Below are 57,671 nucleotides of genomic sequence, written 5' to 3'. Positions count from 1 at the left end.
CGTACGTTACAACTTCATCGCCGTAGATTATTTAGTCTACACGAATACAGTAATTGGTAACATTATGGAATCTTATCCGGTAGTGCCGTTGTTTGCAAGCGTTGGATTAGTAACCGCTTTATTAACTTATTTTATCGTAAAACGTGCCCAACCTTTTCTGAATCATTTACCATCTTTTAAAGAAAAAGTAAAAGGTTTAGGAGTTTATGTTGTCTTAGTGATACTATCACTTACAGCCATTCCGTTATTGGCAAAACAAGAAAATAGCCCTAATGTTTACACCAATGAATTACAAGCCAATGGCATGTTTAAGTTTTATACTGCGTTCATGAATAACGAATTAGAATTCGATAAATTCTATAAAACAATGCCGAAAGCCGAAGCTTTTGCGCTATTGCAAAAACAAATACAGGGAATTAATAGGGAAAGTTCACTCAGAACCATCAAAGCTGATTCTACTGAGCTTCACAAAAATGTAGTGTTGATTACGGTAGAAAGTTTAAGCGAGGATTTTATGACCGAATATGGCAACAAGAAACACATCACACCATTCTTAGATTCGTTAGCCGATAAGAGCTTACAGTTTACCAATCTGTATGCGGTTGGCAACAGAACCGTTCGCGGATTAGAAGCCGTAACTTTATGTCTGCCGCCAAGTGCCGCCGAAAGCGTCGTGAAACGAACAGACAATAAAAACAAATTCTCCACCGGTAGTGTCTTCAAACAAAAGGGATATGCCGTGAAGTATATGTATGGTGGCGATGCCTTCTTTGACAATATGGGCGATTTTTTTGGAGGCAATGGTTACGATGTTATTGACAAAAAAACTTTCCAACCTAACGAAATTACTTTTGCCAATATTTGGGGTGTATGTGACGAAGACATGTACCACAAAGCCATCAAAGAAATGAATAACGAAGCCAAGGCAAACAAACCGTTCTTTAACCATATCATGACCGTGAGCAATCACCGACCATTTACATATCCTGAAGGCAAAATTGATATTTCAGGAATGGCCAAATCCAGAGACGGCGGTGTAAAATATACCGATTATGCGTTAAAGCAATTTTTTACAATGGCCCAAAAACAACCTTGGTTTAAAAACACTGTTTTTGTAATCCTAGCCGATCATTGTGCCTCAAGTTCCGGTAAAACCGAATTGCCTTTGGACAAATACAGAATACCGGCTATGATTTATGCACCGGGTTTCATCCAACCTGAACATGTCAATACTTTAATGTCTCAAATTGATATCATGCCTACCCTATTTGGTTTGCTCCATTTTAATTACAACAGTAAATTTTATGGTCAGGACATATTTAAACCAACCTACCAGCCAAGAGCATTTGTGGCGACTTATCAGGATTTAGGGATGATTAAGAATAATGTTTTGACTATCATTTCACCAGTTAAAAAGGTAAAACAATTCCAGTTGATTTCAAAAGCAAAACCCAATGTAAAAGAAGAGTTTCAATCACAGTATGACGAAATACCAATGTTACATTTGAGAGAGGATTTGGTAAAAGAAACCATTGCTTACTACCAAACGTCTGCCTTTTTGTTAAAAAACAAACAACTCCAAAAATAATGATTGTAATCCAACTGTATATTCATTTGTCAAATCATGCCTCATCGGTAACATTGCTATTTCTTAATTTATTCTTATCTTAGAGGCATCAAAAAAAGAGTAAATTAATTAAATCATTTAGTTATGAGAATTTTTATGCCTATTATTTTTATTGCACTTTTTGTACTCTATGTTTTATATATAACGGTTGTAAAAAAGGAATTAAAGCAAAATTTGTATAAAGTAGTTTACCCCGGTTTGTTTTTTATAACCGTTTGGGGTACAATCTATTACTTTATGATAGAATAAAATGGTAACTTCTCTTTAGATAATATGCCATTACAATAAATTTATATCACTAACTAAACCACACATCATGATTAAAAAACGGTCTCTTGGGATTCTCTTTTTATTTTTCGTTAGCGTTTCTTTTGCCCAACAACTCAATACGGTTAAACTCGATAGTTTGTTTGCCGTTCTGGAGGCCAAAAACAAGTATATGGGAAGTATTGCGGTACGTGAAAATGGTAAAATAATTTACACCAAAGCAGTTGGTAAAGTCGATATAGGTTTAAAACAAAAAGTCACAACCGCTACAAAATATCGTATTGGTTCCATCACCAAAATGTTTACTTCTTGCTTGATTTTTAAAGCCGTAGAAGAAAACAAACTTACCTTAGACAAAACCATAGATGTTTATTTTCCTTCGGTTCCCAATGCCAATAAAATAACTGTTGGTAACTTACTCAATCACCGCAGCGGAATTTATAACTTCACCAACAGCGGTGAGTTTATGAGCTATTACACCCAACCCAAAACCGAAGCTGAAATGGTCGCTATCATAGCCAAAAGCAAAAGTGTTTTTGAACCTAACAGTAAGGCAGATTATAGTAATTCAAACTACGTGTTATTGAGTTATATCTTGGAGAAAGTTTATAAAAAGCCTTATAAAGAGATTTTGTCTGAAAAAATTGTAAAGCCTTTAGGATTGAAAAATACATATTTGGGAAGCAAAACCAATCTTGCCAACAACGAATGCTATTCCTTTTCATTCACCGAAACTTGGAACCATGAGAAAGAAACAGATATGTCCATCCCAATGGGCGCCGGTGCTATAGTTTCTAACCCAACAGATTTGACCATTTTCATTGAAAACCTTTTTGCCGGAAAAGTAATCACGACAAAGAGTTTAGATCAAATGAAAACCATTCAAGAAGATTATGGCATGGGCATTTTTGAAATCCCTTTTAATGATAAAAAAGGATACGGTCATACCGGTGGCATTGACGGATTTACTTCTGTACTCACCTATTTCCCGGATAATAAGTTGTCGGTTGCTATTACTTCCAACGGTAGCGTTTATCCAAACAATGATATCTTGCTTGCTGTGATGAAAAATTACTACCAAATTCCGTTTGAGATTCCAACCTTTAAAGCGGTTGAATTGAGTTCGGAAGACCTGGACAAATATTTAGGAAACTACAACAGTCAGGAATTGGTAATGAAAATTAGCGTTACTAAAAAGGGCAACAAACTTTTTGCGCAAGCTACAGGACAAGGTGAATTTCCTTTAGAAGCTACCGAAACAGATGTTTTTGAATTTGTACAAGCCGGAATTAAGTTAAAGTTTAACGTCGCCGATAAACAAATGACTTTAGAACAAGGTGGCGGAAAATTTATTTTTTTTAAACTTTAATCCGATGGAAAAGCGTCTAAACTATAACTGCAAGTACTTTTAATTTATGTTTAGACACCAAGGCAATGCGCGAACTTTTATTCATAATCTGCGATTAGCAACATTATTATCTTTCGTTGCCGGTATCGTGAATATTACAGGTGTTTTATCGTTAAAAACGCTTACCACTAATGTAACCGGACATTTCGCATTTTTTGCCGAAGAGATTCTGCGTAAGGATTATGCCATCGCCATTACTTTTTTGGTTTTTACACTTTGCTTTTTATTGGGTTCATTTACCGCCAATACCATTGTGGAATTAGTTTTACAGAAGCGACCAAAATTGGCTCATGTAGTTCCAATTGCTCTAGAAATTACGATTCTGTCCTGCGTTGCATTTTTTTTTGGCGCATCAAGTATTTATGATCTATATGGAAAAGTAGAAGCTTTTCTATTGCTTTTTGCCATGGGTATTCAAAATTCATTGGTGACCAAAGTATCTCAATCAACGGTGAGAACTACTCATTTAACAGGTTTGTTCACCGATTTAGGTATCGAACTTTCGCAATTGTTCTTCTATAAAAAGCCGGAACAGCAAACTAAGTTGAAAACCAACATTTATCTGAGGTTATCCATCATTACTTTCTTTTTTATCGGTTGTGTCGTGGGCGGATATGCGTATAGTTATCTTCAAATAAAAACCTTGTTAATTGCCTCAATAGTATTGGTTATAGCACTCTTTTATGATTATCTTCGATTGAAGTTTTTTGTTATTACCCGAAAATCATTTGAATTATAATTTATGCTGCATTTTAACAGAACCTATTTGCTACTGACCATTTTACTTTTTGTCATTGAAGTATGCATCGCTTTATTTGTTCACGACAATTTTATCCGACCATATTTTGGGGATGTTTTGGTCGTAATCTTGATTTATTGCTTTGTGAAATCGTTTCTCAAGATATCAGTAACCAAAGCTGCTATCGCCGTTCTATTATTTGCTTTTTTGGTAGAAACATTACAATATTTTACCATAATTGAAGTTTTAGGTCTTCAAAATAATAGGTTGGCACGAACTGTTATTGGAACTTCCTTTGCTTGGGAAGACATTTTGGCTTACATAGCCGGAATTGTAATAGTAATTGTTTCTGAAAGGATTTTTAGAAAAGACAAATCACTACAATAAACCGTTATACTTTCTAATAAACCATTCTGCGGCAAGTGATATCGCTAATAAAACGAGTAACCAAACCCAATCTACCAAAGGCGATTTCTTAACGATGGTTTTCTGAATGGCTTTGTAACTTTCGTCTTCTGACAGTTGCTTGATCAGCGCATCGATTTGATTTGGCAAATAAGCTTTCCCTTGCGTTTGGGTAGCCAATTGGTTCAACTTGTTCCAATCCGGATTGACAAATTGTTTTTCGATATCAAAATCCAAGACTTCAAAACCGCTTGAATACGAAGAATTAGAATTCAATTCTTTTACGGTAAACTTATAATTTCCGGCAACTAATCCATCAAGGTTAACTTGAAAAGCATTCGTGGTTCTAAGTAAATCATAGTTTTTGACTTGCTTTGTTTTAGTATTGGTAACGGCAATGGTTAATCTGGCTTTTTCGTCTAGCTCATAGTTTTTGTTGAAATATTGGGCTGTGATTTCAATGCCTTCGTCAGAATTGTAAAAACGCTCGTGATTCACTACTAAAGACTTTCGGGCATTGTTGGACGCCAAATATTGAATGGTTTTGTCCAAGAAAATATCGAAGTCTACAAAGTCCTTTTTGGTCAAATAATTATCCGCGCGCCATTTCCAAATATTCTCTCCGAATAAATAAGCCGAACGTTTACCTTGTTCTTCATTGAAAGTCAATAACGGCTGATTGGTTGCGATATTACGAATTGTAGAAGATAATAGTGTATTGGTGTTTCCTTTCGCAGTAATTGTTCCAAACGGATTTTCCAAAGGCGGAAATTGTTCGAAACCAATATTGTCTAGTGCAAACAGATTAAATTGGGAATCATAAGATGCCAAATAATCTTCTTTCTGCGAACTCATTTTAAATACAAACTGCGTTTGATTTTGGTTTAAAAAGTTGAAATCGGTATCGTTTCCGGTGATAATCCACGAGTTGATTTTGGCATTGGCATTCTTATCAAAAACCGATTTAAAAGCGACCGTTGGTTGGTACAGAATTAAAATATTATAATTTTCTAAACTGCTGATTTGATTTGGTTTAAGTATTGTTGCTTTTCGTTGTGCATTAGTTTCAATGGCACGTTTTATCGCTCCTAAATCGGGATGTGCAATATCTGCAATCAAAGCGACTTCTGTCTTTTGATCAATGACTTCAACGGCAAAGTTTTTCGTGTTGTTATACGTATTTTTTTCTTGTTCTTTAGAAGAAATAGTTGCTTTCAGAATTTGTAATCCAACATTGTTCGCCGGTAATAAAACATTAAAGGTTGCTGATTTCTTTGAAGGCGAAAAAGCTACCGTTTGCTCATTTAACACCGAATTCCCTTGGGTAATTTTAAATGAAGCATTGATACTTTTGGTTCCCGAATAATTCAGAAACACTTCAACAGGATATTTGTTCTTGTGAAAAGCGTATTTGTTGACGTTGAGCTGAGTCACTTTTAAGTCCAAATAAGTAGTCGTATCACCTACTACCAATGGATAAACTTTGTTCAAAGGATTAAACCCGAAAACATAATCTTCACCCGAAGTTTGGTTTCCGTCAGAGATTAAAACAGTTGGAAACGTTTGGTTTTTATAGATGTTTTTCAAGCTTTTCGCTACGACATCTACATTCGATTGTGTGCCTTTAAAATCAATGGTGTCCGAAGGTAAAAAGTCTTCATCAAACTGATAGGTCTGTACTTCAAACTTATCATTTAAAGCCGAATTGTCTTTTAGTTTTTCAAACAATTCCATCGCAACTTTATCCGATTTCAAATCTGCCATCGAAGCTGAATTGTCAATCACAATCGGCAAAGGCGTTTTTACTGTTTCTACAGTTTTTCGCGTGATAATCGGATTAATCAGCAAAAGTAATAATCCGAACACGCTAAAGAAACGCAAAAAAGCCAAAAGCAAAGTCACTTTCGACCTGCTTTTGACCTTATATAAATATTGGTAGAATGACACAGCTAACGCTATTCCTAAAGAAAGCAATATTAGTAAAACAGTGTTTGTGGTCATATATTTTAAGTGATCAGTGTTCAGTAATAAGTGTTCAGTTGATTGGTTTTCTGCCAACTAATAACTGAGCACTGCCTACTCTTTTTAAGTAAGCATTCCTCCGCAAACATTCAACACTTGTCCCGAAACGTAACCACTCATATCCGAAGCAAAGAACAAACATGCATTTGCTACATCTTCCGGACTTCCGCCACGTCTTAACGGGATAGAATCTCTCCAACCTTGTACAACATCATCGTTTAATTTGGCTGTCATTTCGGTTTCAATAAATCCCGGAGCAATCGCATTACAACGTATATTTCTCGAACCTAATTCTAAAGCTACCGATTTTGTAAACCCAATCATACCGGCTTTTGACGCGGCATAATTGGCTTGACCTGCATTTCCTTTTACACCAACAACCGAACTCATGTTGACGATAGAACCTTTGCGGTTTTTTAACATGATTTTCTGAACAGCTTTGGTCATATTGAATACCGACTTCAAGTTGATTTCAATTACTTTATCAAAATCCTCTTCGCTCATACGCATTAAAAGATTGTCTTTGGTGATTCCGGCGTTGTTGATTAACACGTCAACGTTTCCAAAATCGGCCATGACATCATCCACTAATTTTTGCGCTTCATTGAAATCAGCTGCGTTTGATTTGTATCCTTTGGCTTTGATTCCCAAAGCGATTAATTCGTTTTCCAATGCCAAAGCACTTTCGGCAGAAGAACTATAAGTAAAAGCCACATTGGCTCCGTGTTGTGCAAAAACTTTAGCGATACCGCTTCCGATTCCTCTACTCGCGCCGGTGATAATGGCTACTTTTCCTTCTAATAATTTCATACTATAAAAATTAGTTTGTTTGTTTTAATGAAAGTTCAAATATAGGAATATTTTATAGGTTGGAAAAGATTACACCACTTTTAAACCTTTTAAAATTTATGCAGTCTTAGAAGGTAACTCACCAACCAAAACCAATTTTTATGTTCAAAAAGATTATACTATTACTGATTCTACCTCTTACCTATTCTTGCGGAAGTGACGATAGTTCAAATTATGAAGAGATTGATCCTTATGCCAATATTAGAGCTACTTTTGGGAGTAACATCAGTCCGGAAAACCTCTCTAATTACGCCAATCAAGTCATTCCAAACTATATTACCAAAGACAACACCGCCGGAAATTCAATTACTGATAAAGGCGCTACTTTGGGAAGGGTTTTGTTTTATGACAAGAATCTGTCTTCTAACAATACCATTTCTTGTTCGAGTTGTCACCAACAAGCCAATGCTTTTGGAGATTCAAATATTGCCAGCAACGGTGTAAACGGAACTACCGGCAGACATTCGATGCGTTTAATCAATACACGTTTTGCTAATGAAGTAAAATTCTTTTGGGATGAACGTGCGATTAATTTAGAAACTCAAACCACGATGCCTATAAAAGACCATGGAGAAATGGGTTTTAGCGGCACCAATGGCGACGAACCTTTTAGTGGTTTAATCACAAAACTCAGCAACATCGGTTATTACAAAGAATTGTTTCAGTTTGTGTATGGCTCTGAAGAAATTACTGAAAACAAAATCCAATTGGCTTTAGCCCAATTCATCAGAAGCATCCAGTCTTTTGATAGTAAATACGATATTGGCAGAGCACAAGTGGCTAATGACGGTCAACCTTTTCCAAACTTTACCAATCAAGAGAATCAAGGAAAAAATTTATTTTTATCACCACCGGTTTTTGATGCTACCGGTAACAGAACATCCGGTGGTTTGGGTTGTGCCGGTTGTCATGCGGCACCAGAGTTTGATATTAATCCAAACACCGGAAACAATGGTATCATTGGCACCATTAACGGCACAGGAATTGACATAACCAACACTAGAGCACCTTCATTGCGTGACTTAGTAAAACTTGACGGAACTACTAACGGACCGATGATGCATACCGGAGTTATTACCACTTTACAGGCGGCAATTGGTCATTATGGTGCAATCAACTTAGCGCCGGGCAATACTAATTTAGATGTAAAATTAAGACCCAATGGTTTTGGACAACAATTGCATTTAACAGCACCCGAAGTCAATGCGGTTATTGCTTTTCTTCGAACATTATCGGGAACTAATGTGTATGTTGACCCAAAATGGGCCAATCCGTTTCCGAATTAAAACACCATTTGTTGTAGAGACGCGATTAATCGCGTCTCTACGGTTAACAAACAAAAAAACCGCCTCGTTAGTTAAATGAGGCGGTTTTTTTTTATTTAAAAGGAATTATTCTTTTATAAACTTACCGGTAGCACTACCCCTATCGCTTATAATCTTAATAAAGTAACTACCTCTCTGTAATCCTGAAACATCAATCGTTTCATTTGGATCTGTATTCACTTGAACCAATTGACCAAGTGTATTATAAATATTTACCGAGGTCATAACCACACTTTCCTTAGCAGTAATGTTTAGCACATTTTTAGTCGGTACCGGTGATAAACTATATAAAGTAGTGAAACTAAAATCCGAATTATTTAACGGATTATAAAAAGTTGTCGTATAAGTCTCAGTAACTATCGGAGCATTGTAATCAAAATATATACTCGCTGCATTACTAAAGGTCTCTAAATCTAAAAATGTGGTTTTTGTTTTTATTTTAAAAGCCACATACCCATCATTATTAGCATCGTCAAAAGGCAAGTTGATATTTTCAAAAATAAACTCAACTTGATTTGTGTTGATAATTCTTGTCACAAATGAATGACTACCACTTAGAGGAACCAAAGTAGCCATGTCAAACTTGGTCAAATCAATAATATCTTTTACAACTACATTTTCAGCGGCAAATGTACCGTTGTTTTCAAATCGAATTATATAGTGAACATATTCTCCAACAAATTCTAATGGCAACCATGTTCCTTGAATACACGTTTTATCATTAGGGTCAAAAGAATTAACGACTGTTTGATTTAGATTTGCGGTATTGTCTTCCGGTGTTTCATCTGTATCACCAACCGCTGTTGCAGAAAAAAGCAACCCATTACCGGCATTCACCGGAGGTGTTTCAAGCGGAGAATTTAGATTTAAAATAACTGAAATTTCTCTGGATTCGAATGGCAATAAGTTATTAAAATTCCAAGTCAAAAGGTCTGCTCCTTGACTCGATGTACTAGGATTGGCAGTAACTAATTGCAAAATAGTATCATCATAATACATACTTATTGAACCACTTTGAGTAGTATTTCCTTTGTTTTTGTAAATGATTTTATACTGTGAATCAAAACCCGGTCTGGTCGGACCGATGGGTAATATAATAACCTCTAGATCATTATGAGTGCCATTAGGAGTTACACAAAAGTTTTGAACAAACGGACTGGCAGAATTAGGAAACGTTACGGTAGATGAACTTGGAGAGATATTGAAATAAGTAGGGTTTTCTAATTGTGGTGTTAAAATGTGGTTTCCAGCTTGTATAGGGATTGCATAATTTCCTATTGCATTTGCTATGATATTCCCTGAAAATGAACCGTTAGTAATTGCTATTTTTAAATTAGGAACAACAATGTCGTTAATTTCACAACCGTTATTATCCATATCAAACTTGCTATTGCCTTGAATGGTATAATATAGGCCATTCGGCGTAAAACTACAATAGCTGTTTACATGGCAATTAGTATAACCATAAGAACTGATTTTTTGTTGTACAAAAGACAAATCTTGTTCATCAGCACAAACATATAGAAGATTAGGGTTATAATCAAATCCAAGATTAAGCCAACTACTATTGTTATTTTTAATATTGAGTAATGTTAATTGATTATCACTACAGCCTAAATTGTTCAAACTAGTTAAAGTAGAAACATCTAAATTGGATAACTGGTTTTCAAAACAAAATAAATTTTTAAGGTTGGTTAAATTATTGACATCAAAACTCATTAGCTGATTGTTATCACAAGCTAATTGAATTAAACTTATACAATTTGATATATTTAATAAACTTTGTAATTGATTATACCGACAATTTAAATTATTCAAATTTGTTAGATTAGAAACATTCAAACTTGATAATTGATTATAACTGCAATCTAAATAAATTAAGTTATTAAATGCTTCGATACCCGTCAAACTTGAAATGTTTGAACTTTTAACATCAAGCCATTTTATTGCTTGAGCTTCACTCACCTGAATTTCTCCATCGCCATTAGTATCAACACTACTGCTACTAGCTAAACTCCAAGCGATAATTGGATAGTAAATTGGAGTTTGTGTTGATGCAATAGTATTATTTGGACCAGCCGCTAACAACTTCGCCTTAAAATTGGCATCAGGAATATTTACAATTTGCGAATTTGCGATAGAAACAGCAAACAATAAAACCAAAAGGGTGTAAATTTTTTTCATCTCTATTCTTTTATAAACTTACCGATAGCACTACCCCTATCACTAACAATCTTAATAAAATAACTACCGTTCTGTAACCCAGAAACATCAATCATTTCACTCGGATTAGTATTCACTAGAACCAATTGTCCAAGTGTATTATATATACTTACAGAACTCATTACTAGACTTTCTTTAGCAGTAATGTTTAGCACATCTTTCGTCGGCACAGGCGATAAACTAAACACGCTGTTGAAATCGAAATCCTGATTGCTTAAAGCTTGAATAGTTGTGGTATAAGTATTGGTTACAATCGGGAAATTATAATCAAAATAGATGTTTGCACTATTACTGAAAGTATCACCCAATACCAATGTCGGTTTGGTTTTGATTTTAAACGCTACATACCCATCATTATTGGCATCATCGAAGGGTAAGTTAATGTTTTCGAAAATGAATTCTACCTGATTGGTGTTGATTCGGGTAATAAAAGAATGACTTCCATTTAATGGAATTAATGTTGCGATGTCAAATTTAGCACTATCAATCATATCCTTTACGACAATGTTTTCAGCAGCAAATGTTCCGGTATTCTCAAAACGAATAAGGTAATGCACATATTCTCCAATCATAGTAGTGGATACCGTTGTTCCTTCCAGACAAGTTTTGTCATTAGGATCTAATGAGTTTACTACGATTTGTTTCAAAGTTGAACTATTGTCAATCGGTATGTCGTCATTTGGAATGGGATTGATAACTGCCATAAAATCCAATTGATCGCCAGCATTAACAGCCGGAATCTCCATTGGCGAATTGATATTCATAGTAACCAATATTTCCCTTGTTTCAAAAGGCTGCAGATTGCTGTAATTCCAGAACAATATATTTTCGGACTGATTTGAAACCATTGGACTAGCCGAAACAAAATCAATATAATCATTTTCAAATTCGAAACTTAATGATCCTGTTTGCATTTGATTTCCTTTATTTTTATAGATAATCTTGTAGGTAGCATCAAATCCGGGACGCGCAATAAGTATTGGCAAAATAACAACTTCCAGGTCATTGTGTGATCCATTGGCTGTGATGCAATAGTTTTGTGTCAGTGGGCTTAATGTGTCCGGGAAGTCAACGGATAGTGAACTCGGAGAAACTGTAAAATAATCGGGATTTTCCAAAATCGGCGCTAAAGTATAGTTCCCGTCAGAAACAGGTATCAAATAATTCCCTGATAAATTACTTATTATAGTTCCCGAATTAGTTCCGTCAGTAATGGAAAACCTTAGATTGGGTATAGCAATATCGTTATTGTCGCAACCATTATTATCAACATCTAATTTGTGATTTCCCTGAATTGTATAGTAAATACCTCCTGGTGTAAAATTACAATAAGTGTTTGTGTTACAAACAGCGCTGCTGTAATAACTCTGAACCATTGAAACTTCTGATTCATCGCAACACACATAAGTTATGTTGGGATTTCCTTGAGCAATCATCCCAAAGTTGTCAAAATGACCATTTTTGACATTAATGGCCTGTAGATTATTGAATCGGAGTTCATAAAATCCATTACCTTGATTTGGAGGTCCGCCGGTTGCAAAATCACTTAAATCAATATATTCGATCATATTGTTAGGGCATTGTAAATCACGTAACATTGTCAAGCCCGAAATATCCAATTGTGTTAACTGATTGTTCAGGCAAATCAAATGCTCCAAATTCAATAGGTTGGAAACATTCAGGCTCGTTAAACCAAGTTCACTGCATCCCAAATACGTCAGGGCAATGTTACTGGAAACATCTAAGGACGTAAAGGGATTGGAACCACAATCCAGAATTTTCAACGTAGAAAGATTTGACAAATTTAGACCAGTCAGTTGATTTGAACTGCAATAAAGAAGTTCTAAATGAGGCAAATTGATAAGCGACAAATTGGTTAGCTGGTTTGCACCACAGTCAAAATTTTTTAAATTAGGATAATTGGTTAAGTTGATAGTGGTGAGCAGGTTATGATCACAATACAGTTCTTCAAAATTAGTCAAACCAGTAAAATTCATATTGGTAATCTGATGGTTGCTGCATCGCAGAAATTTTAAATTGGTAAAACTACTTAAGCCCGTTAAGGTAGCAATATAAGGCTGATCATAATAGCGGTAAACATCTATATAAGATACGTTTAGAGCTTCACTTACTTCAATTTGCCCATTACTGTTAGCATCCATCTTAAAATAATTCCCGGCTAAATTTTTCGCTATGAAATTATTGGTATCTGCCTGTAGCAGCTTTGATTTAAAATTAGCATCCGGAATGGTAATCACTTGGGCGTTTGCTGTCAATGGCAATAGCGCTAGTAATAAGAAGTAAAGCTTTTTCATGAAAATAGTTTGATGCTCAAATATATATAAAATACTTATAAGACTATCCTATCTTTAAAAATTGCTGTTTAAAAATAAATTTAAATCTATTCCAACTCTTGTTTATCTACCCTATTACTTTCTATTAACTTTTTCAGTATCTCTTCTTGCTGTTGCAATATTAATAGCTGGTACTTTTGTCTCACTACCTCTTTTGGTCCACATCTTTCCAAACTTTTCATAGCTTTATCTTCTAAAGTTAATAAGGCTGCGGGACGCAGTGCATCTTCTTTATTAGCTTGTTCTTTAAAAAAAATAATTAGTTGGAGTAGATTCAATGTGGCTCGATATTCTTCTTCCATTTTGGGTAACTTTCTAATGATAATCGACTGATAATGTTCACAGTCCTTTAAGGCTTTCGCGAGAAATTTTTCTTTTTCTTCTTCCCAATCAGCAATTTGAGGAAAATCCTTGGCTTCAGGCGTTTTGGAAGTGGCCATGAAAAGACCTATTTGTGAAGATCTTATCAATGCATTTGTAGGCAATTCTCGTAATCCCAGTTCGAAAAGTGACAATTGGCTTCGGGTAATATTTAATAATTCAGCCATTTCGTATTGCGTAAGATTCAATTCATTTCTAAGGTATGCGCTTTTTCTCATATGTAGCATTTTTTTTGTAGCATTTTGATTTGCTACATAACTATTGCTACGCTATTAAACAAAAAAGGTGCCAATGCAAAAAAGCCCCGATTTCTCGAGGCTTTCTATTATTTATATCAATTGAAGGAATAAATTATCCCATTACTTCTTTTACTTTCTTACCAATCTCAGCCGGAGAATCTACAACGTGAATACCACATTCTCTCATGATTCTCTTTTTGGCTTCAGCCGTATCATCAGAACCACCAACGATAGCACCGGCATGACCCATAGTACGACCTTTTGGCGCTGTTTCACCGGCGATAAAACCAACTACCGGCTTGCGGTTTCCGTCCGCTTTAATCCAATGCGCTGCATCGGCTTCCAATTGACCTCCAATTTCACCAATCATGATGATACATTCTGTTTCAGGATCATTCATTAACAATTCAACTGCTTCTTTAGTAGTAGTTCCAATGATTGGATCTCCACCAATTCCGATAGCCGTTGTAATACCTAAACCTTGTTTTACCACTTGGTCAGCCGCTTCATAAGTTAAAGTACCTGATTTAGATACAATCCCAACTTTTCCTTTTTTGAAAACAAAACCAGGCATGATACCCACTTTAGCTTCTTCCGGAGTAATTACTCCAGGACAGTTTGGACCAATTAATCTACAATCTTTTCCTTTGATAAAATCATACGCTTTAATCATATCTGCTACCGGAATACCTTCAGTAATCGCAATGATTACTTTGATACCCGCATCAGCCGCTTCCATAATAGCATCGGCAGCAAATGCCGGCGGAACAAAAATGATAGAAGTATCTGCTCCTGCTTGTTCTACTGCATCTTTTACGGTATTAAAAACCGGACGCTCTAAATGAGTTGAACCACCTTTTCCCGGTGTTACACCACCAACAACATTGGTTCCGTATTCAATCATTTGAGATGCGTGAAATGTTCCTTCACTTCCTGTAAATCCTTGTACTATTATTTTTGAATTCTTATTAACTAAAACGCTCATTTGTGTGTTTGTTTATTTGTGTTTATTTTTTAATTTCATTCCGTTTGGCCTGCCAGCCTCGGGTGTGTTGCAAAAGTATGAAATAGTATTCAGTGTTCAGTATTCAGTATTCAGATTTTTGCAAAATTACTATAGTTGACTCATTTGATAACTTCGATATAATTTATCGTCTTTAATTTCCCAAATGACCATAAAGTGCGCTAAAAGCATTTCTTCTCTCGGGTTTTCAATGGTTTTTACGTAATGAGAATAACGAACAGAAACAGTATGACCCTCGGAAAGAATATGAGATATTCTTGATTTAGAACGAACATAAGCTTTACTCATCTCATTACTCAAGTCAACAATTTGACTTTTGTTGAGCTTTAAAAAGCCTTTTGTACTGTGCCATTCTAAAACAACTTCGGGATGCAATAAAGCATTCACTTTATCCGCTTCTAACAATACATCCGATTTGTAAAATTCTTGAACGATAGCTTTAGCGCCCATATTTTATTTAAGTTTATTTAATATTTCGGGTATTTTTTTGATGTAGGCAAACTGTTTCATTTTCTCGCGCGCTTCATCAATCGGTGTTCCCGAATAGGTTTTTCCTCCTTCAATGGATTTGCTTACACCGGTTTGTCCCAAAACTACTGCTTTGGTGCCGATTGTTATTCCGCTGGTAGTTCCAACTTGTCCCCAAAGAGTCACTTCATCTTCAATGATAACACAGCCGGCAATTCCGGTTTGGGCAGCAATCAGACATTTTTTACCAATAACGGTATCGTGACCAACATGCACTTGGTTGTCAATTTTGGTTCCGGCACCAATAGTGGTATCGCCGGTAACACCTTTATCAATAGTACACAACGCTCCTATTCCAACGTTATCTTCAATGATAACCCTTCCGCCTGAAAGCAATTGGTCAAAACCTTCCGGACGTTTTTTATAATAAAAAGCATCAGCCCCTAAAATTGTACCCGAATGAATAATCACATTGTCGCCGATAACCGTATGGTCATATACAATTACATTGGCATGCAACAAACAATTTTTACCGATGGTTACATTATGACCAATAAAACAATTCGGTTGGATTACCGTTCCTTCTCCTATTTTGGCCGAAGCTGAAATGCTGGCATTCGCCGCTACAAAAGGTCTGAAATGCTTAGTAAGCGTGTTGAAATCTCTAAAAGGATCATCAGAAATCAATAAGGCTTTACCTTCCGGACAATCGACTTCTTTGTTGATTAAAACAATAGTAGCCGCCGATTGTAGCGCTTTGTCATAATATTTCGGATGGTCCACAAAAACGATATCACCCGGTTCCACCACGTGAATTTCGTTCATGCCGTGAACAGCAAAATCATCGGTGCCAATGTATGGACAGTCAATGATGGTTGCAATTTCTTTTAAGGTATGTATTCTTGGGAACTTCATATTTTAGTGTTCAGTCCCGAAACTTCGGGACAGTTGTAAGTGATCAGTTTTCTGCTAACTGACCACTGTTTACTGCTTACTATTCTTTAACTCTTTCCATATAAGAACCAGTAGCCGTATCAATCTTAATTTTGTCTCCTTCATTAATAAATAAAGGTACATTTACAGAAGCACCGGTTTCAACTTTTGCAGGTTTTGTCGCGTTGGTCGCTGTATTTCCTTTTACGCCCGGTTCAGCATAAGTAACTTCTAAAACGATTGATGCCGGCATGTCTACTGACAAAGGTAAATCGGTCTCCGTATTAATTTGAACCATTACGATTGTTCCTTCTTTTAACAAATCCGGAGCATCAAGGACTTTTTTATCCAAAGTAATTTGCTCGTAAGACTCGGTATTCATAAAGTGAAACTGATCTCCTTCTGCATATAGATACTGGAAATTTTGTGTTTCTACACGAACTTCTTCAATCTTGTGTCCGGCAGAAAAAGTATTGTCTAATACTTTACCATTGGTTAAAGATTTTAATTTGGTTCTCACGAAAGCCGGTCCTTTTCCCGGTTTAACGTGAAGGAATTCGATGATTTTATAAATATCGTGGTTGTATTTGATACACAATCCGTTTCTAATATCTGATGTAGATGCCATTTTGTTTGTTTTATAATTCGTAATTGATAATTAGTAATTTTTAGTAAGAACCTGAGTAACCTTTCATGATTCCTCTTGAGGAGTTTCTGATAAAATCTAAAATCTCGTCGCGTTCCGGTGTTGCTTCCATTTCACCTTCAATGATGGCCATCGCTTGTGAAGTGTTATAGTTTTTTTGGTATAATATTCTGTAAATATCTTGAATCTCTCTGATTTTATCCGAAGTAAAACCTCTTCTTCTCAATCCTACTGAGTTGATTCCGACATAAGAAAGTGGTTCTTTTGCTGCTTTGGTATAAGGCGGAACATCTTTACGTACCAATGAACCTCCTGAAATCATGGCATGATCCCCAATGTGAATAAACTGATGAATAGCAGCCAAACCACCAATGATGGCGTAATTTCCAACGATTACGTGTCCGGCCAAAGCCACACCATTTACAATGATGGCGTTATCACCGATATGACAATCGTGAGCAATGTGCGCTGTTGCCATTACCAAACAATTTTTACCAATTACGGTTTGTCCGGAAGCGATAGTACCACGGTTAATCGTTACACATTCTCTGATGGTTGAATTGTCACCAATTATCGCCAGTGAATCTTCTCCACCAAATTTTAAATCTTGTGGAACAGCGGCGATAACAGCTCCTGGAAAAATATTGCAATTCTTTCCGATACGTGCGCCTTCCATGATGGTAACATTGGAGCCAATCCAAGTTCCTTCACCAATGATGACGTTGTTATGAATAGTTGTAAAAGGTTCTATAACGACATTCTTAGCGATTTTGGCACCAGGATGTACATAGGCTAACGGTTGGTTCATATATTATTGTTTTTTGGCTATTTGCGCCATTAGTTCGGCTTCGGCGACTAACTTTCCGTTAGCATAAGCTTTGGCTTGCATATGACATATTCCTCTTCTAATTGGTGTAATCAATTCGCATTTAAATATCAAAGTATCACCCGGAAGCACTTTGTGTTTGAACTTCACATTGTCTATTTTCATAAAGAATGTCAAGTAATTTTCAGGATCCGGAACCGTACTTAAAACTAAGATTCCTCCGGTTTGAGCCATAGCTTCGACTATAATAACTCCCGGCATAACCGGCGCTTCCGGGAAATGGCCTACGAAGAAACCTTCGTTCATCGTCACATTTTTCATTCCAACCACGTGTTGGTCAGACATTTCAATGATTCTGTCAATGAATAAAAATGGCGGACGGTGTGGCAAGATATTCATAATTTTATGAATATCCATTAAGGGTTCCAAATTCAAATCGTAAACCGGAACTTGATTGCGCTGTTCTATTTTGATAATTTTTGAAAGTTTTTTGGCAAATTGAGTGTTTACAAAATGACCAGGCTTATTAGCAATTACTTTTCCTTTAATTCTTGTACCTATTAAGGCCAAATCACCAATCACATCCAATAATTTATGGCGTGCGGCTTCGTTTGGATAATGCAACGTTAAGTTATCGAGTATACCATTTGGCTTGACCGAAATTTTATCTTTTCCAAAAGCTACTTTCAGATTGTCCATAGTCTTTTCAGAAATCTCTTTGTCAACATAAACAATAGCGTTATTTAAATCGCCGCCTTTGATTAATCCGTTATCCAATAAAGTTTCTAATTCGTGAAGAAAACTAAAAGTTCTGGCATCTGAAATTTCGGTTTTGAAATCAGAGATGTTTTTCAATGTAGCGTTTTGTGTACCTAAAACTTTGGTCCCAAAATCAACCATAGCAGTAACTTGGTAATCATCAGCAGGCATCACCAAAATTTCACTTCCGGTAGTTTCATCCATAAATGAAATGACTTCTTTCACTACATAATAATTTCGTTCAGCGTCTTGCTCAACGATTCCGGCTTTTTCAATTGCTTCAACGAAGAACTTAGAAGAACCATCCATAATTGGTGGCTCAGATTCATTTAATTCGATAATAACATTATCAACATCACAACCCACAAAAGCTGCAAGTACGTGCTCTGAAGTTTGAATTTTTACACCTAATTTTTCAAGGTTGGTGCCTCTTTGTGTGTTTACCACATAATTAGCGTCTGCTTCAATAATCGGGCTTCCCTCTAAATCAACCCTAACAAATGTATAGCCATTGTTAATTGGCGCGGGTTTGAAGGTCATCTTTACTTCTTTTCCTGTATGAAGACCAACACCGGTCAAGGAAATTTCGTTTTGGATGGTTCTCTGTTTAACCATTGGTATGCTTATTTAAGTTTAGTTTTATTCCGCTGTACTACCTGCAATTAGGTAACACCTCGGGTGTATTATTTTTTCTTTAATTCTTCTAAGTCGGCTACAATCTTTGGTAAGTTTCTAAAATGAACATACGATTTACTGTAGTCTCCATAATTAAATGCCGGAGAGCCTTGTATGGTTTCACCGTCAGCTATATTTTTTCCAATGCCTGATTGGGCTTGAACTCGAACATTGTTGCCTATAACTAAATGACCGGCAATACCAACTTGGCCGCCAATCATACAGTTATTTCCGATTTTGGTGGAACCTGCCACACCGGTTTGAGCGGCAATCACGGTGTTCTCTCCTATTTCAACATTATGGGCAATTTGAATATGATTGTCGAGTTTTACCCCTTTGCGAATAATAGTTGATCCCAATGTTGCTCTGTCAATCGTCGTGCAAGCACCAACATCAACAAAATCTTCCATGATTACGTTTCCGATTTGAGGGATTTTGCTAAAAGAACCATCTTCTGTTGGCGCGAAACCAAATCCGTCTGAACCGATAATCGCTCCGGAATGAATGGCGCAATTGGCACCAATAATTGACTCGGAATATATTCTAACACCGGCAAAAAGAATCGTATTGTCTCCAATCGTTACATTATCACCAACAAAAGTGTTTGGGTAAATTTTTACATTCTCACCGATAACGACATTTTTACCAATATAACTAAAACTACCTAAGTATAAATTCTCGCCATAAGTAACATTCTCTGAAATCACTGATGGTTGCTCAATACCCGATTTCATGAGCTTTACTTGATTGTAATATTCGAGTAACTTTGAAAAGGATTGATAAGCATCATCCACTTTGATTAAAGTAGTTTTGATTTCGTTCTCAGGCTCAAAAGTATTATTTACAATAGTAATCGTAGCTTCGGTTGAGTAGATATAATTAAGGTATTTCGGGTTGGCTAAGAATGTTAGCGAACCTTCAGTGCCTTCTTCGATTTTTGACAACTTAAAAACTTCGGCGTCCGGGTTTCCCACTACTACACCTTCTAGAATTCCTGCTATTTGAGCTGCTGTAAATTTCATCTTATGCTATTTTATTTTTAATAGTTATAAGATAGAACCCGTCAGAGGCAATTTTAAAGAATGGATTCAAAATATTTGTAGCTCGTTTCATCCCGACAAAAGTATAAAAAAAAAATCAATGTTAAATATCAGCCAGTAGTTTAGGATAACAGATGAAATACTTGGTCACCGGCTTGGATAAAGCTTTTAAATTCAATTGATCAGAGGCTTCAACAACATCTTCAATGGTTCGGTCTTTCTTTAAAATTCGAATCGGTTCCGCATCTTTACTGTAAGCTTGATTTTTAATCTTGCCTTTAAAAATAAAATATTTGGCTTCCTGTATGGTAATATTATGTTCTTTGGAAAATCGGCTTGACATTTCCTGTAATACTTCTACAGGGAATTTTTCGCTGTTGAGTTTGATTTTAGACAGGTCGCGGTTGATAATCATTTTGCTCAAACTACTCAAGATAAAGTCCTCGTGAAACTGCCAAGCTTTCAAAGCGCTAATAATATCAAAATCATCTAATTGCGCAAAGGTATCTAAATCATGAGTTGAAAAATTTTCCAGTGTAACTTTGTGCTCCATAAAGTACTTTAACGGCTTACTGCATTCTATTTCGACACCTTTATGAAGTAACTCTTTGGCTCTTTGCAAGGTTTTGGTCAAAGTCAGTTCGGCGACCAAACTAGTCTTATGCAAATAGGCTTGCCAATACATTAATCGGCGTGCCATTAAGAATTTTTCTATCGAATAAATCCCTTTTTCTTCCATGACCAACACATCATCCACCACATTCATCATCTGGATTAAACGGTCCGAATTAATATTCCCTTCCGCAACGCCTGAATAAAAGCTGTCTCGTTTTAAGTAATCCATTCTATCCATATCTAACTGACTTGAAATCAACTGCAACATGAATTTTCTATGGTATTCGCCTTTGAAAACTTGGATAGCCAAACTTAGTTGTCCATCAAATTCCTCATTCAATTTATTCATAAACAAAAGCGAAATCGCTTCGTGATTCACTTCTTCAACGATACTGTGTTCCATCGCATGCGAAAATGGTCCGTGCCCGATATCGTGTAAAAGAATAGCGATTAACAAAGCATTTTCTTCTTCTTTTGAAATAGAAACTTCTTTAAAACGAAGCACTTCCACGGCTTGTTGCATCATGTGCATTGCGCCCAAGGCATGATGAAAACGAGTATGATGCGCACCGGGATAAACCAAATAAGACAAACCCATTTGGGATATACGACGCAAACGTTGAAAATATGGATGTTGAATTAAATCATACACCAAGGTATTGGGAATGGTAATAAACCCATAAATCGGATCGTTGAATATTTTTAATTTATTGGTTTGGCTCACAGCGTGTTCAATTTTAGTAAAGATATAAATTTAGACCAAAGCCTTAAAATAGTTCGACAACTGTTTGTTGTTCTCTCTGGTTGGTGTAAAAACTTCTAGTATCGCAGGTTTGTCGTTGTTTTTATATAATTGTTTCAAACCATTGGTCAAAGTGACTTCATCGCTTGCTGTTAGATAATCGAATTGGTACATTTTAGCCAAATGTTCTGCAGTCAAACAATGAGAAGTTTCAAAATAAGTGTTGAAAGTTTCATTTTCCTGATGACCGGGCAGAATTCTGAAAATGCCGCCACCGCCGTTGTTGACCAATATAATTTTGAAATTCTTTGGAATATAATTGTTCCAAAGGGCATTGCTATCGTACAAGAAACTCACATCTCCGGTGATTAAAACGGTTGGTTTTCCACTACCAACAGCCGCTCCGATTGCGGTTGAAGTACTTCCGTCAATACCGCTGGTTCCTCGATTACAAAATACTTGAATCGATTGATCGATATCAAATAACTGTGCGTATCGAATAGCAGCGCTGTTACTGACTTGCAGTTGGATGTTTTTGGGCAAAGTCGATAATATACTTTCAAATGCTTTTAAATCCGAGAATTTAACTTTAGAGAGATAGTCGACATGCTTAACTTTTCTATCTTGGTGTACCGCTTCAAAAATCTTTTTATAGTCACTTTTGATTTCTTTTAAATGAGGCATGAACTGGGAAAAGAACTGATTCGGACTCACATGAAAGTGTTTGGTTAAAATCCCAAAAGTGTCATAAGCTCTGAGTTCATCTATATGCCAATGGTGTCTTGGTTTGTATTTTCTTAAGAATGCTTTTATCCTTTTGGAAACTATCATGCCACCAAAAGTGATTAGTATTCTTGGTTGCAATTCGGTGAATTCTTTTTCGGCAAATGGTGTAATCAGCGTGTCGATGTTATTGATAAATGACGGATGATGTAAGTTAGATGTAGTTTCTGTCAACACCACTACCGATGGGAATTGGGCTAATTGGTCAATCCATTTTTGTTCCACTGAATTCGGAGCACACTCGCCTACCAATACCAAAATCTTCTGACTGTGATTCCACAAAGTCGAAAAAGCAATAATATCTTCTACTCTAACGGAACGATTTGCTTTGAATAAATGGGTTACATTCACATCAACAGAAAGCTTATTAGTCGTTTGGTACAAAGGTTCTTCAAACGGAACATTGATGTGCACCGGACCTTTGTGAGCAATGGCTACATTAATCGCTTCATTGATGAACACATCATTTTCTTCCGAAGCTTCTTCGAGTAAATTAGCATTGTATAAAGAGTGATTTAAGAAAACATTTTCCTGACGAATGGTTTGACCGTCGCCAATATCAATTTTATCATGTGGTCTATCGGCTGAAATCACTATAAATGGAATCTGACTGTAAAAGGCTTCTGCCAATGCCGGATAATAATTCAGCAATGCCGAACCTGACGTACAAACAACGGCAACCGGTTTTTGCGTTTGTTGCGCTATTCCTAAAGCAAAAAAAGCAGCACAACGTTCATCTGCAATACTATAGCAACGAAAATTGGAGTTATTAGTAAAACCAATAGTCAATGGTGCATTTCTGGAACCTGGCGAAATAATAATATCGTGAACTCCTTTGGCATTGCAAATCTCAATAATGCTTTGCGCCAATGGTATTTTGGGATAAATCATTGTTGTTTTTTATGGATGACAAAGGTACAAATATAGATTTGGGTTTAAGAATACAATTTTAGAAATATTCAACTTTATATTCTTCAATACTAGTACTATTAATATCTAAAATCGTATGCACTTTTTTTATCATATGTTTGTGTTGATTGTAGAAATACTCAACTTCAAGTTTTCTGTCTTTTTCGATATTGAAAGTGCTGTAAACTTTGTGAAGCAATCCATTTTCATATTCATAGGTTGCAATAGTTTCTTTTCCATCGGGATGCGTGCTATCTCCATCATAAGCATGTGAATACACTTTGAGATTGTTTTCATAAACATATTTATACCATTCTTCAGATTTTAGAGAATTATCAACATTCAGGTATATTTTAACAGAATAATAGGTCATATTATCATTCTCATCATATTCATAAATTCGTTCTTCTGTGGTTTCCCTATTCTTGAAAACTTTTTTTACAGGCAGTTTTCTTTTATAATCAATGATGGCAGTTGATGATGTTTGTTTATCAATTAGTTTACCGTCAACATATTTTTCCTTAATAGTTTCAGAATAGACCACTAAATTCCTTTTGTATTTAAAGTTTAAGATGGTTTTGTCCACTTTATTATTGGCTTCATAAACATATTCTTTTGTAATAAGATTACTTCTGTTGTATTTAAAGTTCGTTGAACTTTTCCCTTCAACATCAGTATATTTTATGGGACGTTCTTTATCGTCATAGTAAGTATTCCCTAATTTTCTGTAAACATTATCTACTGAAATCCTTCCGGATTCTCCTTCGATTATTTTTCCGGTTTTATCAAAATTGACTTTAAAAACCTGACTTTCCGACTTTTTATCTTTTGGAAATTCATCGAGTGTTGTGATTTTTGAATCTTTATAGAATATTCTTAAATTCCCTTTGTGTTTATATTCGTGTACATATATATAATCCCCTGTATAAGATTGGGTTTTTATTACATTTCCAACACTGTCATAATCAGTTTCAAATCGCAGTTTTCCTTGATTATACTTTTTAATATTTTTATAAGGTTTTAGTTTGAAATCTTGCAAAACTTCAGGTCTTTGAAAGGTCTCGATAGATAAGTTGGGTTCAGGATCATTTTGTGCCATACCAAAAAGTGAACAAAAAGCGGCTATAAATAAAAAGAAAAATTTCATGATAATAATCTTGATTGGATTAATACAAACTTACAAATAGAAGAAGTGTTATTTATGTTTAGAATTCTAAAACATGTTAAAAATACATTATTTTTGAAATATGGAAATTAGCATCAGACCTTATCAAAAAAATGACACACAACCTATTGTGGACATTCTAAATTATAACATTTTAAACTCAACCGCTTTATACGATTATCATCCGCGCACTTTGGAACAGCAAATTGCCATTTTTGAAGACAAACTCAAAAAAGGTTTTCCTGTGATTGTTGCCACTATTGATAAAAAAGTGATTGGATTTGGTTACTATAGTGAGTTTCGTTTTCGCGATGCATATCGATTTACCGTAGAACATTCGGTATATGTGGCCAATGACTTTCACGGAAAAGGCATCGGAAAAGTGATTATGACTAATTTGATTGCTTTAGCCAAAACACAAAAATTGCATACTATGATTGCCGTCATCGACTCAGAAAACCAAAGTAGTGTTACTTTTCATGAGCAATTTGGATTTAAAACGATAGCGGTGTTAAAAGAAACCGGCTTTAAGTTTGACCGTTGGTTGCATTCTCAAATTATGCAGTTGATGTTGGAATAACCATTAAAAATTAGCCTTTATGAAAAGACAATTCATCAGTTCAGGTTCGACGTTTGAGACAGAAATAGGCTATTCACGAGCAGTTGTTCAAGGCGATTGGGTTTTTGTGTCGGGAACAACCGGCTTTGATTATGACACGATGACCATTTCAGAACAAATTGAAGAACAAACGGAACAGTGTTTAAAAAATATAATCGCTGCTTTAGCCAACGCTGACGCCGAAATAACCGATGTTGTTCGCGTGCTTTATATTGTTCCGCAAGCGGATGAATTTAAACTATGTTGGCCAATTCTCAGAAAATATTTCGACAAGTGCAAACCTGCAGCGACTATGATTTCCGCAGGTTTAGCTGATGCTCGAATGAAAATAGAAATTGAAGTAACTGCGATAAAGCAAAAATAAAAAACTGATGAGGGTTTCATCAGTTTTTAAAAAAGTCAGGGGTATTTGTTAGGCAATTTCAATGCCATTCTGTTCTAAAATTGAGTGCAAATAATCACTTTGTGTAGCGTTGTATTTCTCAACACCACTTTGATACCATTTTTGGATAACATCAATTTGAAAAGCCGTATAGCCATCAGAATCGATATCCATTCCTAGCATTCCTGCTAAAAGAAAATCTTCCAAAACTTTGTTAGTGACTATCAATTGCGGAATGCCGTAAGCGACTTTTCCGTTCATTCTTTCATAATCTAATCTTCCTTGTTTAAAGCCAAGAATATAGGCTTCATTTTTATTTTCTGAGATTTTCAGGTATGGATTTAGTCCGTTTGAATAACCTTCTAAATAATCCTCTCTATATACAGGATTGAAAATATTCTTCATATATTAATCATTGTGGTAGTTGATATTGTAATTCAAAGCTAAGAACAATTCACAAAGCAATTATTCAAAAATCGTTAAACGGATAAAAAACTCTTTAAATCACGAGTCCAGTGACGTTTGTCGATATTTTTAAAGCAAAAAACCTGACGAATGACTTCATCAGGCTTAGCTCTAAATAAACAATTATTTTACTTTTCGTTAATCCAACCGACAATTTCAGTGTCTGTTGGTAATACTCTTGGCGATAATACTTTGACCAATTCACCTTGTTCGTTGATTAAGTATTTTTGGAAATTCCATTCGACTTCACTGTCTTGCAACCCATTTTTACTCTTTTGCGTTAGGAATTGATACAATTCACTTTTATCCGCTCCTTTTACAGAGACTTTACTCATCATTGGAAAAGTAACCCCATAATTCATTTCGCAAAACTTAGCAATTTCTTGATTACTTCCCGGTTCTTGTGCTCCGAAGTTATTAGCCGGAAATCCGATGATTACAAAATTTTTGTCTTTGTATTTTTTATAAATTGCTTCCAGGTCTTTGTACTGTGGCGTTAATCCACATTCTGAAGCGGTGTTTACAATGAGTACTTTTTTGCCTTTTAATGAGGCAAAGTCAAACTGCTGACCATATAAATCTGTTACCTTAAATTGGTAAATAGTCTCTGCTTTAACTGCTGTGTCCATTTTTTTATTGTTTTCTGTAGAATTTGTAACTGGTTTTTGTTGCGCATTGCCTTGACAACTCCAAAGTAACAATACGCTGCAACTCAGTAGGATTATTTTTTTCATCTTTAATTTTTTTATAAAATTAGTCATTATTCGATACCAATGGTGTTATACAACTGCTAAAGTTTTTGTTAAATAAAAGAAGCCCAATGACTCTGCAATCATTGAGCTTCTAACAAACATGACAGAAATTTATTTTCTATCACAAAACAAAAAACCTAAACAAAAATCATAGCAGATTTCCCTTAAATTCATTTACGAAAATGCTGTTGATTAGGTTCTCATTATGGATTGATTTACATCATATTATTTTATAACATTAGGAAATGTGAACTAAGTTTAGTTATTTTTACGATTATAAAATATTAGGTATGACACAAGAGGAATTATTACCGTTGCTTCTGAGGAAGGAAGAAAAAGCTTTTACAATACTATATGATATGTATTCTAAAAGCCTTTTCAGCATTATAACCAATTTAATAAAAGATCGTGAAGAAGCGGAAGACGTCCTTCAAGAAGTATTTGTTAAGATATGGAAAAACATCGATACTTACAATCAAAGCAAAGGCCGATTGTACACTTGGATGCTCAATATCACTAGAAATACTTCAATCGACAAATTGCGTTCTAAAGGTTTTAACAACAGTCAAAAAAACCTCTCCTCTGATAATTTCGTACATCTGTTAGATGACAGTAACAAACTAACCAATAGAATTGATACCATCGGAATTTTGGATTTTGTAAAAAAACTAAAACCCAAATGTATTCAAATTATCGATCTACTGTTTTTCAAAGGATATACCCAACAAGAAGCTTCGGAAGAATTAGAAATCCCTTTGGGTACAGTTAAGACCCAAAATCGAATGTGTATGAACGACCTACGTAAATTTTTAAATGTATAATGGAAACTAAAGACTATATAGAATCAGGCATATTAGAACTCTATGTGTATGGTTTGCTTACCGAATCGGAAAACGATGAAGTTAACGCTATGGCGAATAAGAATCCCGAGATTAAAGCGGAAATTCTCTCGATAGAAAAGGCAATTATCAACCTTTCCAGCAGCTTCTCGCCTTTTATTTCGCATAGCCAATTTGAGAAAATTAAAGCCCAACTCGAACTGAAACACGGAAGAGTTGTCGACTTTAAATCGAGAAGCAATACTGCCACTTATATCGGTTGGGCGGCTTCTTTGGCATTGTTGATTGGTATCGGCTTTCAATATTCAAAATTGAGTGAAAGCAATCAACAAATTGAAACTATCAAAGTAGAAAAAAATAAATTACAAGAAACAGTAGTTGATTTGGAACTGAAAAACAAAGAAACAACCACCGTTTTGAATGTGATTAGAGATACTAAAACAACCGTTATTCAGTTAGGCGGACAAGCTATTGATCCATCCGCTTCGGCCAAAGTATATTGGAATAAAGAACAACAAACCGTTTATGTAGATGCGTCAGGTTTGCCGGAACCACCGGAAGGCATGGTGTATCAGGTTTGGGCTTTGAAATTAGAACCGTTAACACCAACAAGTGTCGGTTTATTAGAGAATTTTACAGCTGATAATTCTATCTTTAAAGTTGAGAACAATGCCGGAGCAGAAGCTTTCGGAATTACACTGGAACCGGCAGGCGGAAGCAAATCGCCAACATTGGAAAAATTGTATACTTTAGGAAAAGTATAATTCAAGCAAATAATTATAAAAAAAGTCCCGATAATCTCGGGACTTTTTATTTTCTGTATATATGATTACTTTCTTAAATACTTTCTGTACTTGAAGTAAGATAAAGTAGCCAAAACAACTACAAAAGCAACAGAATAATATACAAAAGAAGGTGTTACCACTTTATCGCCACTAGCATAAGAATGCAATCCTGTTAGATAGAAATTCACTCCAAAATACGTCATCATAATTGAGTAAAAAGCAAATACCGCCAATACATTATAAACCCATTTATTGCGTAATGCAGGAACAAATCGGGCATGAATTACAAAGGCATAAATCATAATGCTGATTAAAGCCCAAGTTTCTTTTGGATCCCAACCCCAATACCTACCCCAACTCTCATTCGCCCATTGGCCACCTAAAAAGTTACCAATAGTTAACATGACCAAACCGATAGTCAATGCCATTTCATTGATATAAGTGATTTCTTTGATGTTGAGTTCCATTTTGGTTTTGTTTTTTTCATTGACAAACAACATCAACAGTAATGATACAATACCTAAAACCATCGCTAAAGTAAACGGTCCATAACTGGCTACGATTACGGCAACGTGAATCATTAACCAATAAGAATTTAATACCGGCTGTAAATTAGCAATCGCCGGATCCATCCAATTCCAGTGAGCAATCATTAAAATCATTGAAGCCACAAAAGTTCCTGAAGCCACTGTTAATTTAGATTTTCGGTCAAAAGCCAGAGTAAAGAACATCGTCGCCCAAGCCACATAAATCATACTTTCATACGCATCACTCCAAGGTGCATGGCCTGAAATATACCAACGCGCAATCAGTCCGAGTGTGTGAATTCCGAATAACAAGCCGATAAGTATATGGAATCCGTTGACGGTAATTTTTAAAATCTTACTTTCAAAGAAAATGTTGACTATTACTAAAACCAACATTAAACAACCTATTAGCATGTACAGCCAAAACAAGTTTTTGAAAACATCATATTTATTATACAATATTTCGTAATCGATTTTTTGGTCTGCAGGTCGAACAGCTTTTCCGTACACTTTCTGATAGTCTTCCATACCCACTAAAAAAGTGTTGGCACGAGTGTAATCCTTACTATCAGAAGCTTTCATGAGTGCGTCTAAATAAACAGGCAAGGCACCTTTAATGGTGTCTAAAGCATTTCCTGTGGTATGATTGATTTCTAAGAACGAAACCCATTTGTTATTCGGATCATTCGGAACCGGAAAGATTTTTAAAATTTTTCCGCTTAAGGCGGCATTCAACAGATTTACTTTTTTATCGGTTTCGATAAAATCTTTTTCAAACTGATCCGGAATCGCTGATTTATAGGCTTTTTCTAAATAAGGCGATAATTTATAATTCCAATCTTCGTCGAAAAAATCATGGAAAGAAGCATATTTAGCATCCGGATTGACTCCGATGATTTTGCGAATACTATCGTTTCCTTTTTTAATGTAAATCAGCGGTGATTCGAACCAAACGGTTGGAAATTGTGTCATGGAAAGAAAAACTTGGTCAGAGTTCATTCCGTTATAAGTATCACTTTTACTGACTTTACGCAACAATTCAGAAGAAAACGTATTGATAGGTTTCATTCTTCCGCCGTCATCCTGAATAACCAAACGACCAAACTGCGCCGCATGTTTTTCGGAAACTTTGTATTTGTTGATGATAGAATCGACTTGTTTTTGTGTTGGTAACGCTTTATTGTGCGTTGCAGTATGCTCTTGCGCCAATCCATTTAAAGAAAACAATAAAACCAAAGCGGTAGTCAACTTGGCTTTCTTCCTTTTTACGTTTTCTAATTTTCGTTTCAAGTCAGAAAAGCGCGTGTTTTTAGTAAACAATATGGCCATCATACAGAAATACAATAAAAAGTAACCAATATAAGTAATGGTTGTTCCCCAAAAATCATGATTAACCGAAAGAACGGTTCCTTTTTCATCCGGATCAAAATTGGCTTGGAAAAATCTAAATCCTTTATAATCTAAAATGTTATTCATATAAATATGAGCGTCAAATTTTTCGGCACCATCTAAAACGGTTACTTTACTTTCGAAAGAAGAATAGCTTTTTTCTGTTCCGGGATATTTGGCGGCGATAAAATCATTGAGTTTTAAACTAAAAGGCAATTCGTATATTCTACTGCCATAGCTTAAAGTGAATTCGAGTTTACCTAATTTAAACGATTTGGGTTCGCCTTGTTTTCCCTTGGAACCCACAAGCGTTACGACTTTTTCTTTTCCATCTGTTTTAACCACAAGTGTCAGTGCATCTTCTCCGTTTTTAGCTTTGAAATCGCCACTCGATTGGAATGACTTTACGCCTTTTTTAGGCAATTCCGGAATTACAAATTGGCTTCCGCCGATGTTATATAGCGAACGATACATTAAAGGTTGAACTACATCCTTAGTCACTTCGCCTTGCATTTTATCAGCCATTCGCATAAACTGTCCGTCAAACGGTGACGTAATGGTATTGGCTTTGGAATCAATATTAATTGCGCCTTTGGTAGGTTTGTCCAAAGCAAATAAAACGTTGTGTATGTTTTGTACTTCTCCGGCTTTGAGCATGTGTTCGTGTCTTGAACCATCTCCAGATTCGACTAATTTAAGATAAGTATCACCTTTCGCATCTTCTTTAATGCTCTCTTTCGCATCAAAAACAAAGTCTTTGTATTCTATTTCAAACGGAATGTCGGCAAACTTTTCATTCAACGAAAAATGATTATTGGTAACCGGTGAAAGTAATAATGGTTCTTCAAATGTTCGTCTCTTAACTTCGCCTTGATAAACACCATCTACAAAAACTGTCAGATAGCATTTGTCTGAGTAAACTTGTTTAGAACTTTCTCCTTCTCGAATAGGCATCATACCTTCATAACTGATGTAACGCGTAATAAAAGCACCTGCGATGATAAAGATGAAAGACAAATGCAGCAAAAGTGTCGCCCATTTTTCTTTTTTGTACAATTGGTAACGTTTGATATTCCCAAAGAAATTGATCATAAAAAACAACATGATGGCTTCAAACCACCAAGTGTTGTATATCAAAATTCGAGCGGTATCAGTGTTGTATTCACTTTCAATAAACGTTCCGGCTGCCATTGCTGCGGCAAAACCAAGAAACAAAACAGCCATTAATCGTGTGGAGAATAAAAAAGAGTATAATTTTTTTTCCATGAGTTGGAATTATTTTTTAAAAAAGTCGTACAAAAATAGGGTAAATAAATAGATTTACACTTCATTTGATTAGTGTTTTAATACATTTTTAAGACTTGTGGATTTCTTTGATTTAAAATAAAAAATGAAATTAATTTTCGATAATTTAGCCACATGATTCAAGTGACTATTATTGGTTCAGGAAATGTTGCCCGTCATCTCATTAAAGCGTTTAGTGAAAAGGCTGAAATTGAGTTGGTTCAAGTGTTTTCAAGAAAACCTCAAGTGGTTGCTGACCTTGTCAATTCCAACAAAATAATATCAGATTACAACCATTTACAAACCGTTGATGTAATTATTATAGCGGTTACTGATGATGCTATTGCTGAAGTTTCCGATCAAATTCCTTTTAAAAATCAATTGGTGGTTCATACTTCGGGAAGTGTTGCTATGAGCAACATGGATGACAAAAATCGCAAGGGTGTTTTTTATCCGCTACAAACCTTTTCTAAATCGAAAGCAGTCGATTTTAAAATCATTCCTATTTGTTTGGAAGCCGAAAATGATAAGGATTATCAAACGCTTGAAACGGTCGCAAAATTGATTTCTAATGTAATTTACAAAGTCAATTCCGAACAAAGAAAGGCGTTGCATGTTGCCGCCGTTTTTGTCTCGAATTTTGTCAATCATTTGTATCAAATGGGGAACGAAATTTGTACCGAAAACAATTTGTCTTTCGACATCTTAAAGCCTTTGATACAAGAAACGGCCAATAAAATTTTAACGCTGTCACCTAAGGAAGCGCAAACCGGTCCGGCCAAACGAAAAGACACACAAACGATTAACACTCATCTGTCTTTTTTGACTGACGAAAACCAAAAAGAAATCTATAAATTGCTAACCAAATCTATTATCGATCATGGGAAAAAGTTATAAAGAAATCATGAATGAGATTACTACATTTATTTTTGATGTAGACGGCGTTTTAACCGATAGTTCGGTTCATGTTACTGAAAGTGGCGAAATGCTTCGCATCATGAATATCAGAGATGGTTTTGCGATGAAAGCGGCTATAGAAAGTGGTTATCATGTTTGCATCATTTCAGGTGGCAATAATGAAGGCGTTCGCATTCGATTGAGGAACTTAGGTATTACCGATATTCATTTGGCTTCGCCGGATAAAGTGGCAACTTTCAAAGAATATGCCGAATTGTACAACATCAAGCCCGAACAAGTTTTATACATGGGTGATGATATTCCCGACTTTCATGTGATGCAATTGGTAGGTTTACCGACTTGTCCGCAAGATGCTGTTGCGGAAATCAAAGCGATTTCCAAATACATTTCGCATAAAAACGGCGGAAAAGGCGCTGTTCGCGAAGTGATTGAACAGGTTATGAAAGTACAAGGCAAATGGCATATGTACTATAATGGAAAACACGATTAGATTAGTGGTCAGTTTTTAGTGTTCAGTTGTAAGGATTTAAAAATACAAATATGAGATTTCAAGATTTATTGGCTTATAAAAAAGCATTTAATTTGGCAATGAAAATATTTAAAATTACTAATGCTTTTCCTAAAGAAGAGATGTATTCATTGACCGATCAAATAAGACGTTCCTCAAGAAGTGTTCCTGTCACTATTGCTGAAGCCTATAGAAAAAGAGATTATCCTAAACATTTTCATAGTAAATTAACTGATTCTGATGGAGAAAATTCTGAGACACAGGTTTGGCTTGATTTTGCTATAAGTTGTGAATATATATCAAATGAAGTTTATGAAGAAATCTACAATGACTCTTTAGAAATCGGAAAACTAATCAATTACATGATTTTGAATCCGCAAAAATTTGGCGTAAAAAAAGATTAATACTGAACACTAAAAACTGAACACTGAACACTCATACTTTATGAAATACCTTAAACTAATAAGATACCAAAACTTACTCCTACTTGCTTTCATGCAATTGATTTTCCGATATGGATTTCTAAAACATGAAGCTATTTATTTGTTTCTGAGTGATTTTCAATATTCATTATTGGTTTTATCAACTGTATTAATAGCCGCTGCCGGTTACATCATCAATGATGTCATGGATCAAGAAACGGATAATGACAACAAACCTAACCAAGTGATTATTGGCAAAAGCATTTCGGAAGCTATGGCTTATAACATTTATTTCGCCTTGAATGTTACCGGTGTTGGAATTGGTTTTTATTTGTCAAACACTATACAAAAACCAACCTTTGCAGGGATTTTTATTATTATTGTTACACTACTCTATTTGTACGCAACCACTTTTAAAAAGATGTTGTTGATTGGAAATATTATAGTTGCGTTTCTGTTAGCGATTAGTATTTTAATCATTGGTGTTTACGATTTGTTGCCGCTTACTTTTGAGAACAATCAAAAGGAAATGGGGATTTATTTTTCATTGCTTTTAGACTATGCCTTATTTGCTTTTTGTATTAATTTTATTCGAGAAATTGTTAAAGATATGGAAGATATAAATGGCGATTATAACCAAGGAATGAATACTTTACCAATTGCTCTTGGTGTGAGCCGAACTGCTAAAGTTGTCTTCGGGTTAGGTTTTATTTCAATCTTGATTTTACTTTGGTACATCAACACTTTTCTAATGAGTAATGCTCTTTATTATGCTGTAATTTATGCCTTGTTATTTGTGGTTGCTCCAATGATTTTCTTTGTAATTAAAATTTGGAACGCTAAAGCAAAAAAAGATTTTACTTTGTTAAGTACCGTGTTAAAATGGGTAATCTTCTTTGGAATATTGTCTATTTTAGTCATCAATTTGAATATTAAAAATAATGCTTAATTTGTTGAATAAAAAGTACAAAATAATCTTAGCTTCGGGTTCGCCGCGAAGGCAACAGTTTTTAAAAGATTTAGATGCGGATTTCGAAATCAGACTAAAAGAGATTGAAGAAATTTATCCTGAAAACCTTCAAGGCGTTGAGATAACCAACTTTTTAGCCGTGCTAAAGGCCAATGCTTTCGAAGGCGAAATTGCAGAAAACGAAATTCTCATCACCAGTGATACCATTGTTTGGTTTGAAAATAAAGCTTTAGGAAAACCTAAAGATTATGATGATGCCTTTCAAATGCTGCAATCTATGTCGGGCAAAACCCATGAAGTTATCACTTCAGTTTGTTTCAAAACCACTCAAAAAACAGAAACCATTTTTGAAGTAACCAAAGTGACTTTTAATAAACTTTCAGACGATGCCATTCGGTATTATTTGAACCATTACAAACCCTTTGACAAAGCCGGTGCCTATGGTATTCAGGAATGGATTGGCCTGGTTGGTATTTCAAAAATTGAAGGTTCTTATACGAATGTTGTAGGTTTACCCACTGATAAAGTTTACGCATATCTAACCAATTTATAAGATTATGAGTTTTTTTGATTTCTATACAAAAGAAACCATTGCCACCGGACTGGTAATTCTCGTAGTGGTTTTTCTCAGACTAATAGTGACCAAAGCAGTAAAAAGCTATTCAAGATCACACACCGGAATTGAAAAAAGAACCAATTTGGTGATTAAATACATTCATTTATTGATAAGCATTTTGGCCATTATTTCGCTTATTGTAATTTGGGGTGTACAAAAAGATGATATTTTAATTACGCTTTCCTCAATTGCAACAGTGGTTGGTGTTGCTATGTTTGCACAATGGTCAATCCTTAGCAATATCACTTCGGGCATTATTTTATTCTTCTCCTTTCCATTTAAAATAGGTGATATTATTAAAGTACACGACAAAGATTTTAATATTGAAGCTGAAATTATTGATATTAATGCTTTCCACACCGACTTACTGACACAAGATGGCGAACGTATCGTTTACCCTAACAATCTCTTACTCCAAAAGGGAATTTCTATTATTAAACCTAAGTTTGAAGACAAAGAATTTATGGATTAAAACTTAATTCTGTAAATTTAAACAGAAATCATATAACGAGCTTGCTTCTTTCTGGCACTACTTTTGGAATATCTAATACCAAAGCGTGCAAGAGTAATTACTATTTTCTCTACACCAAACCTAAGCTTTAAAACAATTAAAAATTAGTTAGGTAAGTACAAGAATTTTTAATTTAAACGAAGAACCATGAAAATAAGAAATTTTATTTTACTGATGACATTATTAATAGTCACGGTAAGCAGTCAAGCTCAAGTCTCAGTTAATGTTAATGTTGGAACACCTCCAGTTTGGGCACCGGCAGCATCACCTGCTACTAAATATTACTACATCCCGGATATAGAAACATACTATGATGTTCCTGCTCAAAGATATATTTATTTAAAAAACGGAAAATGGCATCGTTCTGCTTCGCTTCCTGCTCAGTATAGAGGTTATGATTTGCGAAAAGGGCGAACAGTCTATTTAACCAGTTACAAAGGCAATGCGCCTTACAAATATTATAAAAACCATAAAATAAAGTACAAAGGACATGGACATCATGGAAAAGGTCATGGAAAAGCCAAAAAAGGACATGGCCATAAAAAAGGTAATGATTAAAAATAAAACATAATACTAAAAAGGCAAAGATTAATTTCTTTGCCTTTTTACATCTTACTATTTTAATTCTCAAACCTTTAAATTAGTATTATTCTTAAATTTTAATAAAAAAAATGCTTTTCAGCGTTAAAAAATACTTTTAAAGGATAAATAATATTTATATTTGTTTCAAATTATTAAATCAGTTTTTGTTAACCCCAAATTTACAAAATCATGAAAACACTAAAATTAATGCTCGTGCTGTCTATTGTATTGGTTTCCAGTATTTCTTACGCACAGAATACTACAGCCAAAATAGAGAACTTACCGATAGACAAGAAAACCAATTGTTATATTCGTTATTTCTACTTTCCCAATATTCAAGCTTATTTCGATAACCTTAAAATGGTTTACTATTACAAGGAGAATGGCGAATGGCAAACAGCTCCTGAATTACCGAAAAATTATGGTGGTTATTCCTTATACAATAAATCCCGTGTAACAATCAACGATTTTGATGATGATAATCCGTATGAACTTTTGCCTATTCACAAAAAAATGTATCCATACAATTCCAAAGGTCGTTTTGCCAATGCCAATGTAGGCGCTGAATAATCCCTTTTTTTACCTATTTGTTAAAAACAAATTAAATAAAACGCTGCTTTTTATTTAATGTTTATATTTGAAGCTATTGCCATAAAGTCAAACCAATGCAAAAGCTTTACTCCTTATTCATTGCCTTTTTACTCCTTACTTGTCAATCTCTATTGGCTCAAAAACCCGCAAAACCTAATGCGGTTGAAATTTATAATCAAATTCAAAAGCTTAATTTTTTAGGATCAGTGCTTTACATCGCTGCGCATCCTGATGATGAAAATACGCGTTTGATTTCTTATTTATCCAATGACAAAAAAGCCAGAACAGGCTATTTATCTTTGACCCGTGGCGATGGCGGACAGAATCTTATTGGTCCTGAACTAAGAGAATTGTTAGGCGTAATCAGAACACAAGAATTAATTGAGGCCAGAAAAATTGATGGTGGCGAACAATTCTTTACCCGCGCCAATGATTTTGGTTTTTCTAAAAACCCTGAAGAAACCTTAAAAATTTGGGACAAAGACCAAGTACTAAGCGATGTGATATGGGCGATACGGAAATTCCAACCCGATGTCATTATCAACCGTTTTGACCATCGTTCTCCCGGAACAACACATGGTCATCATACGGCCTCTGCTATGTTGAGCATCGAAGCTTTTGACCAAGTGAATAATACAAAAACTTATCCAAATCAATTAGAATTTGTCAGCACTTGGCAACCGAAACGATTATTTTTCAACACATCGTGGTGGTTTTATGGAAGTCGGGAGAAGTTTGAAGCGGCCGATAAAACCAATTTGGTTAATCTCAAAATCGGTACTTATTACCAATCCGTTGGTAAATCCAATCAGGAAATAGCTGCGCTAAGCAGAAGTAGTCATCAATCGCAAGGTTTTGGTTCAACCGGTTCTCGTGGTGAAGAAGAAGAATATCTCGAATTTTTAAAAGGCGATATGCCTAAAGACAAAACCAATCTATTCGAGGGAATCGACACGACTTGGAATAGAATTCAAGGCGGAAAAGCAATTGGTGACATCTTATCGAATGTTGAAAAGAACTTCGATTTCAAAAATCCATCGGCAAGTATTCCCGAATTGCTGAAAGCTTATGCTTTAATCCAAAATTTGGAAGACAAACATTGGAAAACCATCAAATCCGAAGAGATAAAAAAAATCATCGCTGCTTGTGCCGGTTTGTATTTAGAAGCTGTTGCCGACACACAAGAGATCACACCGGGAAGTCCTTTAAAAATTAAAATTGAAGTAATCAACCGAAGTGACATTCCTATGAATTTAAAGGGAATTGGTGCTGTACCGGTTTATATGAGTGATGGGCAAAACAACACTATTGCTTTAAAAAACAACATTCCTCATACTGTAACGAACACTTTACAACTGCCGAATGACTTTGATTTCACTAACGCTTATTGGTTAAACCAAAACGGGTCCAATGGAATGTATCGAGTAGACAACCAAGAAAACATTGGCATTCCCGATGTATTACGTCGGGTAAAAGTTGGTTTTTGGATCGAAGTAAATGGTGTTGAGATTTCTTTCGAACGCTATGTGATATACAAATACAATGATGATGTCAAAGGAGAAGTTTACCAACCTTTAGATATAGTTCCGGTTGCAACCTCTTCCATTGCGGAGAAAGTGTATATTTTCAACAACAACCGAAGCAAAACGATAACGGTTAAAGTCAAAGCCGGAAAAGACAGTTTAACGGGAAATGTAAAATTGGATTTGCCACAAGATTGGAAAGTTTCACCAACTGAAATTCCGTTTGCCATTGACAAAAAAGGGCAAGAAGTTTTGGCCGTCTTCACCGTTTCTCCGTCAGAAGAAGCCAGCGAGATTGACATTAAAAGTATAGTAACCGTTAACGGACAAACCTTCGACAAAGAAAAAATCGACATCAACTATTCACATATTTACAAGCAAATGGTTTTAAAATCGGCTGAAGCCAAAGGCATTCGCTTAAAAATTAAAACCAAGAATGAAAAAATCGCCTATATCATGGGCGCCGGAGATGAAGTACCAAAAAGCTTAGCGCAAATGGGCTACGAAGTCCAAATCCTAAAACCGGAAGATATTTCTACAGAAAAGTTACAAGAATTTGACGTTGTTATGACCGGAATCAGAGCTTACAATGTCGTAAATACTTTGGCGTACAAGCAAAACATCTTATTGGATTTTGTAAAAAACGGAAAAACCATGATTGTACAATACAATACTTTAGACGATTTGGTTACCAAACAAATGGCGCCTTATTCTCTAAAAATATCCCGCGACCGAGTGACTGAAGAAGATGCCGAAGTTCGATTTCTAGCACCAAATCATTCCGTTTTAAATTACCCGAACAAAATCACTGCCGAAGATTTCAAAGGTTGGAAACAAGAACAAGGTTTGTATTATCCAAGTGAATGGGATGCCAACTTCACGCCTATTATTTCCGCGAATGACAAAGGAGAAAAACCTAAAAATGGCGCTTTATTAGTGGCCAAATACGGTAAAGGAAATTACATTTATACCGGATTGAGTTTCTTCAGAGAATTGCCCGAAGGCGTTTCAGGCGCTTTTAGATTATTAGCAAACATGATAGCTATTGGAAAATAATATGGGAACAGAAAAAAAATCATCTTGGAAGAATAGCTATAGTTGGGTTTTAATTGCTAATGCTATTTATATTTTAATCTTCTTCTTATTAATGCAATTATTCTTCTAATATGCAACAACTCGACTGGATAATTTTATCGGTTACACTGCTTTTTATAGTTTCTTATGGTGTATACAAAACCAAAGGAAGCAAAAACGTTGAAGATTATATCTTAGGAAACAAAGAAACGCCATGGTGGACAGTCGGTTTATCGGTTATGGCAACACAAGCCAGTGCGATTACTTTCCTTTCCACACCGGGACAAGCCTATCATGACGGAATGGGATTTGTGCAGTTTTATTTTGGTTTACCAATAGCGATGGTGGTAATTTCGATGACCTTTATCCCAATTTATCACCGATTAAAAGTCTTTACAGCTTATGAATATTTAGAACAACGTTTCGATTTAAAAACACGGTCGTTTACAGCCATTTTGTTTTTAATCCAACGAGGATTAGGAACCGGACTGACCATTTATGCACCGGCGATTATTTTGTCCTCTATTTTAGGTTGGAATTTGACTTTGCTCAATGTTATCATTGGAATATTGGTAATCATTTACACATTTGCCGGTGGAACCAAAGCTGTAAACGTAACCCAAAAGCAACAGATGTTTATCATCATGACGGGTATGTTTATCACGTTTTTCTTGATTTTGCATTTGTTACCCAATGACATGACGTTTTCTAATGCCATGCATATTGCCGGTGCCAATGACAAAATGAACATTCTTGATTTCTCCGTTGATCCCGAAAACCGCTATACGTTTTGGAGTGGAATTACCGGTGGTTTCTTCTTGATGCTTTCCTACTTTGGAACTGACCAATCACAAGTTGGGCGCTATTTGTCCGGTAAATCAGATAGAGAAAGCCAAATGGGATTAATCATGAACGGCTTTTTAAAAGTGCCAATGCAATTTTTTATTTTATTGACAGGCGTGATGGTATTTGTGTTTTTCCAATTCAATCCGGTGCCGTTGCATTTCAATCCTGTTAATCGAGATGCGGTGGAAAAATCTGCTTATGCGGAACAATACAATTCACTTGAAACTCAATTAGCACAATTATCCGAGGAAAAAAAGGAATACAACTTATTATATATTGACCATTTGAATCAAAATTTTGACAATCCTATTCTTCGTCAAAAACTGATTTCGCTTTCGGGGAAAGAAAAAGACTTACACGATCAAGCCAAAGAAATTATCGCCAAAGTCGATAGCAAAGCCGAAACCAACGATAAAGATTATGTGTTTATCTACTTTATTTTAAACTATTTGCCTTCCGGATTGATTGGGCTTTTGTTAGCAGTAATTCTATCGGCGGCTATGTCATCTTCCGCTTCCGGATTAACGGCTTTGGCTTCCACCACGGCAATAGATATTTACAAGCGAAATATCAAAGGTGAAAAATCAGAGAAACATTTTGTAAATGCTACTAAAGCCTTCACTTTACTTTGGGGTGTTATTGCCATTCTGTTTGCTTGCGTGGGAACATTGTTTGAAAACTTAATCCAATTGGTTAATATCGTAGGTTCTATATTTTACGGAACCGTTTTGGGTGTTTTCTTAGTAGGATTCTATATCAAATTTGTCAAAGCTAATGCCATCTTTTACAGCGCTGTAATCAGTCAGACTACCATTTTCTTCATCTACTATTACGCTATTCACATTTACCCGAACGGACAAGAAAAATTGGGCTATTTGTGGTTGAACTTTATTGGTGCTTCTTTAACAGTCGTACTATCGATAATAATGCAATTGGGTGTAAAAGGGAAACAAAAAGTTATGGCATAAAAAAACCACGAACTCAAATTGAATTCGTGGTTTTTTTATCAGATAGAAGTAATTATTTTTTACTCCATTCTTTAATACTGTCGTTATTCATTTTAACATAGTCACCATTATTCTCTTTTTCAGCACCGGCCAATGACAATCTTGCTGTTTCAATAGCACCTGACTTATTACCTAGTTTAGCTTGGATTAAAGATTTTAATCTCAAATGCCAAAATGGAACATTGTCAGCTTTTGCCATTGAAATAGCTTTATTCACATATTCTAAAGCTTTATTCAAATCGCCTTCAGATTGATAAAAATATTGTGCTGATGAAAAATAATCTCCAGCGGTTGGACCGGCCAATACTTTATTAATACTTGCTAAAGCAGCCTTTTGTGTTGGCACTTCAAACTTAACAGAAACTAAAGTCTTCTCCCATGAAATATCTAAAGTCGCACTGTCATTAGTCAAGTTATTAATTGCAATAGTGAAGGTTTCAACATTATTGCCTAAAGCAATTGGGTCAACATTGGTTTTGTAAGCAACTTTGTTTTCATCCCAGTTTTCCGGTGTTCCCCAATTTTCAGTATCAGTGTAGAAAATTACTTCCCACATGTCTGCTTTAGGAGTAGTGAAAATAGCATACTTTCCTTTTTTCAACGTAGCACCTTTGATTACCACATCTTCACTGAAAGTAACCATTGAATTTTGGTTTGCTCCGGTTCTCCATAGTTTACCAAAAGGAACTAAATCACCAAAAACGGCTCTGCCTTTTGCGCTCGGACGCGAATATTCAACCGTTACATCGGTTAAACCAACCGCTTGATTTACTGTTGATTTCGGACTTGGTGCCGGTGTTTTTACTTGAGCTTCAATCGTAAAATTGGCAATCAATATAGCCAGCATAAAAATAATTTTTCTCATAATGTTTATTTTAGTTTGTTCAAAATTACAAATTGTTAGGCTTTCAAATGTTAATATAAACTTAAATCAAAATAATATTGTTTAATGTTTTTACGATTTAATTAAACAATTCATATCTTTACAAGAAATTTGTAATGAAAATTTATACTTTACACACGAAACAAAACTTGCCAATAACAATTGAAGAAGCTTGGGAATTTTTGTCCAATCCAAAAAATTTAAAGACCATCACCCCGGATTATATGGGATTCAAAACACTTTCCGGGGATGAAAAACCAATGTTTTCAGGGCAAATTATACAGTACATAGTAACACCGGTTTTGGGCATTCCAATGAAATGGGTTACTGAAATTACGCATGTAATGGATAAAAAGTATTTTGTTGATGAACAACGTTTTGGCCCTTATGCGCTTTGGCACCATAAACACTTCTTAAAAGAAATTCCCGGCGGTGTTGAGATGGAAGATATTGTCGATTACAAAGTGCCTATGGGAATTTTAGGTCAAATGGTTCACCCCTTTTTAGTAAAACCAAAACTCACAGAAATCTTTGATTATCGCAGAGAAAAATTAATTGAACTATTTGGAGAATATAAAACAGAATAACATGAAAAATATATTATTAATTGGTGGTTCCTATGGAATTGGTTTAGCCATTGCCAAAGAATTACAATACGAAAATAGAATCTACATAGCATCAAGAACTAATGAAGCAATTTCAGATATGAATGTAACTCATATCCCGTTTGATGCAACAACTGATACTTTAGATGTTTCACAATTACCCGAAGTCATTCATGGTTTGGTCTATTGCCCGGGAAGCATTAATTTACGACCGTTTCGTGGCTTAAAGCCGGAATCTTTTGAAAGTGATTTACAAATCAATTTTATCAGTTTGGTAAAGGTAATCCAATCCGTTTTACCCAATCTGACCATTGCAGAACAGTCCAGCATTGTATTATTTAGTTCAGTTGCAGCCACTATGGGAATGCCTTTTCACACCAGTGTTGCAGCTTCAAAAGGAGCCATTGAAGGTTTTGCCAAAGCCTTAGCTGCAGAATATGCTCCTAAAATCAGAGTGAATGTTATTGCACCTTCTTTAACCGATACACCATTAGCAGAAAAGTTTTTGAGTAATGATGAGAAAAGAGAAAAATCAGCACAACGTCATCCTTTAAAACGCGTTGGTACTACTGAAGATATGGCACAAATGGCCGGTTTTCTTTTAGGTGACAAAAGCAGTTGGATTTCCGGGCAAATTCTCCATGTTGATGGTGGAATGTCTACTTTATTGGTAAATGCCTAAATTTACAATATGAACATTTTTTGGTTTAGACGCGATTTAAGATTAGAAGACAATGTAGGCCTTTTTCATGCACTGCAAAGTGGTGAAGAAGTATTACCTATTTTTATTTTTGATGAAAATATTCTTTCTCAACTCTCTAATGATGATTCGCGTGTGACTTTTATTCACCAACAATTGGTTAAAATTCAAAATCAATTAAATAAACTTGGCAAATCATTGGCAGTATTTTATGGTGATCCATTTGAAGTTTACAACAAGATATTAACCGAAAACGAAATCACATCGGTTTACACCAATCACGATTACGAACCTTACGCCCGAAAGCGTGACTTAGAATTATACTATTTATTCAAAGAGTACAACATCGAATTTAAAACAAGTAAAGACCAAGTCATTTTCGAGAAAAGCGAAGTGGTGAAAGACGACGGAACACCTTATGTAGTCTATACGCCGTATTCCAACAAATGGAAAGAACGCTTTAAAAAGACACAATTAGCCAGCTACAATTCAGAAGATTATTTAGATAAAATAACGCTTCACTCCTATCCTTTTTTGAGTTTGTCAGCTATTGGATTTGTTGAGTCAAATTTAAGCGTTACACCTTATGACATTTCGGATTCGTTGATTGATAATTATGAAGCTACACGTAATTTCCCGGCGTTGAATAAGACATCTTATTTGGGAATCTATCTCCGTTTTGGCGCAGTTTCTATACGAAAAATGGTCGCAAAAGCTTTGGAAAGTAACAACGAAACCTTTTTAAAAGAATTGATTTGGCGTGAGTTTTTTATGCAAATTCTTTGGCATTTTCCCCATACGGTAAATAAGAGTTTCAAGGCTAAATACGACGAAATACAATGGAGTAACAACGAAGCTTTGTTCCAAAAATGGTGCGAAGGCAAAACCGGTTATCCTTTTGTAGATGCCGGAATGCGAGAATTAAATGCTACAGGTCACATGCACAATCGAGTTCGAATGATTGTCGCTAGTTTTTTATGTAAACATTTATTAATTGACTGGCGTTGGGGTGAAACTTATTTTGCTCAAAAACTTTTAGACTATGAACAAGCCAGTAATGTGGGAAATTGGCAATGGGCAGCAGGAAGTGGTGTAGATGCTGCTCCTTACTTCAGAATTTTTAATCCAACAGAACAAATCAAGAAGTTTGACAAAGACTTGGTTTACATTAAAAAATGGATTCCTGAATTAAACTCGCTTGAGTATCCGCAACCCATTGTTGACCACAAAGAAGCCAGAGAAAAATGTTTAAGAACTTACAAAGTAGCTGTCGGTTAATATCCGAAAAAGTAAATTGATTGATATTAAATAGTTTAACTGGTATTTATTACCTATCTTTCCAAATAACTTAAAAATTATTTTATGAAAAATATTGGTATTTGCCTAAGTATGTTGTCGATGGTGTTGGTAATGTCTTGTGATAAAAAAGAAGAAAAAACAACAGAAACAATTGAAACTAACACTATTGAAAAAGAAACTGTAATCGTAAAAGATACTGTTCAAGAAAAAGAAGATGGTACTTCAGTAAAGATTAATGGTGATGGCGTCGATGTTGATAGTAAAGACGTTGATGTAGAAATCAAGAAATAAGCTCTTCTACCATACAAAAAAGTAAAAGCCAGTGAAAACTGGCTTTTTTTATGAAATAAAGTAATTGTCTTATTCGTTTACCAATGGCTCCAACTCTTTGTGCCAAATAGCATAGCCTTTTGAATTCATATGCAAATTGTCTTGAATAAAGATGTCTTTCATCGGCTCATCATTTTCCAACATTTTGTCCCAAATATTGACAAAAACTGCATTAGAGTCTTGTTTTAAATACGCACTGATTAAGGCATTGGCAGCCATCATTCGATCTTTCATTGCCCATCTTAAAATACAAGGCTTTATCGAGACAAATACGATTGTTATTTCCGGGAATTGATTTCTTAAAGTAGTATGTAATGCTTTATATCTATCTAAAACTATTTCGGGCGTAACTTTTTCTGAGCTGGCAATGTCATTTTCACCACAATAAATAAATATCTTTTTAGGCTTGTACTTCAATACGATATCATTTTGCCAATAAATCAAATCCTCAAGTGTTGCACCACCAAAAGCGCGATTTACAATAGTTTCATTGTGAAAATCTTCCTTAGCCGATTTCCATAATCTAAAGGAAGAACTACCAATAAACAAAATCATTCCGTCTTGCGGTTTCTGGATACTGTCTTGCGTTCTGAAGGTTTTTATTTCATTCCAAAATGGTTTTTCTTGCGAATAAACATTCAATGAAATGAATAATATAGCAAAGGCAATTAGTTGTTTTTTCATGAAGTTTTAATTTTACGAATGATATTGTAATTCAATTTCTTAAAATCTTTAATCACCATATCCGCTTTTGAATAATCCTGCATTTTAGAATGAAAACTATCGTAACCAATACAATAGATTCCGGCTGCTTTTGCCGCTAAAATACCGTTCGTACTATCTTCAATCACAATGCAATTTTCTATCGGAGTTTGTGCCAAAAATGCGGCATGTTGAAATATCGCCGGATGCGGTTTCGATTTAGGAAAATCTTCTCCGGAAACTTTATGCGTGAAATACTGGTCTAAATTAAAGCGTTTAAAAATCCTATTGATAGTAACGGTGGCCGAGGATGACGCCAAAACCAACTGCATACCATTTCGGTGTAATTCTTTAATTAAATCTTCAACACCTTCCAATAAATACAAATCTTCTTTGTTGTCAAAAGCGTCATTGAACAAGTTGCGTTTGGTTTCTACCAAAGTCTGTACATCGGCTTCTAAATTGAATTGTGCTTTTAAACGCTCAAAGATATTCTTAGTAGAATTTCCGGTAAACGAAGCATACATTTCCGGTGTGATGTTGATGTTGAGTTGTTTGAAATGTTGCGCGTAGGCATAATGGTGAACCGGTTCGGTATCTACAATTACGCCATCCATGTCGAATATTACGGTTTGTATCATTATAAAGTGGCTAAGTTTAACTTCGTTCTATTCACCTTTTCAGGCTCGGGTCTGATTGAATGAGGTGTATAGTTAGGCATTTTTGGAAGATTGAATAAGAAAATAGAAAATGGGTACAAAAACCAGAGCAAAAACCAAAAGTAAAAACCATCGACCAAATAAATCCGGTAGTCCTAATGCAATCTGTACTGTTTTATAGTCGAGGACAAAAAATACCAGAAGTATCATAACTTTTAAGACTCTAAGCATTTGTACCATAATAGTATATTGCTTTGCGGCATTGATTTCAGTGATTGTGGCAGAATAATTCATTTTGTGTGGAAATCTTGCCAAAATGGTCAATGCAATATATAGCGTACTGCCTATAATTGGTAATAAAAATAGCGTCCATTTTTCACCATAACCATCAGGCTTGCCTTCTGCTCCGAAATGCGTCGGAATAATATCCGGCAGTTGGCTGTAATGGGTTAAGGTAAAAATCCAAAAACCAATTAGTACTAATAGACCAATCAACTCAACGATTTTATCGGTCATAGTCAATGGGATTTTGATTTTAGGTCTATCCAAATTAGACATATACTATTTTTGTTTTTTAAGCAAATGTTTCACAACTGTTTCTGCGGCGTGCAATCCAAAAAGACAAGGCATCCAACTATTTGTGCCATAAAATGACTTTTTGTAGTTTTTGCCATCAGTCAATTTTACACTGCTTTCATCAGGCATTTCGGTCGAGAAAACGGCTTTAATTCCTTTTGATATTTTGGCTTCTTTCAAACGTTTGCGCATGTTTTTCGCTAACGGACAATATTCGGTTCTACTGATATCCCGAACTTTTACTTTGCTCGATTCATATTTTCCGCCCGCGCCCATACTGCTGATGACTTTTACTTTTTTACGTTTAGCCGCAATCAATAAGTTCAATTTTGGCGTAATACTGTCAATGCAATCTAAGACATAATCAAACTCAGGCGTAACCAATTCAAAAGCCCTTTCCGGAGAAAGAAATTCTTCCAAACGGATTAAGTTGAGCTCAGGATTGATATCCATTAGCCTATCGCCTACTACATGAACTTTGAGCATACCAACCGTTGAATGCAAAGCCGGTAATTGTCGGTTAACATTCGTAATATCGACTACATCACCATCAACAATGGTCATATTGCCAACACCGGCTCGCGCCAAAAACTCCGCAGCAAACGAACCTACGCCACCAAGTCCAACTACCAAGACATTAGCATTCTTCAAATTGTTTAATCCTTCTGTTTTAAATAAAAGTTCTGCTCTTTCTTGCCACTTTGCCATTTTTAGATACTTTAGGAAATTAGATGGTTAGATTTTTAGATTAAAAATAAGGTGCAAAAATAAGTAAATTTAGGAACGGATGTTTGTAAAGCATATCACAATCTTAACCCAAAATAAAATCTTTCCGTTCAAAAGGACATACCTTTAAGAAAAAGTAAAATATGTCAGATAAAAACAAAAAACAGTTTGGTGTTTGGATGGATTCCCACACCGCAACAATCGTAGGAAAAGAAGAAGTTAATGAAGGAGATTTTATAGTCATCGGACTGGTAAAAAACAGTGGTCCGGATGCCAACTCTAACGAAAAGACCTCAAACAATCAAGAGATTACCTTAACCCAAAAGTACTTCAAAGAGATTGCGCATACGATGCCTAATATTGATGAAATTCACATCACAGGAACGGGACAAATTCAAGAGCAATTCATGAAGTTTTTGGCAGAAACGCCACAATACAAAAATGCGGTTTCGAGTGAAAGTACTTCAAATAGAATGAGCGATGAAAACTTGGCTCAGTTTATCGCAAAACATTTCAATTAGAAAAATAAGTTTCTTTGTTAAGAAAGACTGTCTACTTGCGTTTGCAGTCTTTTTTATGTTTTAAAAACCGTATCCCAGTTCGTGCCGACTTGCTTTTGCAAAGCTTCAACGGTAAGGCCTTTATAGTGGGCAGCTAACGTGTAAACTCCTTCTAACGTTTCTTCAATAGTGTCCGTTTCAAGAAAGAATCGATCATTGGGCACCGAAAGAAACACTTGCTTTAACTCAGGATTGCGCAACAAATATTTACCAAATGACAAATAGAATCCATTGTCTATCATCTGTTTAGCGGTTGGCTCATTCTTTGAAAATCCGTGAAGTATTATAGGCACTGTAATATTCAAACAGTTTTTGATTTCTACCAATTCCTGATAAGCAGCCACTAAGTGCAATACTAAAGGCTTGCGATACTTTTCAGCTAAGGCAATTTGCTTTTCAAAGACTTCTATCTGTAAATGCATTGGTATGTCAATGCGCTTGTCTAAACCACATTCGCCTAAAGCCAAACATTCAGGAAGTTGTAATTTGTTTTCAATCATTTGCAAATCACTTTGCAAACGACTTTCATTGATATACCAAGGATGAATACCAATAGAATATAGCGGAATGTCATTGACAAATTCCCACGGATATTGATTCACCAATGCTATAATATTGGCTTCACTCGTTAATTTATGCGTATGTAAATTGTAGAAAGGCATTAGTCGTGAAACTTTTTTACACCGGCTAAAATCTCGATATCCAAATCATTTCCTAAAGGAACAATTGGGCAAGAATATTTATGGTTGTAAGCACAATACGGATTGTAAGCCTTGTTGAAATCGATGATAAGGGTATCGCCTTTTGGAATTCTCATATCAATATAACGCCCGCCAATGTAGCTTTCCTTACCGCAAGTCAAATCAGAAAAAGGTAAAAATAAGTAATCCGCATAGCCTTCTTTTTTAGTCAAATCGATGTTTTGGTACAGATTCAGTTTGAATGTTTTTCCATCAATATTGAAAACCAATTCTCCATACTTCACATATTCCGGCAAACGGGTACCGGTAGTTTTCATTTTGAATACTTTTTCGTTTGGAGTTCTGGTAAACTTGGCTTCAACAATAAACTTTTCGTTGATAGGATAAAAATCCAACCCTTTGAATACTTTAAAATCTTCCTCTGTTAACGGACTTTCTTCACGATTTCCATATTCTTTATTGATTGTTTCTTGAAATTCTTTTGCCGTTTCTTGAGCTGTCAGCATACATACATTAAGCAATAACAAAAAGGAAAGCATTTTTTTCATAGGACACTTTTTAACAAAAATAGCATAAAAATTGTTTGAAACCTCAGAAACTTAGCTACTCAGGAACTCTAGGTTCTTTGTAACTTTACATCATCACCCGAGGCATTGCCGACTTGTTTGGAGCGCAGCGGAGAAAATCATCCATCATGCTTAAATCGGCTTTCCAACGCTATATCGATAACTTTAAAGGCTTTTCTAGAGAAATTTGGATACTAACCATTATTACTTTTATCAATCGAGCCGGAACGATGGTATTGCCTTTTCTTTCTAAATATTTGAAAGAAGATCTCGGTTTTAGCTATGGCCAAGTTGGTTGGATTATGGTTTGTTTTGGCGTAGGTTCCATGTTAGGTTCTTGGCTTGGCGGAAAACTTTCAGACAAAATTGGTTTTTACAAAATAATGATTTTCAGCTTACTAACCAGTGGCTTAATGTTCTTTGTCATTCAATACATTACCAGTTTCATTGGTCTTTGCATTAGTATGTTTGCCATTATGACGGTTGCCGATATGTATCGACCGGCCATGTTTGTGTCGATTGGCGCTTATGCCAAACCCGAAAACAGAACGCGAGCACTAACCTTAGTTCGACTGGCCATCAATCTTGGTTTCGCGGCCGGACCGGCGATGGGCGGATTAATTATTATGAATATTGGCTATCGTGGCTTGTTTTGGGCAGATGGTATTACTTGTATAGTAGCGATTCTTATCTTTTGGCTCAAAGTAAAAGAAAAGAAAAAATCGCCGTTCACCGATAAAGAACATCCGGGCGAAGTCTTGACCCATTCGGTTTTTAGAGACAAACCGTTTTGGCTCTTTTTGTTTACATGTTTGGTTTCGGGTATCTTGTTTTTTCAAGTCTTTACTACCATTCCTTTATACCATAGAGAACAATTTAATTTATCTGAATTCCAAACCGGATTGTTACTCACCATGAATGGTGTTTTGGTTTTCTTCTGCGAAATGCCCATAGTAAGTTATGTTGAAAGAAAGAAAATCAATAAAGTAAAAGTGGTTGCTTTTGGTTGTTTTTTAATGGCTATCAGTATGTTTCTGATGTTATTTAACACTTGGGTTGGCATTTTGACCACTATGATGGTATTTATGACTTTTGCCGAAATGTTTGCTTTTCCTTTTTCGAATTCTGTGGCTTTGAGTCGAGCACCAAAAGGCCACGAAGGTCGTTATATGGCAATTTACACCATGAGTTTTAGCTTGGCGCATATTCTTAGTGCCAAAGTTGGTATGGAAATCATAGAATATTATAAAAAAGATGGTTACCAAATGAATTGGCTGTATATGGGATTACTTGGGCTCATAGGATGCATTTGTGGTTATTGGGTTTTCAAACTCATTCAAGCGGAACGTAAAGCCATATAATACAGCATTTTATATTTACATCACTTTATTTATTACTTAAAATTTAGTTAAATAACTATAAATATAGTTGCGTAACTAGAAAAATAGTTATACGTTTGTTTTGTCAATTTAGACAAACAGATTTAAACACTATAATCATGCAAAAGTTAACGAATAAGGAAGAAGAGATTATGCAAATCTTATGGAAGCTTAAAAAAGCTTTCGTCAAAGAAGTTTTAGCCGAAATCACTGAAGAGCAACCCCATTACAACACACTTTCCACTATTATCAGAAACTTGGAAGAAAAAGGGTTTGTTGGTCACAATGCTTTTGGAAATACACACCAATACTTCCCAATTGTTAAAATGGAAGACTATAGAAAACGCTTTATGAATACGGCAATTGACAATTATTTCAACAGTTCGTATAAAAATTTGGTTTCCTTTTTTGCTGAAGAAGAAAAGATTTCAGCAGAAGAATTAAGAGAGATTTTAGCCATTATAGAAAAAAAATAATCTAATGGAAACGCTACTCATTTATCTTTTAAAATCAAGCGGATTAATTGCTGTATTTTATTTGGCTTACTATTTTTTGGTGCGCAAAGAAACTTTTTTCAGCAGTAATCGTTGGTTTTTAATAGCAGGATTATTCACGTCACTCTTATTGCCAATGCTTTCTTTTACAAAAATTATCTATGTGGAGCGTACACCATTACCTTTAGAGGAATTGGCAGCAATAGCGGATGTATCAGCACCGGTTATCGTTACGCCAATCAATGTGCAAAGTGAGCCTTTAGATTATTTTAAAATTGCCGCTATAGCTTATTTATTAATAGGTTTGGTATTATTAGCTAAAGCTATAATTGATTTAATATCATTATCGAAATTACTTCGAAACCAAAAAGTTGTGAAATGTGAGAACTATTCACTAATCGATTTAAGAGTTGATATTGCTCCATTTTCATTCTTTAATTACATAGTTTATAATTCCAATTTATACACCCAAAATGAACTGGAAAACATTTTACAGCACGAAAAAATTCACAGCCAACAAAAACATTCCTTTGACTTACTTATAGCCAAATTGTTTTGCATAGTATTTTGGTTCAATCCATTTATATGGTTGTACAAAAAATCAATTGTTCAAAATCTGGAATACATTGCTGATAATGAAGCCACGCTTCACCTAGATGACAAAACATCCTACCAAAAAGCACTTTTGAAAGTAACCGCTTCTAAAAACTGCTTTTCGCTTACCAATCATTTTTATCAATCATTAATCAAAAAACGTATCATTATGCTAAACCAAAACCAATCTCACAAAAGAAACTTATGGAAATACGCCGTTGTAATTCCGTCTCTAATTGCCTTTGTTTTTTTATTCCAAATCAAGACTGAAGCCCGAAATAAGGTTTCCAAAACAACCAATTTTAACAATGCTGCCAATACACCTATTGCAGTGATAAACGAAAATGTTGGCGATCCAATTGAAGGTGCGTACGTTTTTGACAAAATTTCCTCTGACAAAGAATTCAAAGAAAATGCTTTAGAAATTAAATCGAAATTCAATATTGATTTAAAAGTTTCCAATATTAAGCGAAACGGTAAAGGTGAAATCATCGCTATCAAATTGTCTTATGACGACAACAAAGGAAACAAAGGTAAAACCGAACAAATTAGAGACATTCCAATCAGACCTATTTTTTTTAAGATTAGCAAAAAAGACGAAAAAAATGTTATCGGTTTTTATGACAACCCTGAATTTGTGGTTAAACCTACAGATCCTGTTAATGAAAGCAAGATAACTACCATAGAATCGATCAAAGATGATGCGTTAATTTATGTTGACGGACAAAGATATACCAAGGAAGATTTGAATGAACTAGATCCAAAAGGCTTGGAAAAAATCGAAATCTTAAAAGACATAAAATCACTGGAAAAATACAATGCTAAAGACAAAAAAGAAGTCATTGTAATTACCACCAATTGGACCACAAGACAAGAAACACCTGAACCAAATGCCTCAAGTATTTTTACTTTAGAAAACGGAGATGAAGTAGTGTTATTTGACCGTGTCAATATAAAAGTTCCCGGACATCCTGCTGTGCAATTCACAGACAATTCACCTGTTTTAATTTTCAATGGTGTTCCACAAAAAAATCCAAGACTCCTATTAGAAAGCATGGATATTTCAAAAATAAAAAGCATCAAAGTATTTAATGAAAATGATTCAGAAGTTAAAGGAACACCGATTTATAAAATGATTATCACTACCAAGTAGTAAGGCATAAATTCTTTAAAAAATATCTTATGGAAACATTATTCATTTATCTTTTAAAATCTAGCGGACTGATGGCTATGTTTTATTTGGCGTATCATTTTTTAGTACGCAAAGAAACATTCTTCAACAGTAACCGTTGTTTTTTGATCACAGGATTGTTCACTTCACTCCTATTACCATTGTTTTCCATTAAGAAAATTGTCTATGTTGAAAGACCAAAAGTCAACCTTGAAGATTTAGTGGCTTACGCCAATGTAAATCCTCCGGCACAACAAGTTACCGCTGTTGAAGCATTTGATTGGATGCAGTTTGTTTGGGTTAGTTACTTCCTAATTGCTTTACTTTTACTAATCAAAATCGTGATCAATTTCATGTCTCTCTTTCAAATGCTTTACCAACAGCAAAAAATTAAAAATGAACAATTTACGCTAGTCGACTTGAATCATGACATTGCACCTTTTTCGTTCTTTAATTACATTGTTTTCAATTCATCTTTGTATACCGAAGAAGAGTTGCAAAGCATCCTTTTACACGAAAAAGTTCATAGCCAAGAAAAGCATTCCTTTGATGTGATGGTGGCCAAAATATTTTGCATTCTCTTTTGGTTCAATCCGTTTATTTGGCTGTATAAAAAAGCCATAATTCAAAACTTAGAATACATCGCTGATCAAAAAGCAGTACAACAATTACAAGACCCAAAAGTGTATCAAAGAGCACTTTTAAAAGCAATTTCTCATCAAAATTGTTTATCAATCACCAATAATTTTTATCAATCATTAATCAAAAAACGAATCGTTATGTTAAACACCAATCAATCCCAAAAAAGAAATTCATGGAAATACACTTTAATAATTCCGGCCTTAATAGGTTTTGTGTTTTTATTCCAAATTAAAACCATCGCACAAGAAAAAGAAGCTGCTGCAGAAATTGCCCAATCACTGCAACACCGAGAAGAAGTTCGTTTGGTTATCGACAAAAATTCTTCTGAAGATGACCTAAAAAGAGAAGCCAAAAGATTAAAAGAAGAACATGGCATTACTTTAAAATGCTCAAAAGTTAAACGAAATGCCAAGGGAGAAATCACCGGTATCAAAGTAGAGTACAAAGACAAAAATGGCAATAAAGGTGTTTCACACGTAGATACTAAAGAACCTATCGCTCCTATTCATTTTTTTAAGAATAATAAAACCATAGGATTTGGTAAGCCTAAAAATTTCAAAGTATATGCTAATGTTCCGGATGTAAATGTTGTTCCTAGAGAAGCACTTGATGCTCTTGATAGTTTACAAACAATGGAAGCCTTTAATTTTGACTTTGATTTCGAAATGCCTGAAGCACCGGAAGCGCCTGAATTTCCGGAAGCTCCGGAAGGAATGGGTTGGAATAAAGAAAACTCAAAAATCATAATCAAAAAAGGAGGCGATAAAAAACCAATGGTTATTGTTAACGGTAAAGTATTGTCTGATGAAGCCGAAATTGAAAAAGCATTACATGATGCCGGAGCCAAAGGACAATACAGCATAACTGTTGACAGTGATGATGATATTGGCGAAAGCAAAGTTATCATCAATGGAAAAGATGTCAGTAAATTAACAGCAGAAGCTATGGCTAATGTTAAAGTGCAAATGCGTAAAAACAAAGAAATGATACGCCAACAAATGGAACGCGTAAGAGAAGAAATGGAAAGGGTTAAACCCCAAATGGAACGTGCCAAGAGAGAAGCCGAAATGGCCAAACCGGATATGGCTAAAGCCAAAGCCGAAATGGAACAAGCCAGAGCCGAAATGATTAAGGCTAGAGAAGATATGCAAAAAGCCAAAGCTGAACTGGATAAAGCCAGAGAAGATCTTAAAAGAACCAAATAAAGCACTTTATTATGATGACTTTTATAACTTCAGTTTCTATGGCAATAGCACTTTGGATGAGCAAATAAAAAAAGGCTCAATAATTTGACGAAATAGTGAAACAAAAAAAAAGGTTCTACGACAAATCCAAAAAAGTATAAAGAAACCGCGTTTGCGGTTTTTTTTATGTCATCAATCAAAATCAAAAAAATGAAAAATCAAATCAAAGCCTTAGTTGCGTTCCTTTTCCTTAGCGGAATCCTCAACGCGCAAACCAACTTTAGCATCACCGGAAAATTAATTGACAAAGATCAAAAACCGGGAATAGGAATTCAAATTACGCTTCTTCAAGCCAAAGACAATTCGATTGTCAAAATTGAAATCAGTGACAATGACGGTAATTTTTCTTTTTCTAATCTAAACGAAAACGATTATAAACTGCTGGTTGAAGACATTGGTTTTAAAAGATACCAAAGCGAGATAATTAGTCTTAACGCTGCTAATCCTAATCGGAACTTACCTCCTATTTCGTTAACCACCAATGATCTCAACAAATTAGATGAAGTAGTAATCACCAAGAAGAAACCTTTTGTAGAAAACAAAATAGACCGAACAGTTGTAAATGTAGACGCTTTTATAACCGCTGCCGGAGGCGATGCAATGGATATTTTAGAAAAATCTCCCGGAATTTCAGTTGACCAAAACGGTACGATTACTTTCAAAGGAAAATCGGGAGTTCAGGTTTTTATCGATGATAAACCCACTTATTTATCCGGAGCCGAACTCGAAGCCTATTTAAAATCATTACCGGCAAGCACACTTGACAAAATTGAATTGATGACCAATCCACCGGCAAAATATGACGCTGCCGGCGGTGCAGGAATTATCAATATCGTTTCCAAAAGATCAAAAACCAAAGGTTTCAACGGTAATCTCACTTCGAGAGTTTCTCAAGGAAAAAGAAGTGGCAATCGTCAAGGGTTGAATTTCAATTATATGAACAATAAAATTAGGCTTTTTGGAAATATTGGCTTTGCAGAACAAAATCCAATTAACGATTTATTTATTTTCAGAAAATTCAAGGACAATTCAGGAAATGCTACCAGTTTGTTTTACCAAAATAGTTTTATTGACACTAAAGTACAATCTAAGAATGCCCGAATCGGTTTGGATTATTATCTTTCAGACAAAACTACGATTGGACTTGGATTGAGTGGTATCTTGAGAAATAACAATCAAAATTCAGATGTACGTAGTGAAATTACGGATGCCAATTCGGTTTTAGATTCTTCCATCATTGCTTACAACAAACAAAAACAAAAATTCAAAAATGGTGGCATTACTCTAAATTTTCGCCATGAATTAGACAGTCTTGGGCAACGTTTAACCGTTGATGTCGATTATTTAAAATATGATACTGCTGTCAAACAAACGTTCAACAATTACATCTATCAACCCGACAATACACTTTCAAGTCAGGATGAATTAAAAGGCGATTTGCCTTCGGACATTGACATTTATTCCTTAAAATCGGATTATACATTACCCATGAAAAACGGTAGTACTTTTGAAGCCGGATACAAAGTCAGCTATACCAAAACCGATAATATAGCCGATTATCGGGATGTTATCAATAACGAAGAAATCCCGAATTACGCTACTAGCAATCATTTCAAATATGATGAGATTATTAATGCGGCCTATGTCAATTTCAGTACCAATTACAAACGCTTTAGTTTCCAAACCGGTTTGCGTGTTGAAAATACTGAATCGAAAGGAAATCAATTGGGCAATATCGAACAACCGGCTTCTAAATTCAAAAGAAACTACACCAATCTTTTTCCGACGGTATATGTACAATATAAATTGGATTCTATTGGCGATAATTCTTTGGTTATCAATTATGGCAGAAGAATTAACCGACCTTATTTTCAAGACTTGAATCCATTTGTAAGTCCGTTAGACCGATTTACCTTTTATTCGGGTAATCCTTTCTTGAATCCATCATTTGCCAATAATTATGAACTTTCATATCGCTACAAAAGCATTTTCTCAACCACTTTGAGTTATGGCGCTTCCACAGATGACATCAATGAAACCATCGAAATCAATGACGGCATTTATTACAGTCGTCCCGGAAATATTGGTAAAAGTGAATTTTTCAGTCTTAACGCCAGTTTGCAACTTGAATTAAACAAATGGTGGTCAACTAATATTTACAATGAAGTAACCCATACTCGTTACAAAAGCAAATTATATACGGAAGATTTAGAATCGTCAGGAACGTTTTGGAGCATTAACATCAATAACAGTTTTAAATTCCAAAAAGGATGGTCAGCCGAATTGAGCGGAAACTATCACACCGATATTATTTCGGCACAGTTTGTCATATTATCCAGATCAAGTATTAATATTGGTGTGCAGAAAAAAATTCTCCAAGACAAAGCCACCATTAAACTATCGGGTAATGATATTTTTTATTCCAATTTAAATAACGGAATTATCAGAAACCTCCAAAATACTGAAGCCAATTGGAGAAACAAACTCGATAGCCGATTTGTCGCCTTGACTTTTACCTATAGCTTTGGAAAATCATTCGCTCCTAAAAAGCAATATGATGCCAATGGTGCCGAAAGTGAAAAGAACAGGGTAAAAAGCTAGTTTCTTGGTATATTTACAATTAAACCGTCATTTGACGGTTTTTTTTATCTTTGACACTAAAGAAAATAAGATGTACAAAATTCTGGCCCAACTCAACAAACTTCTTTTACCAAGCTTTACTAAGCGCGGCTTAGATTTGGCGAAAGCCAAAAAATGGCAAATGGCTATTATTGCTTGGCGGTATTATGTTACTTGTAAAGCATTG

At 35.2% G+C, this 57,671-nt stretch carries 55 protein-coding genes (2 of these 55 only partly in view); 30 read left to right on the top strand and 25 right to left on the bottom strand.

Features of this window, described 5'->3' with window-relative positions:
- The 4 genes from C8C84_RS11195 to C8C84_RS11180 form a co-directional block, all read left to right on the top strand.
- A protein-coding gene (locus C8C84_RS11195; RefSeq protein WP_121313727.1) for an LTA synthase family protein crosses the window boundary here: on the top strand, positions 1 to 1,588 show its 3' portion. It extends 503 nt beyond the left edge of the window; only the last 1,588 of its 2,091 coding nucleotides appear in the window; its start codon lies off the left edge, out of view; its stop codon occupies positions 1,586 to 1,588.
- Positions 1,589 to 1,943: 355 nt separating this feature from the next.
- Positions 1,944 to 3,263: a serine hydrolase gene (locus tag C8C84_RS11190; protein WP_199717150.1), complete on the top strand. Its 1,320-nt coding sequence runs from the start codon at positions 1,944 to 1,946 to the stop codon at positions 3,261 to 3,263.
- Positions 3,264 to 3,309: 46 nt separating this feature from the next.
- Entirely contained in the window at positions 3,310 to 4,041 is a 732-nt protein-coding gene (locus tag C8C84_RS11185; RefSeq protein ID WP_121313726.1) for a YoaK family protein, read from the top strand.
- A 3-nt stretch (positions 4,042 to 4,044) separates the two neighbouring features.
- A complete protein-coding gene (locus tag C8C84_RS11180; protein ID WP_121313725.1) occupies positions 4,045 to 4,428 on the top strand; it encodes a DUF2809 domain-containing protein in 384 nt (127 codons plus the stop codon).
- Here C8C84_RS11180 and C8C84_RS11175 read toward each other — a convergent pair.
- Both C8C84_RS11175 and fabG read right to left on the bottom strand, forming a co-directional pair.
- Positions 4,420 to 6,447 carry a hypothetical protein gene (locus tag C8C84_RS11175; protein WP_121313724.1) on the bottom strand — a complete coding sequence of 676 codons (2,028 nt, stop codon included), beginning with the start codon at positions 6,445 to 6,447 and terminating at the stop codon, positions 4,420 to 4,422. The genes C8C84_RS11180 and C8C84_RS11175 overlap by 9 nt on opposite strands.
- Before the next feature lie 84 nt (positions 6,448 to 6,531).
- Positions 6,532 to 7,278, bottom strand: a complete 747-nt coding sequence (gene fabG, locus C8C84_RS11170) for a 3-oxoacyl-[acyl-carrier-protein] reductase (protein ID WP_121313723.1) — start codon at positions 7,276 to 7,278, stop codon at positions 6,532 to 6,534.
- A 140-nt stretch (positions 7,279 to 7,418) separates the two neighbouring features.
- On the opposite strand from fabG, the gene C8C84_RS11165 reads away from it, so the two are divergent.
- Positions 7,419 to 8,603 carry a cytochrome-c peroxidase gene (locus C8C84_RS11165; protein WP_121313722.1) on the top strand — a complete coding sequence of 395 codons (1,185 nt, stop codon included), beginning with the start codon at positions 7,419 to 7,421 and terminating at the stop codon, positions 8,601 to 8,603.
- A 105-nt stretch (positions 8,604 to 8,708) separates the two neighbouring features.
- On the opposite strand, the gene C8C84_RS11160 is transcribed toward C8C84_RS11165, so the two are convergent.
- The 13 genes from C8C84_RS11160 to C8C84_RS11100 all read right to left on the bottom strand — a co-directional run bounded on the left by C8C84_RS11160 (position 8,709) and on the right by C8C84_RS11100 (position 24,406).
- On the bottom strand, positions 8,709 to 10,826 hold the full coding sequence (locus tag C8C84_RS11160; RefSeq protein ID WP_121313721.1) for a T9SS type A sorting domain-containing protein: 2,118 nt from the start codon (positions 10,824 to 10,826) through the stop codon (positions 8,709 to 8,711).
- A 2-nt stretch (positions 10,827 to 10,828) separates the two neighbouring features.
- On the bottom strand, positions 10,829 to 13,180 hold the full coding sequence (locus C8C84_RS11155; protein WP_121313720.1) for a T9SS type A sorting domain-containing protein: 2,352 nt from the start codon (positions 13,178 to 13,180) through the stop codon (positions 10,829 to 10,831).
- Between the two features lie 86 nt (positions 13,181 to 13,266).
- Positions 13,267 to 13,818, bottom strand: coding sequence for a helix-turn-helix domain-containing protein (locus C8C84_RS11150; protein WP_158592566.1), 552 nt, complete (start codon positions 13,816 to 13,818; stop codon positions 13,267 to 13,269).
- A gap of 133 nt (positions 13,819 to 13,951) precedes the next feature.
- The gene (gene sucD / locus C8C84_RS11145) at positions 13,952 to 14,824 is read right to left on the bottom strand and encodes a succinate--CoA ligase subunit alpha (RefSeq protein WP_121313718.1); all 873 of its coding nucleotides are present in this window, start codon (positions 14,822 to 14,824) and stop codon (positions 13,952 to 13,954) included.
- Between the two features lie 129 nt (positions 14,825 to 14,953).
- Positions 14,954 to 15,313: a nuclear transport factor 2 family protein gene (locus C8C84_RS11140; RefSeq protein WP_121313717.1), complete on the bottom strand. Its 360-nt coding sequence runs from the start codon at positions 15,311 to 15,313 to the stop codon at positions 14,954 to 14,956.
- 3 nt (positions 15,314 to 15,316) lie between these two features.
- Positions 15,317 to 16,246: a UDP-3-O-(3-hydroxymyristoyl)glucosamine N-acyltransferase gene (locus C8C84_RS11135; protein ID WP_121313716.1), complete on the bottom strand. Its 930-nt coding sequence runs from the start codon at positions 16,244 to 16,246 to the stop codon at positions 15,317 to 15,319.
- A 79-nt stretch (positions 16,247 to 16,325) separates the two neighbouring features.
- A complete protein-coding gene (efp, locus tag C8C84_RS11130; RefSeq protein WP_121313715.1) occupies positions 16,326 to 16,892 on the bottom strand; it encodes an elongation factor P in 567 nt (188 codons plus the stop codon).
- Positions 16,893 to 16,932: 40 nt separating this feature from the next.
- A complete protein-coding gene (lpxA, locus tag C8C84_RS11125) occupies positions 16,933 to 17,718 on the bottom strand; it encodes an acyl-ACP--UDP-N-acetylglucosamine O-acyltransferase (protein WP_121313714.1) in 786 nt (261 codons plus the stop codon).
- Positions 17,719 to 17,721: 3 nt separating this feature from the next.
- Positions 17,722 to 19,110 carry a bifunctional UDP-3-O-[3-hydroxymyristoyl] N-acetylglucosamine deacetylase/3-hydroxyacyl-ACP dehydratase gene (locus C8C84_RS11120; RefSeq protein ID WP_121313713.1) on the bottom strand — a complete coding sequence of 463 codons (1,389 nt, stop codon included), beginning with the start codon at positions 19,108 to 19,110 and terminating at the stop codon, positions 17,722 to 17,724.
- 68 nt (positions 19,111 to 19,178) lie between these two features.
- The gene (gene lpxD, locus C8C84_RS11115) at positions 19,179 to 20,192 is read right to left on the bottom strand and encodes a UDP-3-O-(3-hydroxymyristoyl)glucosamine N-acyltransferase (protein ID WP_121313712.1); all 1,014 of its coding nucleotides are present in this window, start codon (positions 20,190 to 20,192) and stop codon (positions 19,179 to 19,181) included.
- 121 nt (positions 20,193 to 20,313) lie between these two features.
- A complete protein-coding gene (locus C8C84_RS11110; RefSeq protein WP_121313711.1) occupies positions 20,314 to 21,549 on the bottom strand; it encodes an HD domain-containing protein in 1,236 nt (411 codons plus the stop codon).
- Positions 21,550 to 21,579: 30 nt separating this feature from the next.
- Complete coding sequence (menD, locus tag C8C84_RS11105) at positions 21,580 to 23,241, bottom strand: 2-succinyl-5-enolpyruvyl-6-hydroxy-3-cyclohexene-1-carboxylic-acid synthase (RefSeq protein ID WP_121313710.1); 1,662 nt, start codon at positions 23,239 to 23,241, stop codon at positions 21,580 to 21,582.
- Between the two features lie 58 nt (positions 23,242 to 23,299).
- A complete protein-coding gene (locus C8C84_RS11100) occupies positions 23,300 to 24,406 on the bottom strand; it encodes a hypothetical protein (RefSeq protein WP_121313709.1) in 1,107 nt (368 codons plus the stop codon).
- 100 nt (positions 24,407 to 24,506) lie between these two features.
- Here C8C84_RS11100 and C8C84_RS11095 point away from each other — a divergent pair, with 100 nt between their 5' ends.
- Both C8C84_RS11095 and C8C84_RS11090 read left to right on the top strand, forming a co-directional pair.
- Entirely contained in the window at positions 24,507 to 25,004 is a 498-nt protein-coding gene (locus C8C84_RS11095; RefSeq protein WP_121313708.1) for a GNAT family N-acetyltransferase, read from the top strand.
- A 19-nt stretch (positions 25,005 to 25,023) separates the two neighbouring features.
- Positions 25,024 to 25,407 (top strand): RidA family protein, encoded by a 384-nt coding sequence (locus tag C8C84_RS11090; protein WP_121313707.1) that lies wholly within the window; start codon positions 25,024 to 25,026, stop codon positions 25,405 to 25,407.
- 48 nt (positions 25,408 to 25,455) lie between these two features.
- On the opposite strand, the gene C8C84_RS11085 is transcribed toward C8C84_RS11090, so the two are convergent.
- Both C8C84_RS11085 and C8C84_RS11080 read right to left on the bottom strand, forming a co-directional pair.
- Complete coding sequence (locus C8C84_RS11085) at positions 25,456 to 25,830, bottom strand: hypothetical protein (protein ID WP_121313706.1); 375 nt, start codon at positions 25,828 to 25,830, stop codon at positions 25,456 to 25,458.
- A gap of 188 nt (positions 25,831 to 26,018) precedes the next feature.
- The gene (locus tag C8C84_RS11080; protein WP_121315046.1) at positions 26,019 to 26,624 is read right to left on the bottom strand and encodes a glutathione peroxidase; all 606 of its coding nucleotides are present in this window, start codon (positions 26,622 to 26,624) and stop codon (positions 26,019 to 26,021) included.
- A gap of 308 nt (positions 26,625 to 26,932) precedes the next feature.
- Between C8C84_RS11080 and C8C84_RS11075 the strand changes: the two genes are divergently transcribed.
- Both C8C84_RS11075 and C8C84_RS11070 read left to right on the top strand, forming a co-directional pair.
- Complete coding sequence (locus tag C8C84_RS11075; RefSeq protein ID WP_121313705.1) at positions 26,933 to 27,463, top strand: RNA polymerase sigma factor; 531 nt, start codon at positions 26,933 to 26,935, stop codon at positions 27,461 to 27,463.
- Positions 27,463 to 28,245, top strand: coding sequence for an anti-sigma factor domain-containing protein (locus C8C84_RS11070; RefSeq protein WP_121313704.1), 783 nt, complete (start codon positions 27,463 to 27,465; stop codon positions 28,243 to 28,245). Before C8C84_RS11075 ends, C8C84_RS11070 begins: the two co-directional genes overlap by 1 nt.
- Before the next feature lie 65 nt (positions 28,246 to 28,310).
- On the opposite strand, the gene ccsA is transcribed toward C8C84_RS11070, so the two are convergent.
- Positions 28,311 to 31,448, bottom strand: coding sequence for a cytochrome c biogenesis protein CcsA (gene ccsA, locus C8C84_RS11065; protein WP_121313703.1), 3,138 nt, complete (start codon positions 31,446 to 31,448; stop codon positions 28,311 to 28,313).
- Between the two features lie 153 nt (positions 31,449 to 31,601).
- On the opposite strand from ccsA, the gene C8C84_RS11060 reads away from it, so the two are divergent.
- From C8C84_RS11060 to C8C84_RS11015, 10 genes are all read left to right on the top strand, one after another.
- Positions 31,602 to 32,363 carry a Rossmann-like and DUF2520 domain-containing protein gene (locus C8C84_RS11060; RefSeq protein WP_121313702.1) on the top strand — a complete coding sequence of 254 codons (762 nt, stop codon included), beginning with the start codon at positions 31,602 to 31,604 and terminating at the stop codon, positions 32,361 to 32,363.
- On the top strand, positions 32,347 to 32,874 hold the full coding sequence (locus C8C84_RS11055; protein ID WP_121313701.1) for an HAD family hydrolase: 528 nt from the start codon (positions 32,347 to 32,349) through the stop codon (positions 32,872 to 32,874). Before C8C84_RS11060 ends, C8C84_RS11055 begins: the two co-directional genes overlap by 17 nt.
- A gap of 50 nt (positions 32,875 to 32,924) precedes the next feature.
- The gene (locus C8C84_RS11050; protein ID WP_121313700.1) at positions 32,925 to 33,296 is read left to right on the top strand and encodes a four helix bundle protein; all 372 of its coding nucleotides are present in this window, start codon (positions 32,925 to 32,927) and stop codon (positions 33,294 to 33,296) included.
- Positions 33,297 to 33,336: 40 nt separating this feature from the next.
- Positions 33,337 to 34,263 (top strand): geranylgeranylglycerol-phosphate geranylgeranyltransferase, encoded by a 927-nt coding sequence (locus C8C84_RS11045; RefSeq protein WP_121313699.1) that lies wholly within the window; start codon positions 33,337 to 33,339, stop codon positions 34,261 to 34,263.
- Entirely contained in the window at positions 34,256 to 34,837 is a 582-nt protein-coding gene (locus C8C84_RS11040) for a Maf-like protein (RefSeq protein ID WP_121313698.1), read from the top strand. The genes C8C84_RS11045 and C8C84_RS11040 overlap by 8 nt, the downstream gene beginning before the upstream one ends.
- Positions 34,838 to 34,841: 4 nt before the next feature.
- Positions 34,842 to 35,372 (top strand): mechanosensitive ion channel domain-containing protein, encoded by a 531-nt coding sequence (locus tag C8C84_RS11035; protein WP_121313697.1) that lies wholly within the window; start codon positions 34,842 to 34,844, stop codon positions 35,370 to 35,372.
- A 186-nt stretch (positions 35,373 to 35,558) separates the two neighbouring features.
- Positions 35,559 to 35,969, top strand: coding sequence for a hypothetical protein (locus tag C8C84_RS11030; RefSeq protein ID WP_121313696.1), 411 nt, complete (start codon positions 35,559 to 35,561; stop codon positions 35,967 to 35,969).
- 213 nt (positions 35,970 to 36,182) lie between these two features.
- The gene (locus tag C8C84_RS11025; RefSeq protein WP_121313695.1) at positions 36,183 to 36,563 is read left to right on the top strand and encodes a hypothetical protein; all 381 of its coding nucleotides are present in this window, start codon (positions 36,183 to 36,185) and stop codon (positions 36,561 to 36,563) included.
- A gap of 95 nt (positions 36,564 to 36,658) precedes the next feature.
- Positions 36,659 to 39,163 carry a PIG-L family deacetylase gene (locus tag C8C84_RS11020; protein ID WP_121313694.1) on the top strand — a complete coding sequence of 835 codons (2,505 nt, stop codon included), beginning with the start codon at positions 36,659 to 36,661 and terminating at the stop codon, positions 39,161 to 39,163.
- A 110-nt stretch (positions 39,164 to 39,273) separates the two neighbouring features.
- Positions 39,274 to 40,995, top strand: a complete 1,722-nt coding sequence (locus C8C84_RS11015; RefSeq protein WP_121313693.1) for a sodium:solute symporter — start codon at positions 39,274 to 39,276, stop codon at positions 40,993 to 40,995.
- A gap of 52 nt (positions 40,996 to 41,047) precedes the next feature.
- Here the strand turns inward: C8C84_RS11015 and C8C84_RS11010 are convergent, their stop codons facing one another.
- Entirely contained in the window at positions 41,048 to 41,899 is an 852-nt protein-coding gene (locus C8C84_RS11010; RefSeq protein WP_121313692.1) for a DUF2911 domain-containing protein, read from the bottom strand.
- 134 nt (positions 41,900 to 42,033) lie between these two features.
- Between C8C84_RS11010 and C8C84_RS11005 the strand changes: the two genes are divergently transcribed.
- From C8C84_RS11005 to C8C84_RS10990, 4 genes are all read left to right on the top strand, one after another.
- Positions 42,034 to 42,504 carry an SRPBCC family protein gene (locus tag C8C84_RS11005; RefSeq protein WP_121313691.1) on the top strand — a complete coding sequence of 157 codons (471 nt, stop codon included), beginning with the start codon at positions 42,034 to 42,036 and terminating at the stop codon, positions 42,502 to 42,504.
- A 1-nt stretch (position 42,505) separates the two neighbouring features.
- Positions 42,506 to 43,204: an SDR family NAD(P)-dependent oxidoreductase gene (locus C8C84_RS11000; RefSeq protein WP_121313690.1), complete on the top strand. Its 699-nt coding sequence runs from the start codon at positions 42,506 to 42,508 to the stop codon at positions 43,202 to 43,204.
- Positions 43,205 to 43,213: 9 nt separating this feature from the next.
- Complete coding sequence (locus tag C8C84_RS10995) at positions 43,214 to 44,500, top strand: deoxyribodipyrimidine photo-lyase (RefSeq protein WP_121313689.1); 1,287 nt, start codon at positions 43,214 to 43,216, stop codon at positions 44,498 to 44,500.
- A gap of 84 nt (positions 44,501 to 44,584) precedes the next feature.
- Positions 44,585 to 44,812: a hypothetical protein gene (locus C8C84_RS10990; RefSeq protein WP_147406841.1), complete on the top strand. Its 228-nt coding sequence runs from the start codon at positions 44,585 to 44,587 to the stop codon at positions 44,810 to 44,812.
- Between the two features lie 69 nt (positions 44,813 to 44,881).
- On the opposite strand, the gene C8C84_RS10985 is transcribed toward C8C84_RS10990, so the two are convergent.
- The 4 genes from C8C84_RS10985 to C8C84_RS10970 all read right to left on the bottom strand — a co-directional run bounded on the left by C8C84_RS10985 (position 44,882) and on the right by C8C84_RS10970 (position 47,496).
- The gene (locus C8C84_RS10985; RefSeq protein ID WP_121313687.1) at positions 44,882 to 45,535 is read right to left on the bottom strand and encodes a GDSL-type esterase/lipase family protein; all 654 of its coding nucleotides are present in this window, start codon (positions 45,533 to 45,535) and stop codon (positions 44,882 to 44,884) included.
- Positions 45,532 to 46,194, bottom strand: a complete 663-nt coding sequence (locus C8C84_RS10980; RefSeq protein ID WP_121313686.1) for an HAD family phosphatase — start codon at positions 46,192 to 46,194, stop codon at positions 45,532 to 45,534. The genes C8C84_RS10985 and C8C84_RS10980 overlap by 4 nt, the downstream gene beginning before the upstream one ends.
- A gap of 72 nt (positions 46,195 to 46,266) precedes the next feature.
- Complete coding sequence (locus C8C84_RS10975; protein WP_233549781.1) at positions 46,267 to 46,728, bottom strand: DUF1648 domain-containing protein; 462 nt, start codon at positions 46,726 to 46,728, stop codon at positions 46,267 to 46,269.
- 45 nt (positions 46,729 to 46,773) lie between these two features.
- The gene (locus C8C84_RS10970; RefSeq protein ID WP_121313684.1) at positions 46,774 to 47,496 is read right to left on the bottom strand and encodes a ThiF family adenylyltransferase; all 723 of its coding nucleotides are present in this window, start codon (positions 47,494 to 47,496) and stop codon (positions 46,774 to 46,776) included.
- Positions 47,497 to 47,657: 161 nt separating this feature from the next.
- Between C8C84_RS10970 and C8C84_RS10965 the strand changes: the two genes are divergently transcribed.
- Positions 47,658 to 48,035 (top strand): hypothetical protein, encoded by a 378-nt coding sequence (locus tag C8C84_RS10965; protein WP_121313683.1) that lies wholly within the window; start codon positions 47,658 to 47,660, stop codon positions 48,033 to 48,035.
- A 53-nt stretch (positions 48,036 to 48,088) separates the two neighbouring features.
- Here the strand turns inward: C8C84_RS10965 and C8C84_RS10960 are convergent, their stop codons facing one another.
- Positions 48,089 to 48,736, bottom strand: a complete 648-nt coding sequence (locus tag C8C84_RS10960; protein ID WP_121313682.1) for a TatD family hydrolase — start codon at positions 48,734 to 48,736, stop codon at positions 48,089 to 48,091.
- Positions 48,736 to 49,323 carry a DUF1684 domain-containing protein gene (locus tag C8C84_RS10955; protein WP_121313681.1) on the bottom strand — a complete coding sequence of 196 codons (588 nt, stop codon included), beginning with the start codon at positions 49,321 to 49,323 and terminating at the stop codon, positions 48,736 to 48,738. The genes C8C84_RS10960 and C8C84_RS10955 overlap by 1 nt, the downstream gene beginning before the upstream one ends.
- Before the next feature lie 146 nt (positions 49,324 to 49,469).
- On the opposite strand from C8C84_RS10955, the gene C8C84_RS10950 reads away from it, so the two are divergent.
- From C8C84_RS10950 to C8C84_RS10925, 6 genes are all read left to right on the top strand, one after another.
- The gene (locus C8C84_RS10950; RefSeq protein WP_121313680.1) at positions 49,470 to 50,702 is read left to right on the top strand and encodes an MFS transporter; all 1,233 of its coding nucleotides are present in this window, start codon (positions 49,470 to 49,472) and stop codon (positions 50,700 to 50,702) included.
- Positions 50,703 to 50,839: 137 nt separating this feature from the next.
- The gene (locus C8C84_RS10945; protein WP_121313679.1) at positions 50,840 to 51,196 is read left to right on the top strand and encodes a BlaI/MecI/CopY family transcriptional regulator; all 357 of its coding nucleotides are present in this window, start codon (positions 50,840 to 50,842) and stop codon (positions 51,194 to 51,196) included.
- A 4-nt stretch (positions 51,197 to 51,200) separates the two neighbouring features.
- Positions 51,201 to 52,961, top strand: coding sequence for a M56 family metallopeptidase (locus C8C84_RS10940; RefSeq protein ID WP_121313678.1), 1,761 nt, complete (start codon positions 51,201 to 51,203; stop codon positions 52,959 to 52,961).
- 29 nt (positions 52,962 to 52,990) lie between these two features.
- Positions 52,991 to 54,826, top strand: coding sequence for a M56 family metallopeptidase (locus tag C8C84_RS10935; protein ID WP_121313677.1), 1,836 nt, complete (start codon positions 52,991 to 52,993; stop codon positions 54,824 to 54,826).
- A 189-nt stretch (positions 54,827 to 55,015) separates the two neighbouring features.
- On the top strand, positions 55,016 to 57,466 hold the full coding sequence (locus C8C84_RS10930; RefSeq protein WP_158592565.1) for an outer membrane beta-barrel family protein: 2,451 nt from the start codon (positions 55,016 to 55,018) through the stop codon (positions 57,464 to 57,466).
- Positions 57,467 to 57,536: 70 nt separating this feature from the next.
- A protein-coding gene (locus C8C84_RS10925; protein ID WP_121313675.1) for an SsrA-binding protein crosses the window boundary here: on the top strand, positions 57,537 to 57,671 show its 5' portion. It continues 6 nt past the right edge of the window; the window shows 135 of its 141 coding nt (coding positions 1-135); the start codon lies at positions 57,537 to 57,539; its stop codon lies beyond the right edge, outside the window.

It is taken from the genome of Flavobacterium sp. 102, from assembly GCF_003634615.1.
Classification (GTDB): Bacteria; Bacteroidota; Bacteroidia; order Flavobacteriales; family Flavobacteriaceae; genus Flavobacterium.
This window is presented reverse-complemented; position numbering and strand designations above follow the sequence as displayed.

Coding starts and splice junctions, on each gene's coding strand:
- C8C84_RS11150 (WP_158592566.1), bottom strand. CDS start 13,818: ATGAGAAAAAGCGCATACCTTAGAAATGAATTGAATCTTACGCAATAC.
- C8C84_RS10985 (WP_121313687.1), bottom strand. CDS start 45,535: ATGAAAAAACAACTAATTGCCTTTGCTATATTATTCATTTCATTGAAT.
- menD (WP_121313710.1), bottom strand. CDS start 23,241: ATGATTTATCCCAAAATACCATTGGCGCAAAGCATTATTGAGATTTGC.
- C8C84_RS11155 (WP_121313720.1), bottom strand. CDS start 13,180: ATGAAAAAGCTTTACTTCTTATTACTAGCGCTATTGCCATTGACAGCA.
- C8C84_RS10990 (WP_147406841.1), top strand. CDS start 44,585: ATGAAAAATATTGGTATTTGCCTAAGTATGTTGTCGATGGTGTTGGTA.
- C8C84_RS11100 (WP_121313709.1), bottom strand. CDS start 24,406: ATGAAATTTTTCTTTTTATTTATAGCCGCTTTTTGTTCACTTTTTGGT.
- C8C84_RS11190 (WP_199717150.1), top strand. CDS start 1,944: ATGATTAAAAAACGGTCTCTTGGGATTCTCTTTTTATTTTTCGTTAGC.
- C8C84_RS11005 (WP_121313691.1), top strand. CDS start 42,034: ATGAAAATTTATACTTTACACACGAAACAAAACTTGCCAATAACAATT.
- C8C84_RS10935 (WP_121313677.1), top strand. CDS start 52,991: ATGGAAACATTATTCATTTATCTTTTAAAATCTAGCGGACTGATGGCT.
- C8C84_RS11020 (WP_121313694.1), top strand. CDS start 36,659: ATGCAAAAGCTTTACTCCTTATTCATTGCCTTTTTACTCCTTACTTGT.
- C8C84_RS11135 (WP_121313716.1), bottom strand. CDS start 16,246: ATGAAGTTCCCAAGAATACATACCTTAAAAGAAATTGCAACCATCATT.
- C8C84_RS11140 (WP_121313717.1), bottom strand. CDS start 15,313: ATGGGCGCTAAAGCTATCGTTCAAGAATTTTACAAATCGGATGTATTG.
- C8C84_RS11075 (WP_121313705.1), top strand. CDS start 26,933: ATGACACAAGAGGAATTATTACCGTTGCTTCTGAGGAAGGAAGAAAAA.
- C8C84_RS11090 (WP_121313707.1), top strand. CDS start 25,024: ATGAAAAGACAATTCATCAGTTCAGGTTCGACGTTTGAGACAGAAATA.
- C8C84_RS10980 (WP_121313686.1), bottom strand. CDS start 46,194: ATGATACAAACCGTAATATTCGACATGGATGGCGTAATTGTAGATACC.
- C8C84_RS11040 (WP_121313698.1), top strand. CDS start 34,256: ATGCTTAATTTGTTGAATAAAAAGTACAAAATAATCTTAGCTTCGGGT.
- C8C84_RS11175 (WP_121313724.1), bottom strand. CDS start 6,447: ATGACCACAAACACTGTTTTACTAATATTGCTTTCTTTAGGAATAGCG.
- C8C84_RS10995 (WP_121313689.1), top strand. CDS start 43,214: ATGAACATTTTTTGGTTTAGACGCGATTTAAGATTAGAAGACAATGTA.
- C8C84_RS10930 (WP_158592565.1), top strand. CDS start 55,016: ATGAAAAATCAAATCAAAGCCTTAGTTGCGTTCCTTTTCCTTAGCGGA.
- C8C84_RS11010 (WP_121313692.1), bottom strand. CDS start 41,899: ATGAGAAAAATTATTTTTATGCTGGCTATATTGATTGCCAATTTTACG.
- C8C84_RS11070 (WP_121313704.1), top strand. CDS start 27,463: ATGGAAACTAAAGACTATATAGAATCAGGCATATTAGAACTCTATGTG.
- C8C84_RS11085 (WP_121313706.1), bottom strand. CDS start 25,830: ATGAAGAATATTTTCAATCCTGTATATAGAGAGGATTATTTAGAAGGT.
- C8C84_RS10960 (WP_121313682.1), bottom strand. CDS start 48,736: ATGCCTTTCTACAATTTACATACGCATAAATTAACGAGTGAAGCCAAT.
- lpxD (WP_121313712.1), bottom strand. CDS start 20,192: ATGAAATTTACAGCAGCTCAAATAGCAGGAATTCTAGAAGGTGTAGTA.
- C8C84_RS11185 (WP_121313726.1), top strand. CDS start 3,310: ATGTTTAGACACCAAGGCAATGCGCGAACTTTTATTCATAATCTGCGA.
- C8C84_RS10940 (WP_121313678.1), top strand. CDS start 51,201: ATGGAAACGCTACTCATTTATCTTTTAAAATCAAGCGGATTAATTGCT.
- sucD (WP_121313718.1), bottom strand. CDS start 14,824: ATGAGCGTTTTAGTTAATAAGAATTCAAAAATAATAGTACAAGGATTT.
- C8C84_RS11030 (WP_121313696.1), top strand. CDS start 35,559: ATGAAAATAAGAAATTTTATTTTACTGATGACATTATTAATAGTCACG.
- C8C84_RS11180 (WP_121313725.1), top strand. CDS start 4,045: ATGCTGCATTTTAACAGAACCTATTTGCTACTGACCATTTTACTTTTT.
- C8C84_RS11080 (WP_121315046.1), bottom strand. CDS start 26,624: ATGAAAAAAATAATCCTACTGAGTTGCAGCGTATTGTTACTTTGGAGT.
- C8C84_RS10975 (WP_233549781.1), bottom strand. CDS start 46,728: ATGACCGATAAAATCGTTGAGTTGATTGGTCTATTAGTACTAATTGGT.
- C8C84_RS11015 (WP_121313693.1), top strand. CDS start 39,274: ATGCAACAACTCGACTGGATAATTTTATCGGTTACACTGCTTTTTATA.
- C8C84_RS11050 (WP_121313700.1), top strand. CDS start 32,925: ATGAGATTTCAAGATTTATTGGCTTATAAAAAAGCATTTAATTTGGCA.
- C8C84_RS10950 (WP_121313680.1), top strand. CDS start 49,470: ATGCTTAAATCGGCTTTCCAACGCTATATCGATAACTTTAAAGGCTTT.
- C8C84_RS10955 (WP_121313681.1), bottom strand. CDS start 49,323: ATGAAAAAAATGCTTTCCTTTTTGTTATTGCTTAATGTATGTATGCTG.
- C8C84_RS11165 (WP_121313722.1), top strand. CDS start 7,419: ATGTTCAAAAAGATTATACTATTACTGATTCTACCTCTTACCTATTCT.
- C8C84_RS11025 (WP_121313695.1), top strand. CDS start 36,183: ATGAAAACACTAAAATTAATGCTCGTGCTGTCTATTGTATTGGTTTCC.
- C8C84_RS11045 (WP_121313699.1), top strand. CDS start 33,337: ATGAAATACCTTAAACTAATAAGATACCAAAACTTACTCCTACTTGCT.
- C8C84_RS11120 (WP_121313713.1), bottom strand. CDS start 19,110: ATGGTTAAACAGAGAACCATCCAAAACGAAATTTCCTTGACCGGTGTT.
- C8C84_RS11095 (WP_121313708.1), top strand. CDS start 24,507: ATGGAAATTAGCATCAGACCTTATCAAAAAAATGACACACAACCTATT.
- efp (WP_121313715.1), bottom strand. CDS start 16,892: ATGGCATCTACATCAGATATTAGAAACGGATTGTGTATCAAATACAAC.
- ccsA (WP_121313703.1), bottom strand. CDS start 31,448: ATGGAAAAAAAATTATACTCTTTTTTATTCTCCACACGATTAATGGCT.
- C8C84_RS11160 (WP_121313721.1), bottom strand. CDS start 10,826: ATGAAAAAAATTTACACCCTTTTGGTTTTATTGTTTGCTGTTTCTATC.
- C8C84_RS11055 (WP_121313701.1), top strand. CDS start 32,347: ATGGGAAAAAGTTATAAAGAAATCATGAATGAGATTACTACATTTATT.
- C8C84_RS11060 (WP_121313702.1), top strand. CDS start 31,602: ATGATTCAAGTGACTATTATTGGTTCAGGAAATGTTGCCCGTCATCTC.
- lpxA (WP_121313714.1), bottom strand. CDS start 17,718: ATGAACCAACCGTTAGCCTATGTACATCCTGGTGCCAAAATCGCTAAG.
- C8C84_RS10945 (WP_121313679.1), top strand. CDS start 50,840: ATGCAAAAGTTAACGAATAAGGAAGAAGAGATTATGCAAATCTTATGG.
- C8C84_RS10970 (WP_121313684.1), bottom strand. CDS start 47,496: ATGGCAAAGTGGCAAGAAAGAGCAGAACTTTTATTTAAAACAGAAGGA.
- C8C84_RS10965 (WP_121313683.1), top strand. CDS start 47,658: ATGTCAGATAAAAACAAAAAACAGTTTGGTGTTTGGATGGATTCCCAC.
- C8C84_RS11000 (WP_121313690.1), top strand. CDS start 42,506: ATGAAAAATATATTATTAATTGGTGGTTCCTATGGAATTGGTTTAGCC.
- fabG (WP_121313723.1), bottom strand. CDS start 7,278: ATGAAATTATTAGAAGGAAAAGTAGCCATTATCACCGGCGCGAGTAGA.
- C8C84_RS11035 (WP_121313697.1), top strand. CDS start 34,842: ATGAGTTTTTTTGATTTCTATACAAAAGAAACCATTGCCACCGGACTG.